46 protein-coding genes and 1 pseudogene (1 of these 47 running past the window's edge) are annotated in these 57671 nt (G+C 70.1%); 35 read left to right on the plus strand and 12 right to left on the minus strand.

What is annotated here, in order from left to right:
* Positions 1 to 137: 137 nt before the first annotated feature.
* Complete coding sequence (locus tag ACH4YL_RS10240) at positions 138 to 971, minus strand: NmrA family NAD(P)-binding protein (RefSeq protein WP_398506660.1); 834 nt, start codon at positions 969 to 971, stop codon at positions 138 to 140.
* Positions 972 to 1063: 92 nt separating this feature from the next.
* Between ACH4YL_RS10240 and ACH4YL_RS10245 the strand changes: the two genes are divergently transcribed.
* Both ACH4YL_RS10245 and ACH4YL_RS10250 read left to right on the plus strand, forming a co-directional pair.
* On the plus strand, positions 1064 to 2026 hold the full coding sequence (locus tag ACH4YL_RS10245; protein WP_398506662.1) for a cupin domain-containing protein: 963 nt from the start codon (positions 1064 to 1066) through the stop codon (positions 2024 to 2026).
* A 26-nt stretch (positions 2027 to 2052) separates the two neighbouring features.
* A complete protein-coding gene (locus tag ACH4YL_RS10250; protein ID WP_398506664.1) occupies positions 2053 to 2916 on the plus strand; it encodes a class I SAM-dependent methyltransferase in 864 nt (287 codons plus the stop codon).
* A gap of 73 nt (positions 2917 to 2989) precedes the next feature.
* On the opposite strand, the gene ACH4YL_RS10255 is transcribed toward ACH4YL_RS10250, so the two are convergent.
* Positions 2990 to 3823: an aldo/keto reductase gene (locus tag ACH4YL_RS10255; protein ID WP_398506665.1), complete on the minus strand. Its 834-nt coding sequence runs from the start codon at positions 3821 to 3823 to the stop codon at positions 2990 to 2992.
* Between the two features lie 296 nt (positions 3824 to 4119).
* On the opposite strand from ACH4YL_RS10255, the pseudogene pqqA reads away from it, so the two are divergent.
* The 12 genes and pseudogenes from pqqA to ACH4YL_RS10315 form a co-directional block, all read left to right on the plus strand.
* Positions 4120 to 4215 (plus strand): annotated as a pseudogene (gene pqqA, locus ACH4YL_RS10260) (pyrroloquinoline quinone precursor peptide PqqA); the annotation flags it as partial.
* Between the two features lie 11 nt (positions 4216 to 4226).
* Positions 4227 to 5123, plus strand: coding sequence for a pyrroloquinoline quinone biosynthesis protein PqqB (pqqB, locus tag ACH4YL_RS10265; RefSeq protein WP_398506667.1), 897 nt, complete (start codon positions 4227 to 4229; stop codon positions 5121 to 5123).
* Positions 5120 to 5818: a pyrroloquinoline-quinone synthase PqqC gene (gene pqqC, locus ACH4YL_RS10270; RefSeq protein ID WP_398506669.1), complete on the plus strand. Its 699-nt coding sequence runs from the start codon at positions 5120 to 5122 to the stop codon at positions 5816 to 5818. The genes pqqB and pqqC overlap by 4 nt, the downstream gene beginning before the upstream one ends.
* Positions 5815 to 6069, plus strand: coding sequence for a pyrroloquinoline quinone biosynthesis peptide chaperone PqqD (gene pqqD, locus ACH4YL_RS10275; protein WP_398506671.1), 255 nt, complete (start codon positions 5815 to 5817; stop codon positions 6067 to 6069). The genes pqqC and pqqD overlap by 4 nt, the downstream gene beginning before the upstream one ends.
* A complete protein-coding gene (gene pqqE / locus ACH4YL_RS10280) occupies positions 6066 to 7175 on the plus strand; it encodes a pyrroloquinoline quinone biosynthesis protein PqqE (protein WP_398506673.1) in 1110 nt (369 codons plus the stop codon). The genes pqqD and pqqE overlap by 4 nt, the downstream gene beginning before the upstream one ends.
* A 419-nt stretch (positions 7176 to 7594) precedes the next feature.
* The gene (locus ACH4YL_RS10285) at positions 7595 to 8737 is read left to right on the plus strand and encodes a glycoside hydrolase family 105 protein (RefSeq protein WP_398507323.1); all 1143 of its coding nucleotides are present in this window, start codon (positions 7595 to 7597) and stop codon (positions 8735 to 8737) included.
* Between the two features lie 36 nt (positions 8738 to 8773).
* Complete coding sequence (locus tag ACH4YL_RS10290; RefSeq protein WP_398506674.1) at positions 8774 to 9556, plus strand: Tat pathway signal sequence domain protein; 783 nt, start codon at positions 8774 to 8776, stop codon at positions 9554 to 9556.
* An 11-nt stretch (positions 9557 to 9567) separates the two neighbouring features.
* A complete protein-coding gene (locus ACH4YL_RS10295; protein WP_398506676.1) occupies positions 9568 to 11532 on the plus strand; it encodes a glycosyl hydrolase family 28 protein in 1965 nt (654 codons plus the stop codon).
* Positions 11529 to 13706, plus strand: a complete 2178-nt coding sequence (locus ACH4YL_RS10300; RefSeq protein ID WP_398506677.1) for a discoidin domain-containing protein — start codon at positions 11529 to 11531, stop codon at positions 13704 to 13706. The genes ACH4YL_RS10295 and ACH4YL_RS10300 overlap by 4 nt, the downstream gene beginning before the upstream one ends.
* A 23-nt stretch (positions 13707 to 13729) precedes the next feature.
* Complete coding sequence (locus ACH4YL_RS10305) at positions 13730 to 15433, plus strand: alpha-galactosidase (protein ID WP_398506679.1); 1704 nt, start codon at positions 13730 to 13732, stop codon at positions 15431 to 15433.
* Between the two features lie 5 nt (positions 15434 to 15438).
* The gene (locus tag ACH4YL_RS10310; RefSeq protein WP_398506681.1) at positions 15439 to 16443 is read left to right on the plus strand and encodes a chitinase; all 1005 of its coding nucleotides are present in this window, start codon (positions 15439 to 15441) and stop codon (positions 16441 to 16443) included.
* Between the two features lie 56 nt (positions 16444 to 16499).
* Positions 16500 to 17591, plus strand: coding sequence for a PQQ-dependent sugar dehydrogenase (locus ACH4YL_RS10315; protein WP_398506682.1), 1092 nt, complete (start codon positions 16500 to 16502; stop codon positions 17589 to 17591).
* Positions 17592 to 17605: 14 nt separating this feature from the next.
* Here ACH4YL_RS10315 and ACH4YL_RS10320 read toward each other — a convergent pair whose 3' ends face one another.
* The 5 genes from ACH4YL_RS10320 to ACH4YL_RS10340 all read right to left on the minus strand — a co-directional run bounded on the left by ACH4YL_RS10320 (position 17606) and on the right by ACH4YL_RS10340 (position 25456).
* Complete coding sequence (locus tag ACH4YL_RS10320) at positions 17606 to 18349, minus strand: ABC transporter ATP-binding protein (protein WP_398506684.1); 744 nt, start codon at positions 18347 to 18349, stop codon at positions 17606 to 17608.
* Positions 18346 to 21111, minus strand: coding sequence for an ATP-binding cassette domain-containing protein (locus ACH4YL_RS10325; protein ID WP_398506686.1), 2766 nt, complete (start codon positions 21109 to 21111; stop codon positions 18346 to 18348). The genes ACH4YL_RS10320 and ACH4YL_RS10325 overlap by 4 nt, the downstream gene beginning before the upstream one ends.
* A 12-nt stretch (positions 21112 to 21123) precedes the next feature.
* On the minus strand, positions 21124 to 22380 hold the full coding sequence (locus tag ACH4YL_RS10330; RefSeq protein ID WP_398506687.1) for an ABC transporter substrate-binding protein: 1257 nt from the start codon (positions 22378 to 22380) through the stop codon (positions 21124 to 21126).
* A gap of 119 nt (positions 22381 to 22499) precedes the next feature.
* Positions 22500 to 24299 (minus strand): AMP-dependent synthetase/ligase, encoded by a 1800-nt coding sequence (locus ACH4YL_RS10335; RefSeq protein ID WP_398506689.1) that lies wholly within the window; start codon positions 24297 to 24299, stop codon positions 22500 to 22502.
* A 266-nt stretch (positions 24300 to 24565) separates the two neighbouring features.
* Positions 24566 to 25456, minus strand: coding sequence for a LysR substrate-binding domain-containing protein (locus ACH4YL_RS10340; RefSeq protein WP_398506691.1), 891 nt, complete (start codon positions 25454 to 25456; stop codon positions 24566 to 24568).
* 125 nt (positions 25457 to 25581) lie between these two features.
* On the opposite strand from ACH4YL_RS10340, the gene ACH4YL_RS10345 reads away from it, so the two are divergent.
* The 5 genes from ACH4YL_RS10345 to ACH4YL_RS10365 all read left to right on the plus strand — a co-directional run bounded on the left by ACH4YL_RS10345 (position 25582) and on the right by ACH4YL_RS10365 (position 31506).
* Positions 25582 to 26607 carry a bile acid:sodium symporter family protein gene (locus tag ACH4YL_RS10345; RefSeq protein WP_398506693.1) on the plus strand — a complete coding sequence of 342 codons (1026 nt, stop codon included), beginning with the start codon at positions 25582 to 25584 and terminating at the stop codon, positions 26605 to 26607.
* Positions 26608 to 26681: 74 nt separating this feature from the next.
* Positions 26682 to 27203: an isochorismatase family protein gene (locus ACH4YL_RS10350; RefSeq protein ID WP_398506695.1), complete on the plus strand. Its 522-nt coding sequence runs from the start codon at positions 26682 to 26684 to the stop codon at positions 27201 to 27203.
* Positions 27200 to 27571 (plus strand): (2Fe-2S) ferredoxin domain-containing protein, encoded by a 372-nt coding sequence (locus ACH4YL_RS10355; protein WP_398506696.1) that lies wholly within the window; start codon positions 27200 to 27202, stop codon positions 27569 to 27571. The genes ACH4YL_RS10350 and ACH4YL_RS10355 overlap by 4 nt, the downstream gene beginning before the upstream one ends.
* Before the next feature lie 322 nt (positions 27572 to 27893).
* Positions 27894 to 29792: a LamG-like jellyroll fold domain-containing protein gene (locus ACH4YL_RS10360; RefSeq protein WP_398506697.1), complete on the plus strand. Its 1899-nt coding sequence runs from the start codon at positions 27894 to 27896 to the stop codon at positions 29790 to 29792.
* Positions 29793 to 29838: 46 nt separating this feature from the next.
* A complete protein-coding gene (locus ACH4YL_RS10365; protein WP_398506699.1) occupies positions 29839 to 31506 on the plus strand; it encodes a PHP domain-containing protein in 1668 nt (555 codons plus the stop codon).
* Positions 31507 to 31586: 80 nt separating this feature from the next.
* On the opposite strand, the gene fdhD is transcribed toward ACH4YL_RS10365, so the two are convergent.
* Genes fdhD through ACH4YL_RS10390 form a run of 5 tightly spaced genes read right to left on the minus strand, consistent with a single transcriptional unit; the run spans position 31587 to position 37999 of the window.
* A complete protein-coding gene (fdhD, locus tag ACH4YL_RS10370) occupies positions 31587 to 32426 on the minus strand; it encodes a formate dehydrogenase accessory sulfurtransferase FdhD (protein WP_398507324.1) in 840 nt (279 codons plus the stop codon).
* 5 nt (positions 32427 to 32431) lie between these two features.
* Positions 32432 to 33292 (minus strand): 2Fe-2S iron-sulfur cluster-binding protein, encoded by an 861-nt coding sequence (locus tag ACH4YL_RS10375; RefSeq protein ID WP_398506701.1) that lies wholly within the window; start codon positions 33290 to 33292, stop codon positions 32432 to 32434.
* The gene (locus ACH4YL_RS10380) at positions 33289 to 35100 is read right to left on the minus strand and encodes an NADH-ubiquinone oxidoreductase-F iron-sulfur binding region domain-containing protein (protein WP_398506703.1); all 1812 of its coding nucleotides are present in this window, start codon (positions 35098 to 35100) and stop codon (positions 33289 to 33291) included. The genes ACH4YL_RS10375 and ACH4YL_RS10380 overlap by 4 nt, the downstream gene beginning before the upstream one ends.
* On the minus strand, positions 35091 to 37019 hold the full coding sequence (locus ACH4YL_RS10385; protein WP_398506705.1) for a molybdopterin oxidoreductase family protein: 1929 nt from the start codon (positions 37017 to 37019) through the stop codon (positions 35091 to 35093). Before ACH4YL_RS10385 ends, ACH4YL_RS10380 begins: the two co-directional genes overlap by 10 nt.
* Positions 37016 to 37999: a 2-dehydropantoate 2-reductase gene (locus ACH4YL_RS10390; RefSeq protein ID WP_398506707.1), complete on the minus strand. Its 984-nt coding sequence runs from the start codon at positions 37997 to 37999 to the stop codon at positions 37016 to 37018. The genes ACH4YL_RS10385 and ACH4YL_RS10390 overlap by 4 nt, the downstream gene beginning before the upstream one ends.
* A 243-nt stretch (positions 38000 to 38242) precedes the next feature.
* Here ACH4YL_RS10390 and ACH4YL_RS10395 point away from each other — a divergent pair, with 243 nt between their 5' ends.
* From ACH4YL_RS10395 to eboE, 16 genes are all read left to right on the plus strand, one after another.
* Positions 38243 to 39190, plus strand: coding sequence for a beta-ketoacyl-ACP synthase III (locus ACH4YL_RS10395; protein WP_398506709.1), 948 nt, complete (start codon positions 38243 to 38245; stop codon positions 39188 to 39190).
* A 30-nt stretch (positions 39191 to 39220) separates the two neighbouring features.
* Positions 39221 to 39697, plus strand: coding sequence for an NUDIX domain-containing protein (locus ACH4YL_RS10400; RefSeq protein WP_398506711.1), 477 nt, complete (start codon positions 39221 to 39223; stop codon positions 39695 to 39697).
* 101 nt (positions 39698 to 39798) lie between these two features.
* Complete coding sequence (locus tag ACH4YL_RS10405; protein ID WP_398506713.1) at positions 39799 to 40473, plus strand: GntR family transcriptional regulator; 675 nt, start codon at positions 39799 to 39801, stop codon at positions 40471 to 40473.
* 208 nt (positions 40474 to 40681) lie between these two features.
* Entirely contained in the window at positions 40682 to 41863 is a 1182-nt protein-coding gene (locus ACH4YL_RS10410; RefSeq protein ID WP_398506715.1) for an ROK family protein, read from the plus strand.
* A 122-nt stretch (positions 41864 to 41985) separates the two neighbouring features.
* Positions 41986 to 43509, plus strand: a complete 1524-nt coding sequence (locus ACH4YL_RS10415; protein ID WP_398506717.1) for a sugar ABC transporter ATP-binding protein — start codon at positions 41986 to 41988, stop codon at positions 43507 to 43509.
* Positions 43506 to 44543 carry an ABC transporter permease gene (locus ACH4YL_RS10420; RefSeq protein ID WP_398506719.1) on the plus strand — a complete coding sequence of 346 codons (1038 nt, stop codon included), beginning with the start codon at positions 43506 to 43508 and terminating at the stop codon, positions 44541 to 44543. Before ACH4YL_RS10415 ends, ACH4YL_RS10420 begins: the two co-directional genes overlap by 4 nt.
* Positions 44544 to 44613: 70 nt before the next feature.
* Positions 44614 to 45660: a substrate-binding domain-containing protein gene (locus tag ACH4YL_RS10425; RefSeq protein ID WP_398506720.1), complete on the plus strand. Its 1047-nt coding sequence runs from the start codon at positions 44614 to 44616 to the stop codon at positions 45658 to 45660.
* A gap of 45 nt (positions 45661 to 45705) precedes the next feature.
* The gene (locus tag ACH4YL_RS10430; protein WP_398506722.1) at positions 45706 to 46908 is read left to right on the plus strand and encodes a Gfo/Idh/MocA family protein; all 1203 of its coding nucleotides are present in this window, start codon (positions 45706 to 45708) and stop codon (positions 46906 to 46908) included.
* 10 nt (positions 46909 to 46918) lie between these two features.
* A complete protein-coding gene (locus ACH4YL_RS10435; protein ID WP_398506723.1) occupies positions 46919 to 47923 on the plus strand; it encodes a sugar phosphate isomerase/epimerase family protein in 1005 nt (334 codons plus the stop codon).
* A gap of 284 nt (positions 47924 to 48207) precedes the next feature.
* Positions 48208 to 51897, plus strand: coding sequence for a ThuA domain-containing protein (locus ACH4YL_RS10440; RefSeq protein WP_398506725.1), 3690 nt, complete (start codon positions 48208 to 48210; stop codon positions 51895 to 51897).
* A gap of 111 nt (positions 51898 to 52008) precedes the next feature.
* Positions 52009 to 53127 carry an inositol-3-phosphate synthase gene (locus tag ACH4YL_RS10445; RefSeq protein ID WP_398507325.1) on the plus strand — a complete coding sequence of 373 codons (1119 nt, stop codon included), beginning with the start codon at positions 52009 to 52011 and terminating at the stop codon, positions 53125 to 53127.
* Positions 53124 to 54185, plus strand: coding sequence for an SCO3242 family prenyltransferase (locus tag ACH4YL_RS10450; RefSeq protein ID WP_398506726.1), 1062 nt, complete (start codon positions 53124 to 53126; stop codon positions 54183 to 54185). The genes ACH4YL_RS10445 and ACH4YL_RS10450 overlap by 4 nt, the downstream gene beginning before the upstream one ends.
* Complete coding sequence (locus tag ACH4YL_RS10455; protein WP_398506728.1) at positions 54182 to 55054, plus strand: sugar phosphate isomerase/epimerase family protein; 873 nt, start codon at positions 54182 to 54184, stop codon at positions 55052 to 55054. Before ACH4YL_RS10450 ends, ACH4YL_RS10455 begins: the two co-directional genes overlap by 4 nt.
* A complete protein-coding gene (locus ACH4YL_RS10460) occupies positions 55048 to 55665 on the plus strand; it encodes an EboA domain-containing protein (protein WP_398506730.1) in 618 nt (205 codons plus the stop codon). The genes ACH4YL_RS10455 and ACH4YL_RS10460 overlap by 7 nt, the downstream gene beginning before the upstream one ends.
* Positions 55665 to 56513: a TatD family hydrolase gene (locus ACH4YL_RS10465; RefSeq protein ID WP_398506732.1), complete on the plus strand. Its 849-nt coding sequence runs from the start codon at positions 55665 to 55667 to the stop codon at positions 56511 to 56513. The genes ACH4YL_RS10460 and ACH4YL_RS10465 overlap by 1 nt, the downstream gene beginning before the upstream one ends.
* A gap of 12 nt (positions 56514 to 56525) precedes the next feature.
* Positions 56526 to 57671: the 5' portion of a metabolite traffic protein EboE gene (gene eboE, locus ACH4YL_RS10470; RefSeq protein ID WP_398506734.1), read on the plus strand. Its footprint extends 24 nt past the window's final position; the window shows 1146 of its 1170 coding nt (coding positions 1-1146); it begins with the start codon at positions 56526 to 56528; its stop codon lies beyond the right edge, outside the window.

Consider the following 57671-nt stretch of genomic DNA (forward strand, 5'->3'; position numbering starts at 1 on the left):
CGGGCTCGCGGGCTCTGGCACCGCGCCTCGCCGCGTTGTCGTCGGTCGGCATGGCTCCGCCATGCCTCCCTCCTCCGCCTTGCGATCCACGGCACCAGACCCCGCTCGCTGATCCGGCCTGATCCAAACGACAGGCCCTAGCCCCACGCGCCCGCGGCCGCGGCACCCTGGGCAAACAGGGTGAAGTCCCTCGGCTCGCGGCCGAGTATCTGCCGCACCCCGTCCGTCACCGACGCGTTGTGCCCGTCCATCAGCATCGTGAACAGCTCCACCAGCCACTCCGCGTCCGGCGCCGGGAATCCGGCCTCCTGGAGCATCCCCTTGTACTCCTCGCCGGACACGGCGAGATAGCGCACGTCGCGGCCGGCGGCCCGGCCGATCTCCGCCGCCACCTCCTCGAAGGTGAGCAGCCGCGACCCCGTGACCTCGTACGTCTGCCCGACATGGCCGGGCTCCGTGAGCGCGGCGACCATCACGTCCGCCAGGTCGTCCGCGTCGATGAACGGCTCGGCCGTCCCGCCCGCCGGGAAGACGACCGCGCCTTCGGCCACGCCCGCCGCCATCGGCCCCTCGCTGAAGTTCTGGGCGAAGAAGCTGGCCCGTACGACCGTCAGATCGACGCCCGCCGCGCGCAGCGCCGACTCCGCCGTCACCGCGTCCGGCTCGCCGCGGCCGGAGAGCAGCACCAGACGGCCCACTCCGCTCCCGGCCGCCGCGAGGCCGAACGCCTGCATCGCCTCGACCGCGCCCGGGCCCGCGAGGTCCGGGAAGTACGTCACATACGCGGCGTCCGCGCCGCGCAGCGCCGGCGCCCAGGTCGACTGGTTCTCCCAGTCGAAGACCACCTCGCCCTTGCGCGATCCGGCCCGCACCTGGACGCCGCGTGCCGCGAGCCGCTCCGCCACCCGGTGGCCCGTCTTGCCCGTGGCCGCCGTCACCAACACCGTTTCCTGCTTCAGGTTCTCTGTCATGCGTTCAGCTTTGCGGCTGCGGTCTGGACTCTCCATGCTCCAGAGGCTCATTGACATACTCGTCCGTCCAAGCTGACGTCTACGCTGACACCATGGACGCTCTCGCCGGACTTCTGGACGGACCGCGGGCCAGAGGAGCCTTTCTGCTGCGGATGGTGATGGAGCCACCGTGGTCCGTACGCATCGAGGACCACGCGCCGCTCTCCCTGATGTGCATGAGCGAGGGCGAGGCCTGGATCGTCCCGGACAACGGCGAACCGGTGCTGGTGCGGCCCGGCGACGTGGCGATCGCCCGCGGCCCCGCGCCGTACACCGTCGCTCACGCGCCGGGGACCGCGCCGTACGCGCGAATCGGCCCCGGCGGCACCTGCCACACCCTTCAGGGCGAACCGCTCGCGCAGTCCATGCACTTGGGCGTACGGAGCTGGGGAAACGACCCCGAAGGCTCGGCCACCATGCTGGTCGGCACGTACCAGATGGCGGGTGAGATCAGCGGGCGGCTGCTGGACGCGCTGCCGGAGCTGGTCCATCTGCCCGCCGACGTCTGGGACTGTCCGCTGATGCCGGTCCTGGCGGACGAGATCGCGCGTGACGAGCCAGGTCAGAGCGTGGTGCTGGACCGGATTCTCGACCTGGTGCTGATCGCGGTGCTGCGCTCCTGGTTCTCGCGCCCGGACGCGGAGGCACCCGCGTGGTATTTGGCCATGGGCGACCCGGTGGTGGGCCGCGCGCTGCGGCTGCTCCACGACGATCCCGCGCATCCGTGGACGGTCGCCTCGCTGGCGGCCAAGTGCGGTGTCTCCCGCGCGGGGCTCGCCCGCCGCTTCAACGACTTGGTGGGAGAGCCTCCGATGGCGTACCTCACCGGCTGGCGGCTCGCGCTCGCCGCTGATCTGCTGCGTGAGACGGACGCGACGGTCGAGGCGGTGGCGCGAAAGGTCGGCTACAGCGGTTCGTTCGCGCTGAGCGCGGCGTTCAAGCGGGTGCGGGGCGTCAGCCCGCAGGAGCACCGGACCGGCGCCGTTTTGCCGGAACCGCAACAAAGCTCGCCATAACCGCATCGCCACGCGACGCTGTGCCCATGAGTCATCACCACGACACGACCCACATCGACTGGGACGAGCTGGCGCCGCTGATGGAGCGCGGCGCGGAGCTGCAGAGCCCGCTGTACCGGCAGGCCGCCGCCTGGATCGGCGAATTCCTGCCGGCGGCCGGCGTCCGGCGGATCCTCGACATCGGAAGCGGCCCGGGAGTGCTGACCACACTGCTCGCCGAGGCGTTCCCGTACGCCGAGGTGGTCGCCGTGGACGCCACCGCGCCGCTCCTGGAACGGGCGCGCGCCCGCGCCGAGCGCGGCGGTCTCGGCGACCGGGTACGCGTCCAGCACGCCGAACTCCCGGACAAGGTCGAGGAGTTGGGCCAGGCGGATCTGATCTGGGCGGGCCACTCCGTGCACCACATCGGCGATCAGCGCGCCACACTCGGCGACTTCGCCACGCTGCTGCGCCCGGGCGGGGTGCTCGCGGTGGTGGAAGGCGGACTGCCCATGCGCCGGCTGCCGCGCGACATCGGGATCGGCCGGCCCGGCCTGGAGGCCCGGCTCGACGCCGCCGCCGCCGAGTGGTTCATCGAGATGCGGGCCGAGCTGCCGGGCGCGAAGGACGAGGTCGAGGACTGGCGGGCACTGCTGTCAGCCGCGGGCCTCACACCGAGCGGCACCCGCTCCTTCCTGCTCGACATTCCGGCACCGGTGCCGGAGGCCGTACGCGAGGAGCAGGTCGCCGCCTTCGCGTGGCAGCGCAAGATCCTGGACGGACGGCTGGCGTCCGACGACGTCACCGTGCTCGACCGGCTCCTGGACCCGGACGACCCGCAGGGCCTGCGGCAGCGCCCGGACGCGTACCTCCTGACGGCCCATACCGTGCACACCGCCCGCCGCGGCTGACCGACCGCGCCTCGGGACACGACAGCGCCGCCCGGCGTGAACCGGGCGGCGCTGTCGGCGTACTGCTGATGCGTCAGGCGTAGTCGAAGGTCGCCGGGTCGGGACCCAGGCGCTTGCCCTCGTCCAGGGCGGCGAAGGCCGCCAGGTCGTCGGCGTCCAGCTCGAAGCCGAAGACGTCGAGGTTCTCCCGGATGCGGTCCGGGGTCACGGACTTGGGGATCACCACATTGCCTATCTGGAGGTGCCAGCGCAGCACCACCTGGGCCGGTGTGCGGTCGTGCTTCTGCGCGACGGCGACGACCGTCGGGACCTCCAGGAGGCCCTTGCCCTGGCCCAGCGGCGACCAGGCCTCGGTCGCGATGCCGTGCTTGGCGTGCAGCTCGCGCAACTCGGCCTGCTGGAGCTGCGGGTGCAGCTCGATCTGGTTGACCACGGGCACCACGGAGGTCTCCGCCATGAGGTGCTCAAGTTGCTGCGGCAGGAAGTTCGAGACGCCGATCGCCTTGGCGCGGCCGTCCGCGTGGATCTTCTCCAAGGCCTTGTACGTCTCGGCGTACGCGCCCTTCGTCACCATCGGCCAGTGGATGAGATAGAGGTCGACATAGTCGAGGCCCAGCTTGTCCAGCGAGGTGTCGAAGGCGCGCAGCGCCTTGTCGTACCCGTGGTCCGCGTTCCACAGCTTCGTGGTGATGAAGAGGTCCTCGCGGGCGATTCCGGAGGCGGCGACGGCGCGGCCTGTGCCCTCTTCGTTCTCGTACACGGCGGCGGTGTCGATGCTGCGGTAGCCGGCATCGAGAGCCGTGGCCACCGCCTTCGTCGCCTCGTCGTCGGGCACCTGCCAGACGCCGAAGCCGAGCTGGGGCATCGCGACGCCATTGTTGAGGGTGATGGAGGGGACCTTGCTCACGAGCAGTCGATCCTTACGTCGTCGGTTGGTTCAAGACTATTCAACCCGCCAACGATCAGCTCCGCGGGTGCATTCCCGGCCACGCAAGTTGGCGTGATACAGCTCCGACCTTCTCGGTCCGGACCATTGACCGCGACCCATCAAGACGCAACTCTATGGCACATAGCTGAACGTCGGTCGCGCATGTGAACGGGCGTTCAGCGAAGTTCCACCCCGCGTTACGGAACAAACACTCCTGAATCGCTCCTGACCCCCACGCCTCAGGAAGGCAGGTACAGCTCATGAACGACACCAAGGAAACATCGGAGGAGACGGTCAACTGGCAGACTCCCGAGTTCGAGGTCGTCGAGACCGCGCTCGAAGTCACCGCCTACGCCCTCACCGACCGATAGCCCACGCCGCCATGCTGCTGCAGGTGCTCGGCACCGCGGCGGGCGGCGGACTGCCCCAGTGGAACTGCGCGTGCCCCAGCTGCACCGGGGCACGCGCACACCCGCACCGGCGCCGCCGTCACGCCTCACTCGCACTGCGCGCGGACGAGGGCCGCTGGTATCTCGTCAACGCGACTCCCGACATCGGCGACCAGATCGAGGACAACGAAGCACTGCGGCCGGGACCGGGGCCGCGCGAGTCGCCCGTGGCCGGAGTGGTCCTCACCGACGCCGAACTCGACCACACCCTCGGCATCGCCCGGTTACGCGAGGCCGACGGGTTCGACATCCTCGCCACCCCGCCCGTCCGTGACGCACTGCTCGGCCGGCTCCGGCTGGGCGAGGTGCTCGCGCCGTACACCCGTATCGAATGGCGCGCGTTGGGCCGGCAGGCGGAACCGCTCGACAAGAACGGCACCGTCGAGATGGCTGCCGTACCCGTCTCGGCCAAAAAGCCGCGCTACGCCGTCGGCACCGGAAGCGACGAGCCGACCTGGGTGGTGGCCCTGCGGCTGCGCGACACCGCCACCGGCCGCAGCCTGCTGTACGCGCCCGCGCTGGCCGAGTGGACCGACGACTTCCAGGACGCCGTGGAGGAAGCCGACTGCGTCATCGTCGACGGCACCTTCTGGGACGACGACGAGCCGGTCCGTACCGGAATCTCGGCGAAGACGGCGACCGGAATGGGCCATCTGCCGATCGCCGGGCCGAACGGCACAGCCCGCCGGCTGTCCGGGCTGCGCGCCCGCTGCCTCTATACGCATCTGAACAACACCAATCCCCTCGGAGATCCCGAAGCCCGCGAGCACGCGCTGCTCGACGGCTGGGGACTCGAGGTCGCCGCCGACCGGATGGTGATCGAGCTGTGACCAACACGATCTGGAGCCGGGAGGAGTTCACGGAGCGGCTGCGCGCCGTGGCCACGGACCGCTACCACGACCGTCACCCCTTCAACGTACGGATGCACGAAGGCGCCCTGACCCCTGCCGAGTTGCGCCGCTGGATCCTCAACCGCTTCCACTACCAGCGCCACATCCCCGTCAAGGACGCCCTGATCCTGGCCAAGTTCGACGACTCCGGGCTGCGCCGCGCCTGGCTGCGCAGGATCCAGGACCACGACGGCGAGAAGGACGGCGACGGCGGCATCGAGCGCTGGCTGCGGCTCGGCGAGGCCGCCGGAATCGATCGCGCGCGGCTGGAATCCGGGGACGAAGTGCTGCCCGGCGTACGGCTCGCGGTGGACGGCTATGTCAACTTCTGCCGGCTCCACGGCCGCCTGGAGGCCGTCGCCGCCTCGCTCACCGAGCTTTCCGCGCCCACCATCATGCGGACCAGGATCGCCGCGTTCGAGAAGCACTACCGCTGGATCGACGCCGACGGGCTCACCTACTTCCGCAACCGGATCGGTCAGGGCAGCCGGGACAGCGAGGAGGCCCTCGACCTGGTCCTGGAGTGGGCCAGGACCACGGAAGAGCAGGAGGCCGCCGTCGCGGCGCTCGCCTTCAAGTGCGACGTGCTCTGGTCGCTGCTCGACGCCGTCGAGTGTGCGGGGGAGCGGACATGACCTGGAAGCCGGTGCTCTCGCGGTCGGTGGTGTTCCGGCACGACCGGGTACGCGGCGCCGACCTGCTGGTCCTGCCCGAGCGGGTGGTCGTGCTCCAGGGCAACGCCGGATCCATCGTGCGGCTCTGCGACGGCGCGCGTGACGTCGACGCGATCGTGGCGGAGCTCGCCGAGCAGCATCCGGGCGCGCCCGTGGCCGAGGAAGTCCCGGTGTTCCTGGGGCGGTTGCGCAAGGAGGGCTGGCTGAAATGACCACCGCCGCACCGAAAGGCACAGCCCCGCCGTGGGCGCTGCTCGCCGAGCTCAGCCACGGCTGTCCGCTGCACTGCGCCTATTGCTCCAACCCCGTCGAACTGGTCAGTCGGTCAGATGAGTTGACCGCCGACGAGTGGGCCGAAGTGTTCCGCCAGGCCGCTGACCTGGGCGTCGTACAGAGCCATCTGTCCGGCGGCGAGCCGCTGCTGCGCCGCGATCTGACCGAGATCGTCGCCGCCGCGGACGGCGCGGGCATCCACACGCAGCTCGTCACCAGCGGTGTCGGCCTGCACGAGAAGAGGCTCGCCGCTCTGATCGGCGCCGGACTGCGCAGCGTGCAGCTGTCCGTCCAGCATGCCGACCCCGGCGCCTCCGAACTCATCGCCGGAGCACGCTCGTTCGCGGCGAAAGAGCGCGCGGCCCGGCTCGTACGGGAGGCGGATCTGCCGCTCGGCCTCAACGTCGTACTCCACCGGGCCAATCTCGACGCCCTCGACGAACTCATCGAACTCGGGCTGGCCTGGGGCGCGGAGCGGATCGAGCTCGCCAACACCCAGTTCTACGGCTGGGCCCTGCGCAACCGCGACGCGCTGCTGCCCGGGCGCCGCCAGATCGCCGCGGCCCTCGAATGCGTCGAGCGCTGGCGGCCGCGGCTGGCCGGCCGGATGGACGTGGTGTGGGTCGTGCCGGACTACGTGGACGGGACGGCCAAGCCCTGCATGGGCGGCTGGGGCGCGGTTTCGCTGACCGTCGCGCCCGACGGCACGGTCTATCCGTGTCCGGCCGCCGCCGCGCTGCCCGGACTGGACGCCCCGAACGTCAAGGACCACTCGCTGGAGTGGATCTGGCGCGAGTCCAAGGCCTTCAACATCTACCGCGGCGAGGAGTGGATGCAGGACCCGTGCCGCAGCTGCGAGCTGCGCACCAAGGACTTCGGCGGCTGCCGCTGCCAGGCGTACGCGCTCACCGGCGACGCCACCCGCACCGATCCGGTCTGTCATCTCTCGCCGGACCACGCGTTCGTACGCGAACTGGTCGACCGTCCGCGCACCGCCGAGCCGGTGGCCGCACCCGCCTACGCCTACCGCAAGGAAGGACCATGAGCCGATTAAAGATCTTGCTGCTTGCGGGCGTCCTCGCCGGCAGCACACTGGCCGCCGTCCCCACTGAAGGACCCTCTCGGGCAACGGCGGCAGCCGAAAGGTACGAGGCCGAGGACGCCGCCATCGGCCAGGGTGTCGTCGAGAGCAACCACGCCGGGTTCACCGGCTCAGGATTCGTCAACTACCAGAACACGGCCGGCAGTCATGTCGAGTTCGCCGTCGAGTCCGCGGAAGCCGGAAGCACCGCACTCGGGCTGAGATTCGCCAACGGGACCACCTCGAACCGTCCGCTCGACATCACCGTCAACGGCCGGCTCGTCGCCGACGACCTGGCCTTCGGCCCGACCGGCGCATGGACCGGCTGGCAGACCAAGAACCTCACGGCCGAGCTGAAGTCCGGGACCAATGCCGTACGCGTCATCTCCGCCGGACCGCTCGGCGGCCCGAACCTCGACTCGCTCACCGTAGGTGACGGCTCCACGGCCACGGACTGGTCGGTCGCCATGGTCGAGTCCACCATGGCGCGCTACTCGCCGGGCTCCATCGGCGGCTGGTCCTATCCGGTGGGCCTGTATCTCTACGGCCAGTATCTCGTCTATCAGCGCACACACGACGCCCGCTATCTCAGCTACATCAAGAGCTATGTGGACCGCTTCGTCGACTCGGGCGGAAATATCGGCCAGGGCTTCAACAATCTCGACAGCATGCAGGCGGGCCGGCTGCTCACGATCCTCCATCACGAGACGGGCCAGTCGCGCTATCAGAAAGCCGCGAAGAAGATCCGCGACCGGCTGAACACCTATCCACGCACCTCGGAAGGCGGATTCTGGCATTCGACCTCGGATTCCCGGCGCAGTCAACTGTGGGCCGACGGCGTCTACATGGTCAATCCGTTCCTCGTCGAGTACGGAAAGGAATTCGGCGACTCGGCCTACGCGGGCAACGAGGCCACCGGGCAACTCGCCGTCTACGGCAGTCATCTGCAGGTGGCGAACGGGCTGCTGAAACATGCCTGGGACGAGTCGGGCGACGCGAGCTGGGCCCATCCGCAGACCGGTCTCGCGCCCGAACACTGGTGCCGTGCGATCGGCTGGTACTCCATGGCGATCGTCAACGTCCTGGACGCCGTGCCCGCCGACCATCCGCGGCGCGCGCAGCTGCTGACCCTGCTGCGGAAGCTCGCCGCGGGCATCGAGAAGCACCAGGACCCGGCCACGGGCCGCTGGTTCCAGGTCGTCGACAAGGGCTCACGCGACGACAACTGGACCGAGACCTCCTGCTCCAGCATGTTCACCTTCGCACTGTCCCGCTCCGTGCAGCAGGGATATGTCGACGCGCACTACGCGCAGGTCGCCCAGCGTGGATATCAGGGCGTCCTGGCGAAGATCTCGCTCGGCGGCGACGGGCGCACGAATCTCACCGACATTTCCATCGGGACGAATGTCGGGAACTACAGCTACTACATCCAGCGCGAACGCAAGACCAATGATTTCCACGGTCTCGGCGCGTTTCTCATCATGAACGAACAACTCGACGAACAACTCGACGAACAGATCGACTGAGAACTCGACCAACAACTCGTAGTGAATTGAGGAGACATGGCCACATCACGCAGAGCGGTACTGGGCGCGGCGCTCGGCGGCGCCGTCGCCGCGGGGCTGCCCGGCATCGCAACACCCGCGAGCGCCGCTTCCTGGCAGCTGCGCTGGTCGCCCTCCGCGAGCAGCGACAAGCTCCGGGCCTTCGAGACGATCGAGGACGACCGCGCCGACTCGCACACCTCGGCCGCGCCGCACATCTTCGCCGAGGGCGACAACTTCCGGTTCAACATGCACACGGTGGACCGCGACACCAGCACCGACCGGCAGCGCCATGAGGTCACCGGCTGCCGCAACGGCAGTTCGTACCTCCAGTGGAAGTCCGGCCAGACCTGGCGGATCACGTACTCGATGTACATCCCGAGCACGCTGAAGGCGACGACCTCCTTCACCCACATCATGCAGATGAAGCAGCCCGGCACCGGCTCGTCGCCGATCGTCGTGCAGTCGCTGCGGCGGGTGGACGGAGCTCAGACCATCGAGCTGAAGCTCTTCGACTCCAACATTCTCGTCGGCCGTACGGCCCTGGAACCGCTGCACAACAAGTGGACCGACGTCGACTTCCAGATCAAGATCGGCAACGGCTCGGCCGGCTCCGTCCGCTGGATCCTCAAGAGCGGCGGAAGCACGGTGATCGACAAGTCGAAGTCCGGCGTCGACACCTTCCTCGCGGACCGGGTGCGCCCGAAATGGGGCATCTACCGCTCCCTGGGCGACAGTTCGGGCTCGCTCCAGAACTGCCACATGCTCCTCACCAATATGCGCGGCTATCAGCTCGTCTGAGGAGGACGACCATGCAGGACTTACGGAGAGTCAGCTTACGGAGAACCGCCGCCGTCGCCTTACTGGGCTTGGCCGTTGCACTGGGCATCGCCCAGCCGCCGGCAGGAGCCCAGCCCGAACCGTCCGGGCTCGCCATGCCCGCGCCTGCCCCAGCGCCCGCTCCCGCCGCCGCGGAGTTCAACGTCCGTGACTACGGCGCGGCGGGCAACGGCTCCACCAACGACACCTCGGCCATCAACAAGGCCATCACCGCGGCGAATACGGCCGGCGGCGGAATCGTCCGCTTCCCGGCCGGGACGTACGAGTCCAAGAACACGATCAAGATGAAGTCCCATGTCACCCTCCAGCTCGACACGGGGTCGACGATCAGCGGCAACGGCGCGGACACCTATGACCCGCCCGAGTCCAACCCCTGGGACGACTACCAGGACTACGGGCACAGCCACTTCCACAACGCCATGATCTACGGCGACAACCTCACCGACATCGGCTTCACCGGCTCCGGCGTCATCGACGGCGACGGCGCGCTGATCACCGGCAACCCGAAGTCCGGCGAGGCCGACAAGATCATCTCGCTGACGCGCTGCAAGAACCTCACGCTCAGCGGCATCACCCTGCGCGAGGGCGGCCACTTCGCCGCGCTCATCAACGACTGCGACAACGTCGTGTCCGACCGCCTCACCATCGACACCGCGATGGACCGCGACGGCTGGAACATCATCTCCACCACCAACGTCAGGATCACCAACGCGCATCTGGAGGCCAACGACGACGCACTCGCCTTCAAGAGCGACTACGCGCTCGGTGCGAAGCTCGACAACGGCCATGTCACCGTCACCGACTCCTACCTGTCGGCCGGCTGCTGCAACGCGCTGATGTTCGGCTCCGAGACCTGCGGCGACTTCACCGACTACCGCTTCGAGCGGATCACCATCAAGGGCTCCGACAAGTCCGGGCTCGGCATGGTCTCCATGGACGGCGCCAAGATCTCCGACGTCCACTACAAGGACATCACGATGACCGATGTCCGCTCACCGATCATGCAGAAGGTCGGTACGAGAAAACGCTGCGGCAACAACCCCGGCGTCGGCTCCATCAGCAACATCACCTACACCAACATCAAGGCGAACGGCACCACGCCGTCCTTCTCGCCGACCGTCTGGGGCGAATCCGGCAGCGGCCGGATCAAGGACATCACGTTCAACAACGTCGACATCACCGTGCCCGGTGGCAACGGCACCATGTCCACCAACCCGCCGAGCAACGACCCGAAGGACTACAACCCCAAGGCGATCGGCACCCGGCCCGCGTACGGCTGGTACATCCGCAACGCCGACAACGTCCGCTTCACCGACAGCGAGGTGCGGTTCGCGTCCAACGACGGCCGGCCCGCCGTCATCGCCAACAACAGCACCGGCGTCCGCTTCGACCGCTTCACCGCCCAGCGCGGCAGCAGCAGCCCGTCCGACCTGCTCTTCCAGACGGTCAACGGCTACTGCGTGGCGAACAGCTCCAACACCTCCGGCGGCGCGCTGCGCGTCAGCCAGACAGGCTCCAGCCAGAACTGCGACGGCGGCGGTCCTGGGCCCGCCACGAGGTACGAGGCCGAGAACGCCGTCCACTCCGCGGGCTCGACGGTGGACTCCGACCACACCGGCTACTCCGGCACCGGCTTCGTCAACACACCCAACGCCGTTGGCTCGTACGTCGAGTGGACGGTGAACGCCACCGCGGCGGGCAGCGCCGACCTCGTCGTCGCGTACGCCAACGGCACCACCGCGGGCCGCCCGATGGAGATCACCGTCAACGGCACGGCGGTCGGTGCGGCCGCGCCGTTCGCCGGCACGGGCGCGTGGACCAGCTGGCGCACGGTCACCGTGCCCGCCGTGCTGAACGCGGGCGCCAACACCGTCCGCCTCACCGCCACCACCGCGAACGGCGCACCCAATCTCGACTATCTGGACGGTCCGGCATGACGCGACGCCTCTGGGCGCGTCTGCTGCTGGTGGGCGCGCTCCTGCTGGGCGCGCTCACCCTGCCGGGGCCCGCGCGCGCCGACCTCCAGCACCCGCGCCAGGACTTTCTGCGTTCCTCCGTCTCCGGGCTCTTCCTGCACTGGGGCCAGCGGACCGCGCCCTCGCACACCAGCTGCACCGGCTGGGAGAACGACGTCACGGCCGCCGGCTGGAGCGCGGACTACTGGGTGAGCGAGGCACAGAAGCTGCACGCGCAGTATCTGGTCCTCGCCACCTTCCACAGCCGTCTCGGCTACGCCCGCCCCTGGCCGTCCAAGATCCCTGGCAGCTGCGCCACCAAGCGCGACTTCCTCGGCGAACTGATCGCCGCTGCGAAGGCCAAGGGCCTCAAGACGATCCTCTATATGACCGACGACCCGCAGTGGCACGACGAGGGCGGGCACGAGTGGCTGAACTCGGACGCCTACTCGGACTACAAGGGCCGGGACGTCGACCTGCACAGCCGCGACGGTTTCGGGGAGTACTCCTACGACCTCTTCTTCGAGGTCATGGACCGTTATCCGGAGCTCGGCGGCTTCTGGATCGACAACGACAACGCGTACTGGGAGCGGAACAACCTCTACGCCAAGGTCTATGAGCGCCGGCCGAACTACACGATCAGCAACAACAACGAAGACACGCCGATCATGGACATGATCAGCAATGAGCAGAAGACCGGCATGTCCCCGTCGTACGACTACCCGCAGGCGGTCTACACGGCGGCCCCGCGGCTGATCGAGGCCGACTTCAAACTGCCGTCCACCGGCTCCTGGTGGTACACCGGCTCCGACTCGGCCGTCGACCGCAGGCTCACCCTCGGCCGGCTGATCACCAACGCGGGATCGTCGGTCAAGGCGCTGATGGCCGAGACCGCGATGCTGGGCGGCAAGTTCCCCTCCAACCAGGCGAACTTCAACAACTTCGCCGACGGTTACCTCGACCAGATCTGGGAGTCGCTCAACGGCACCGAAGGCGGGGGCTATCTGCACGGCGGCCTCGCACCCGGCTTCTGGAACGACGGCGCGCACGGCGTCACGACCATCAGCAGGGCCGACCCCGACAAGCACTACATCCACGTACTGACTCCGCCGTCCACCTCGACGCTACGGCTGCGGGACAACGGCTACCGGGTGACCGGAGTGACCAATCTCCGTACCCGCGCGCCGATTTCGTACAGCCAGAGCGGCGGCACGCTCAGTCTCACCGGGCTCGGCGGCTGGGACCCGTACGACACCGTCTTCAAGGTCACCACCGGCGGCCGCGAAGGGATCATCCCGGCCTCCACGTACACCATGAGCGCAAGCGCGTCCGCGAGCGGTCATGGCGCGGCGGCCGCCGCCGACGGCGACTATCGCACCTACTGGGACAGCAACAAGGCGACACCGGTCTCGCTCCGCTTCGACCTCGGATCGGCCAAGCGGGTGCAGTATCTCGGCCTCAACCAGCGCGAGGACTCGGTGAGTTACGCGCGCTCCGGCACCGAGCAGTCCGCGCGGATCAGGGACTACCGCGTGTACGTCAGCAGCGACGGCACCAACTGGGGGAGTCCGGTCAAGACCGGCACGCTGCCCAGCCGCCGGGGCGTCGCGGTCATCGACATCCCGGCGACCACGACCCGCCATGTACGGCTCGAAGTCGTCAACACCCATGCCGCGTCGAGCGATTCGACCCGCTACAAGCGGCTGCGGATCGACGAGGCCTGGATCGGCACGGCGTACGCGGCGGGTGGCGGTACCACTCCGGTGCCGAACCGCTACGAGGCCGAGGACGCCGCCTACTCCACCGGCTCGACCGTCGACTCCAACCACACCGGGTTCACCGGCACCGGCTTCGTCAACACGCCCAACGCGGCCGGTGCGTATGTCGAGTGGACTTTCGACTCGGCAACGGCGCGGAACGCCGCTCTCGCCATCCGGTACGCCAACGGGACCACGGCCGGCCGTCCGATGGACGTGTCCGTGAACGGCGACGTCGTCTCCGCGGGCCGGGCCTTCGACGGCGCCGGCGCATGGACCGCCTGGGCGGACTCCACCCTCACCGTCCCGCTGAAGGCAGGCGCCAACACCGTGCGCGTCAGCGCCACCTCGGCGAACGGCGCACCCAATCTCGACCACCTCGACGTGGAGGCACCATGAGAGCGCACTTACGATCTCTCCTCGTGGCGGCGCTCGCGCTGCCGCTGGCCGTGGTCGGGCTCGGCGTGCCCGAGCAGCCCGCCGCCGCCTCGGACAACGGACTGTCCGTCCGGCCCGCCATGGGCTGGTCCAGCTGGAGTTTCGTACGCCGCTGGCCCACCGAGGCCAAGCTGAAGGCCCAGGCGGACGCCCTGGTCAGCAGCGGTCTCAAGGACCACGGCTACGTCTACATCAACCTCGACGACTTCTACCAGAAGTGCGACTCCAACGGCTTTGTCGTCGACCAGTACGGGCGATGGGCCGTCGACGAGGCGAAGTTCCCGTCCGGCATCAAGGCGCTCGCCGACTACATCCACTCCAAGGGGCTGAAGTTCGGCTTCTACGTCACGCCCGGCATCGCCAAGAACGCGGTCACCAGGAACACGCCGATCGAAGGCACGTCGTACCGCGCGAAGGACATCGCCGACACGTCCAAGCAGGAGAAGAACTACAACTGCAAGAACATGTACTACATCGACTACAGCAAGCCCGGCTCCCAGGAATTCGTGAACTCCTGGGCCCGCCAGTTCGCTTCCTGGGGAGTCGACTATCTCAAGATCGACGGCGTCGGCAGCCATGACATCCCCGACGTCCGCGCCTGGGACAAGGCCCTGCGCGCCACCGGCCGGCCCATCAACTACGCGCTCTCCAACAATCTCGCCATCGCCGACGCCCCCACCTGGCGGCAACTCGCCAACAGCTGGCGCACGCAAGGCGATGTCGAGTGCTACTGCGGTCCCGGTCCCAACGGCAGCGGGTTCCCGCTCACGGACTGGGCCCACATCACCTCCCGCTTCAACTCCGCGGCGAACTGGCAGCAGTACGCGGGTCCCGGCGGCTGGAACGACCTCGACTCGCTGGAGATCGGCAACGGCGACCAGGTCGGCCTCACCGCCGACCAGCGCCGCTCGCATCTGACCCTGTGGGCGATGGCGGCGTCGCCGCTGCTCCTCGGCACCGATCTCACCGCGCTCACCGCCACCGACAAGGCGATGCTGACGAACGACCGGCTGATCGCCGTCAACCAGGACGGAGTGGCCGCCAGGCGCATCAGCAACTCCGGCGGCCGTCAGGTCTTCAGCAAGCGCGAGGCGAACGGCGACTACATCGTGGCGCTGTTCAACACCAATACGTCGGGCAACCAGACCGTCGGCGTCAACTGGTCGCAGGTCGGCTTCTCCGGAGCCGCCGAAGTCACCGACCTGTGGTCCGGCGCATCGGCCGGCACCGTGACCGGCTCGTACAGCGCGGCGCTGCGGCCCGGCGAGACCCGGCTGATCCGCGCCACACCGCAGTCCGGCAACACCGTGCGGCACGAGGCCGAGAACGCCTCGTACACCGTGGGCTCGACGATCGACTCCAACCACGGCGGCTTCAGCGGCACCGGCTTCGTCAACACGCCCAACGCGGCCGGCGCCCATGTGGAGTGGACGGTCGAATCGGCCACTGCGCGCGAGGCCGCACTGACCCTGCGGTACGCCAACGGCACCACCGCGGGACGTCCGATGGACGTGTCCGTGAACGGCGTCGTCGTCTCCGCCGGCCGTGCCTTCGACGGCACCGGCGCCTGGACGACCTGGGCCGACTCCACCCTCACCGTCCCGCTCAAGGCGGGTTCGAACACCGTACGCGTCACCGCCACCACGGCGAACGGCGCACCCAACCTCGACTACCTCGACAGGGGATAACACACGTGCAACCCCCCACATCCTTCCGGCTCGTGGCCGCCTCGGCGGCCGCGGTGCTCGCACTGCTCGCGGCAGTTCCCTCCACCGCCGCGGACGCGGCGACCGGCAGTTCTCCCAAGGCACCCGGCGCGATGGCAGCCGCGCCGTACGAATATCTCGGCTGGGGCAGCCCGCAGAAGCCGACCGATGTCATGGCGGCCACCGGCGTGAAGTGGTTCACGCTGGCCTTCATCCTCTCCGACGGCGGATGCAACCCGAAGTGGGACGGCAGCCGCGCGCTCAAGGGCGGCTCCGACGAGTCGGCCATCAAGTCCATCCGGGCGGCGGGCGGCGACATCGTGGTCTCCGTCGGCGGCTGGAGCGGAGCGAAGCTCGGCGAGAAGTGCTCCAGCGCGTCCGCGCTGGCCGGCGCGTACCAGAAGGTGATCGACGCCTACAAGCTCAAGGCGTTCGACATCGACATCGAGAACACCGAGTTCAACAACGCGACCGTGCGGCAGCGGGTCGTCGACGCGCTGAAGATCGTGGAGCAGAAGAACCCGGGCATCGTCACCTACGTCACCATGGGCACCACACCCAGCGGCCCGGACGCCACCGGCAAGGACATGATCAAGCGGGGCGCCGCGGCAGGACTGCCGCTGGACGCCTGGGTGGTCATGCCGTTCGACTTCGGCAGCCACAGCGGCACCATGGGCCAGGCCTCGGTCAGCGCGCTCGAAGGCCTCAAGAAGGCGGTCAAGAGCTCGTACGGCTATTCCGACAGCGTCGCCTACCAGCACATAGGCGTCTCGTCGATGAACGGCAAGACGGACGTGGCCGGAGAGACCGTCACGCTGAACGACTTCAGGACGATCCTCGCCTACGCGCAGCAGCACCACATCGCGCGGTTCGCGTTCTGGTCCGTCAACCGCGACCGCAGCTGCAGCTCGGGCGGCGCCGGTGACGCGTGCAGCGGCGTGTCCCAGTCGCCCTATGCCTACACCAAGATCGTCGCCCAGTACGCGGGCTGACCCCCACCAGCACACCCAACCTCCCCAACCCCCCATCCCCCCACGGAGGACACCACATGCGACGCAAGAATCTGGTCAGGACGGCGGCCGTGGCGGGCGCTGCAGCGCTCGTCGCCGCGCTCGTAGGAACCGCGAACGCGAACGAGCCGGACAAGGCCGGCGTGAAGGGCACGCCGACCGGCATCACCACCATCTCCACCGGCTGGACGATCCCCTGGGGCACCTCCTGGCTGCCCGACGGCTCATCGGCCGTGGTCACCGAACGCAACTCGTTCAAGGTCTTCAAGGTGAGCCCGTCCGGCTCCAGGACCGCGGTGGGCTCCGTCCCCAACTCCCAGACCACGGGCGGTGAAGGCGGCCTGATGGGCGTCGCCGTCGACCCCGACTGGGCCTCGAACCACTACGTCTACTTCATGCACACGTCCTCGGACGGCAACCGCATCGCCCGCATGACGTACGACGGGTCCTCGCTCAGCGGCTACAAGGCCATTGTCCAGGGCATCAAGAAGGCCAAGTTCCACAACGGCGGACGGCTTGCCTTCGGTCCCGACGGCTACCTCTACGCCTCGACCGGCGACGCCCAGACCACCTCGCTCGCCCAGGACAAGAACTCCCTCAACGGCAAGATCCTCCGGATGACCAAGGACGGCAAGGCTGCCCCCGGCAACCCCTTCGGCAACCTCGTCTTCAGCCTCGGTCACCGCAACCCGCAGGGCCTGGCCTTCGACGCGCAGGGCCGGCTGTGGTCCGCGGAGCTCGGCCAGAGCTCCAAGGACGAGCTCAACCTCATCAAGTCCGGCAAGAACTACGGCTGGCCGACCTGCGAGGGCAACTGCAGCGTCTCCGGCATGACCAACCCGAAGAAGACCTGGGGCGTAGCCGAGGCCTCGCCGAGCGGCATCGCCATCGTCGACAGCGCGGTCTACATGGCCTCGCTGCGCGGCGAACGGCTCTGGCAGATCCCGATCAACGCCGACAACGAGAACGTGGGCACGGCAAAAGCGCACTACGTCGGCACGTACGGGCGGCTGCGGGCCGTCACGAAGGTGCCGGGTGCGAACCAGCTCTGGCTGTCGACGACCAACGCGGACGGGAACGGAGGTGAGCCTGCGGGCGCGGACAAGATCTTCCGGGTGACGATCGGCTAGGGCTTTCGTCTGGGTCAGGCCGTGGTGCCGAGGTACGCGTCGACGACCTTCGGGTCGGCGCGTACCTCGGCCGCCGGGCCCTCGGCGAGGACCCGGCCCAGGTCGAGGACGACAACACGGGCGCAGAGCTCCATCACAAAGGCCACGTTGTGCTCGACCAGCAGCACCGCGCAGCCCTCCTCGTAGGCGAGATGCCGTACGACGGCGGCGAGTTGGTCCCTCTCCTCCGCGGACATCCCGGACGCCGGTTCGTCCAGCAGCAGCACGCGTGGCGGATCGGCGAGCGCCCGGGCCAGTTCGGCCATGCGGGCCTGGCCGACGGGGAGCGTGCCTGCGTACGAGCCCTCCAGCGCTTCCAGGCCGCAGGTGCGCAGTACGGCCGCGGCGCGTGCGCGGCGCTCCCTCTCCAGGTCGCGCCGGTGGATGAGGCCGCCGCGCCACTCCTGGGCGACCAGGAGGTTGTCGGCCACGGTCAGTTGCCCGAAGAGCTGCTGGCGCTGGAAGGTGCGGCGCATGCCGTGGCGTGCCCGCCACACGGGCGAGCGGCGTGTGATGTCCGTACCGTCCTGCAGCACGCGCCCCTCGTCCGGCCGGCGAATCCCCGACAGGACGTCGAACAGGGTTGTCTTGCCCGCCCCGTTGGGACCGATGAGCCCGCACACCTCGCCGGCGCGTACGCCCAGTCCCACGCCGTCGAGGGCCCGGATCCCGCCGAAGCGCACGCCGACGCCGGACGCCTCCAGCACGTAGTCGCTCATGGCCGCGCACCCTCCGTGATCCCCAGATAGGCCTCGGTGAGCCGGTCCGCCTCCACCTCTTCGCGCGGGCCGCACCACGCGATGCTGCCCTGGGAGAGATACGCCACGGTGTCCGCGATACCGAGCGCCTCGGCGGCCTTCTCCTCCACCAGCAGCAGCGCGGTCCCGGCCTCCCGGAGCTCGGTGAGCAGCCGGAACACCTCGTCCACGACGCGGGGCGCGAGCCCGAGCGACGGCTCGTCGGCGACGAGCACGGCGGGCGGGCGCTGGAGGAGGGGCGCGAGCGCGAGCATCTGCTGCTCACCGCCGGAGAGCGAACCGGCGGGCACCGTACGCCGGTTCGCCAGGCTCGCGAACCGTTCGTACACGGCGTCGCGGGCGGCGGGCTCGGGCAGCCGGAACGCGAGGTTCTCCTCGATGGTCAGCCCGGGGAAGATCCCTCGCCCCTCGGGCGCGAGCAACACACCGTCACGCGCACGCTGCACGGGCCCTTGGCGGGTCCGGTCCTCTCCTCGGAGGAGAACGGCACCGCGGGTGGGGATGATCGCACCTGCGGCGACGCGGCAGACGGTGGACTTGCCGGCGCCGTTGGGCCCGAGGAGTGCGAGGATCCGGCCGGGCCGGATGTCCAGGTCCACGCCCTGGAGTACGGGCGCGGTGCCGTACCCGGCGTGTACGCGGACGAGTTGCAGGGCGGGAGCCGGTACCCCCGCACCACCCTTCTCCGAAACCGGGCCGTCGCCCCGGCCGACCTGCGCAACCCGTGCGGCCTCGGGTGCCCGGGGACCGGCTACCGGTTGCGGGAAGGGCCGGGGTGGCGGAACAGAACCCGGCGCCGGGCCACCAGTACCTGTACCCGCCCGGCGCGCATGCAGCCGGACCGACACCGCCGCGCAGTACCCGTCAGGGTCGTTCGCCAGCGCCAGGCCCGCCAGGCCGAACAGGATCACCGGCAAGTGCGCCGACTCCGTCACATACTCCGTCAGCACGTGCGGGACCAGGGCGAACACCAACCCCGCCACCACCGCGAACTGCGGCCTCCGCACTCCCGCCGCGACCACCACCGCCAGCCAGATCAGGCCCGTCATCGCCGTGAAGTCCGTCGCCGTGATGCGCGTGTTGTACGACGCGTACATCACGCCCCCGAAGCCCGCAAGACCCGCCGACAGCGTGAACAGCAACAGCTTCGTCCGCACCACCGAGACCCCGCTCGCCAGCGCCGCCGCCGGGGCCGAGCGGACCGCCAGCATCGCGCGGCCCGACGGGGAGTTGCGCAGTGCGCTCAGCGCCGCGACCACCACGGCGACCAGTACCAGCAGCGCGACGCCCATCGCCCGGTCGTCGCTCAGATCGACCGGGCCGAACACCGGTCGCGGGATCTCCCACCCCGTGTCCCCGTTCCTCAACCAGCCCATCTGGAACAGCACTTGGTCCGCGAGGAACGCCAGGGCCAGCGTCGCGAGGGCGAGCGAGCGCCCGCCCAGCCGGAGTGCCGGGAGCGCCACCAGCGCGCCGAGCAGCGCCGCGACACCCGTGCCGACCAGCGCCGCCGCCGCGAACGGCCAGCCGTGGCTCATCAGCAGGCCCGCCACCAGCGCCGCGCCCGTCACAAACGTCGCCTGCGCCAGCGAGACCATCGCGCCGAGCCCCGTCACCACCGTGAAGGAGATGAAGACGAGCGAGATCGCGAGCCCTTGCGCCAGGAGCCCGCTCCAGAACGGGGTCGTGACGGTGTAGAAGGCCACCGCGAGCAGCATCGCGCCCACCACCCACGGCCCCCACCTGCGCGTCCACGACCGTCCCGCCAGGTAGTCGATCGGCGGCGCGTCCGCCGCCGCGGTGCCCGCCGTGCGCCGCCGGCGAGTCAGCACCAGCAGCCCGGCGAACAGGATCAGAAACGGAACCGCCGTACGGAATCCGGTGATCCGGTCCGCGAAGGACGCGTACCCGGCGACCAGGTTCTGCAGCACGCCGAGCGCAAGCCCGCCCGCGAAGGCGAGCGGCACCGAGGCGAAGCGGCCCAGCACCGCGGCCGTCGCCGACACGAAGAGGAAGAGCGTGTAGTCGTGCGCGGACAGGCCGAGCAGCGGAGTGGCCAGTACGCCCGCGAGCCCGGCAAGCGCCGATGCCAGCATCCAGGCGATCGACGAGAGACGGTCCGCGCTGATGCCCCGCAGTTCCACCAGGCTCCGGTTGTCGACGGCCGCGCGCAGCCGCAGCCCGAGCCGGGTGTGCCTCAGCAGCACCCACAGCGCGAGGGCCACCGCCGCCGTCGTCACCCAGGTGATCAGCTGGTCGGAGTCGATGCCGACGCCGTCCATCGGCTGCCAGGACGTCGCCGGACTCGGCCCCACGCCCGGCAGTCCGAACTGGTTCTCCGCGGGCAGCACCGGCGCGCCCGCGTCCGTCAGCAGCTCGACGGTCCACAGCCCGGCCGCCGGCAGCGCGACCAGCAGCCCGATCGTCGCCACGATCTGCGCGGTCTCGCCGACCCGCGCCAGCTTGCGGAACATCAGCCGGTCGAGCCCCCAGCCGAGCCCCGGCGCGACCACCAGGACCAGGAGCAGCGCCGTCGGCACGGCGGGCCAGCCGAAGCCCGAGTGGAGCTCGTAGAACCACAGAGCGCACAGATAAGCCGTCGCGCCGTGCGCGAAGTTGAAGAGTCCGGACGCGGAGTAGGACAGTACGAGCCCCGTGGCGAGCAGTGCGTACAGCGCACCCGAGACCAGCCCGCTCAGCACGAAGCCCAGCAGATCCGCCATGACGGGAGTCCCTCAGCCGAAGGGGACGGGTTCGTAGCACTTGAAGGGCGAGGACACTTGGTACGCCCCGTTCTTCAACTGCACGAGCGCGCCGCAGCCGAATGCCTCCTTCTGTCCCTTGGGCAGGCTCCGGTCGCCGACCATCGTGCCGGTGTCGGAGAAGCCCGCGGCGGCCTTCTGGAAGGACTCGACCGTCAGGTCCTTGCCCGCCTTCTCGGCGATGGCGAGGAAGAAATCGGCGGACATGTATCCGGTCATCATGTGCATATTGAGCGGCACGTCCTTGCCCGCTGCCTTCCGGATGTCGTCCTTGAACTGCCGCATCGCGGCGCTCGACGACTCGAACGGCTCGAAGGACAGCAGCACATGCACCCCGTCGAGAGCCTGCTTGGTCGCGTCCTTGGCGAGCAGCCCGGGGTCGTAGTCCGTCGGGTCGGTGATGACGCCCTTGAACCCGGCCCGCTTGACCGCAGTGAACAGACCGATGTTGTACGGCGTCTGCATCACGGAGACGACGGCGTCGGGAGCCTTGCCGCCGTTGCTGCGCAGAATCTCCTTCGTGTACGCGGACCAGTCGCTCGGCAGCGAGGTCGCGGGGACGGCCGCCTTCGCATAGCTGACCCGGAAGCCCGCCGCGGCGAAGCCCTGCTTGTACGTGCGGATGGCGAAGGTGCCCGCGTCGTTGTCGTTGGCGAGGACCGCGACCGACTTGCCTTTCGCGCCGCCGAGCACATGCGCGAGACCCTCGGGCCAGCTCTGCGTGATGGTGCCGCCGGGCATGGGCACCATGCAGCCGCCGAAGCCGTAGATGTACTTCGGCCCGCAGAACTGCGGAACCGTGCCCCAGCCGAAGGTCGGCACCTGCTGCTTCTCCAGGAAGTCCGCGCCGGAGAAGGTCACCGAGCTCATCGGCGAGACGGCGAAGACCTTCTCCTGCTGGACGAGCTTGCGCGCGGCGGCGAGGTTTCTGGCCGGATCCTGACCGTCGTCCTCGGCGCCGAGGTACTCGATCTTCCGGCCGTTCACGCCGCCTTCGGCGTTGGCGCGCTCGTAGCGTGCCCGGGCCCCGAGGTCGGTGTCCTTCTTGGAGTAGCCGCTGGCGGTGGTCATGGAGACGATGCCGCCGACCTTGATGGAGTCCGGGGTCACGCCGCGTACGGCGGCGCTGTCCTTGCCGCTCGGTTCACCGGACGTGGAGGCGGAGTTGCAGGCGGTGGCGAGCAGCAGCGCCGCGGCGGCTGTGGCGATGGTGCGGATCGGTCGCAACACAGTGGGTCCCTCCGTCGGGTGACCGAAATTCTGTGCTGGACCTGACGGGTCGTCAATAACTGATGCAGCGTTATTTGATGACCCGTCAGAGCTCGTCAGGGCCGACGAGGGAGCGGTCGTCAGCCGTAGAGCGCGTTGACCTCGACCGCGTAAGCCGACTCGATCGCCTTCCGCTTGAGCTTCAGCGACGGCGTCAGCAGCCCGTGCTCCTCGCTGAAGGGATGGGCCAGAATCCGGAACGTACGGATCGACTCGGCCTGCGACACCAGCGTGTTGGCGGCGACCACCGCCCGCCGGATCTCCATCTCCAGGTCCGGGTCGCGCACCAGGTCGGCCGGCGGCAGCGGCGCCTTGTTCTGCATCGCCAGCCAGTGCTCGACGGCCTCCTGGTCGACGGTGACCAGCGCCGCGATGTACGGCCGGTCATTGCCGACCACGATGCACTGCGCCACCAGCGGATGCGCCCGTACGCGCTCCTCCAGGCCGATCGGCGAGACGCTCTTGCCGCCGGAGGTCACCAGGATCTCCTTCTTCCGCCCGGTGATGGTGAGATAGCCGTCCTCGTCGAGCGCGCCGAGATCGCCGGTGGCCAGCCAGCCGTCGTGCAGCACGGCGTCGGTGGACTTCGGGTCGCCGAGGTAGCCCTGGAAGATGTTCGCGCCGTGCAGCCAGATCTCGCCGTCCTCCGCGATGTGGACGGTGGTGCCGGGGATCGGCTGTCCGACGGTGCCGTACCGGGTGCGCTCCGGAGGGTTCGCCGTCGCGGCCGCCGTGGACTCGGTGAGTCCGTATCCCTCGAAGACGGTGACGCCCGCGCCTTCGAAGAAGAGGCCGAGCCGCCGGTCCATGCCGGAGCCGCCGGACATCGCGTGCCGTACGCGCCCGCCCATCGCGTCGCGGACCTTTCCGTACACGAGCTTCTCGAAGAGCTGGTGCTGCATCCGCAGCCCGGCGGACGGGCCGGGGCCGATGCCGAAGGCCCGGTGTTCCATGGCTTCCGCGTACTTCACCGCCACTTCGACGGCCTTGTCGAACGGGCCCGACTTCCCCGCCGCCTCCGCCTTGCGGCGGGCCGCGTTGAAGACCTTCTCGAAGATGTACGGCACGGCCAGGATGAACGTGGGCCGGAACGACGCAAGGTCCGGCAGCAGCGCGCTCGCCTGGAGCACCGGCTGATGGCCCATCTTGACCCGGCCGCGGATCGCGGCGACCTCGACCATCCTGCCGAAGACGTGCGACAGGGGCAGGAAGAGCAGTGTGGCGGCCTCGTCACCGGGCTTGGAGTGGAAGACGGACTCCCAGCGGGCGATCATGGTGTCGGTCTCGAACATGAAGTTGGCGTGCGTGATCACACAGCCCTTGGGGCGGCCGGTGGTGCCCGAGGTGTAGATGATGGTGGCGATCGTGTCGGGCGTCAGCGCGCGGCGGTGCCGGTGCACCACGTCCTCTTCGATGTGCTCGCCGTCCCGCACCAGTTCCTCGATCGCGCCGGCGTCCAGCTGCCACAGTCGCTTGAGCAGCGGCAGCCGGTCGACGACCGAGCCGATCGTCATCGCATGGTCCTCGTGCTCCACCATGCACGCCGTCACTTCCGAGTCGTGCAGCATCCACCAGACCTGCTCGGCGGACGAGGTGGGATAGATGGGCACGGACTGGGCGCCGACGGTCCAGAGCGCGAAGTCGAAGAGCGTCCACTCGTAGCGCGTACGGCACATCAGGGCGACGCGGTCACCGAAGCGCACGCCGTGCGCGATCAGGCCCTTGGCCAGCGCGAGCACCTCGTCGCGGAACATAGCGGCGGACACGTCCTGCCATTGGCCCGCCGCGTCCTTGCGTCCGAGCGCGACTCGGCCCGGGTCGTCCTCGGCGTTGTCGAAGACCGCATCCGCCAGTCCACCGACCTGAGGCGCTGCGTCCATAGGGGGGACAGTGAACTCGCGCAATGGCCTGCTCCTTGTGGCGCTGTGCACAGCGCCGCGACGCTACCCCACGACGCCCTTGTGCGGGAGGGCGTGAGTGAACTGTGGACGAATGGCATCACCACAGGTCAGACGCAGAAATCCGGTCACATGGGGAAGGCTCGGGCGGAGTTCTGACCGAAGGGTAAGTTTGCTGGGGGCGAATCTCCACGGAATCTGTACGCAGCGATCACGGTGGCTTTACTGGTACTAGGTCGTGTCCGCAGTCAGCGGGGGCGCGGTCCGGCCGGGCGGTGCAGCCGGTCGCCGCCCGCCAGGATCGAAGCGGCCAGCGCGTCGGCCGCCTCCTGAGCGCCTGGAGCCGCGCCGGGGCGGCGGCCGTGCAGCAGAACGAAGTCCACATCGCCCAGTTCGGGCAGGCCCGCGCGGGCCGGGACCGGCACCAGGCCCAGCGGGATCAGCCCGCGGGTGTGGGCCATCACGCCAAGGCCCGCCTGGGCCGCCGCGATCAGACCGCTCAGGCTGGTGCTCGTACAGGCGATCCGCCATGCGCGGCCGTCGGCCTCCAGCGCCTCCAGGGCGCGGGCGCGTGTGATGCCGGGCGGCGGGAAGACGATGAGCGGCACCGGGCGGTCCGGGTCCAGCCGCAGCTCCGGAGCGCCGATCCAGGTCAGCGTGGACTGCCAGACGAGCTCGCCGTGCGTGTCGCCGGTCCGCCGCTTGGCGAGGACGAGATCGAGACGGCCCGCCTCAAGGCGCTTGTGCAGCGTGCCGGAGAGCTCGACGCTGAGCTCAAGATCGACCTCGGGGTGATCGCGCCGGAAGGCCCCCAGGATCTCGGGCAGCCGGGTCAGCACAAAGTCCTCGGAGACCCCGAAACGCAGCCGCCCGCGCAGCCGCTTGCCTGTGAAGAACGCGGACGCGCGTTCATGGGCCTGCAGGATCGTCCGCGCGAAGCCGAGCATCGCCTCGCCGTCCTCGGTGAGCTCAACGCTGTGCGTGTCCCGGGTGAACAGCGTTCTGCCGGTGGCCTCCTCCAGCCGCCGCACATGCTGGCTCACGGTCGACTGCCGCAGGCCGAGCCGGCGGGCCGCCTGTGTGAAGCTCAGGGTCTGCGCGACCGCGAGAAAGGTGCGCAGCTGGGCGGGGTCGTACATGCTTCGAGCCTAACCGGTCATCGCGATTCGTGATGACAGTCAGAGTGGTGTACGGGATTCCCGATCGCCTTGATCCGGAGCACCATGGGGAGGGCACGGCCCTGAACCGAGAGCAAGTGGAGCACATGAGCCGCCGCACGATGCAATGGCCGTCCTGGCTGCCGGTCGATCCGTACATCATGGCGCTGCTCGGGACGGTGGCCCTCGCGGCACTGCTCCCGGCGTCGGGCCGGGCGGCCGATGTGGCGGGCGGGGCGTCGACGGGCGCGGTGGCGCTGCTCTTCTTCCTGTACGGCGCGCGGCTTTCGACCCGCGAGGCGCTGGACGGGCTCAGGCACTGGCGGCTGCATGCGACGGTGCTGGCGGCGACGTTCCTGGTCTTCCCGCTGCTGGGGCTGGCGGCACGGGGACTCGAACCGCTGGTACTGACTCCGCAGCTGTACAGCGGGCTGCTGTTCCTGTGCCTGGTGCCGTCGACGATCCAGTCGTCGATCGCCTTCACCTCGATCGCCCGCGGCAATGTGCCGGCGGCGATCTGCGCGGGATCCTTCTCCAGCCTCGCCGGGATCCTCCTGACACCGCTGCTCGCGGCGCTGCTGCTCGGCGGCGGCGCGGGCGGCTTCTCCGCGGACTCGCTGCTGAGGATCGTGCTGCAACTGCTGGTGCCGTTCCTGGCGGGGCAGCTGCTGCGGCGATGGGTCGGCGGCCTCCTCGCCCGGCACCGCAAGGCACTCGGACACGTCGACCGGGGCTCGATCCTGCTCGTCGTCTACACGGCCTTCAGCGAAGGCATGGTCGCGGGCGTCTGGCACCAGGTGACACCGCTGCGGCTGGGCGGGCTGCTCCTCGTCGAGGCGGCGCTGATGGCGGCGATGCTCGGCGTGACGTGGTACGGCGCGAAGCGGCTCGGTTTCGGCCGGGCGGACCGGATCGCCATCCAGTTCGCGGGCTCCAAGAAGAGCCTGGCGGCCGGGCTTCCGATGGCGACCGTGCTGTTCGGGGCGCAGGCGAGCCTGGCGGTGCTGCCGCTGATGCTGTTCCACCAGATGCAGTTGATGGTGTGCGCGGTGCTGGCGAAGCAGAGGGCGCGGGAGGCGGCGGAGGCGGCGGAACCGGTGGGCGCCGCGCGGGAGCGAGTCCCGGTCGCTTGAACAGCGGCGACACCGTGGCGTGAACCTTCCCCCGACGGGCGTACGAGATCATCCCGGCGGATAGCGTTGAGGTCATGCCCGTACTCGACGCGCGTCGCAGCGCACTTGTCCTCGTCGACCTGATGGAGCGCATCGTCGCGCTGCCGCTCGCACCCCGCACCGGCGAGGAGGCGCTCGCGACCGGTTCGGAACTGGCCGAGGCCTTCCGTGCGGCGGGTGCGCCCGTGGTCCTGATCCGCGTGGAGCGGCAGGGCGTCGAGACACAACCGCCGGGCAGCGGCCTCGTCCCGGCGCTTGTGCACGACGAGGACACCGTGGTCGTCAAGCGCACGATCGGCGGCTTCCAGGGCACCGGGCTGCACGAGGCCCTCGCCGGGCGGGGGGTCACGACGCTGGTGTTCGGCGGCATCGCCACGAACCTGGGCGTTGAGTCGACCGCCCGCGCGGGCGGCGACCTCGGGTACGAACTCGTCTTCGCCGAGGACGCGATGACCGCGTTCACCGCCGAAGAGCACCGCGCGGCAGTGGAGTTGAACTTCCCGCGCCTCGGTACGGTCGTGCCGGCGGCCGAGATCGCCTTCGGCCGGCCGGAGTGACGCACACGCCGATACGCCCGTTCGCCGCACGTCCCTGCACGCTCGTCGTCTGCCGCGGTTGCTGCTGCGGCGACTCGCCGGTGGGCCAGCTGGCCCGGCTGCGTGCCGAGGCGGCGGCATCCGGCGGCCGGTTCGCGGTCCGCACGAGCGACTGCCTCGGCCCGTGCGGCCAGGCGAACGTGATCGTGGTCCAGCCCTCTACGGAAGCCCGCCGCGGTGGCGCTCGCGCGGTCTGGATCGGCTGGGCGTCGGACGACGCGTCCACGGACGAGATCGTGGCCTGGGCGCAGGAGGGCGGCCCGGGCGTGTCCCCGATTCCCCCGACCCTGGACCTCCAAACGGTCCCGACCCCGTCCCGCCGCGGCTGACTACGTGACCGCGCCGCTGCCGCTGCGCGCGCTCGCGACTGCCCGCAGGCGACACCGTGTTGGGCCGGCCGGAGACCTGCCGGCCGGCCCCGCCTGACCGCGCTGCCGCTGTCGGCAGGCGCTCACGGCGGCCACCGCGCACCAACCAGTCGCGGACGACGACCGGACCGTCCAACCCGCCCGGCCGGCCCCCCGGGCCACACCTCCCGCCGCAGTCATTCACCCAAGCTTCGCCCAGGCGTCGCCACTCAGGCTTCCTTCTGCACAGGACCCGCGATTGGCTGCACCTGCTCACCCCGACGAACGCACCGCGGAGACGTCCATGTGCAGTCCGCTCCACCAGCCCGACGGCCCCCTCCCCGCCGCCAGCCGTCGTACGTTCCTGCGCGCCACCGGACTCACGGGCGCCGCCGCGGCCGCGGCCGCCGGAGGACTCGCGGCCGCCGCGCCCGCCGTGGCCCTGCCGCAGCAGAAGACCGGCGACAACGTTGCCAGCTGGCGTCCCGACCCCGACAGCCCGCGGTTCACGTTTGTCGTCATGCCCGACACGCAGTACCTCTTCGACGGTGCCAGCATCCACGCCGAACCCGTCAAGGCCTCCCTGCGCTACCTCCTCGACCACGGCCGCGACGAGAACATCGTCTTCCTCTCCCACCTCGGCGACCTCACCGAGAACGGGCAGCCTGCCGAATTCGGCCCGCTGAGCGAGGCCTTCGAGATCCTGGACCGGCGCCGGGTCGGCTACAGCGTCGTCGCCGGCAACCACGACATCAAGTCGTCGACCGACGACCAGCGCGGCCGTACTCCCTACCTCGACGCCTTCGGGCCGCAGCGCCTGCGACGGCTGCCCACCTTCGGGGGTGCCACACCCGACGGCTACAACACGTACCACCTCTTCCGCGCCGCCGGCCGCGAGTGGCTGGTCCTGGCTCTCGACTGGCGGCCGTCGGCGGGCTCGCTCGCCTGGGCCAGGCGCGTCATCGCACAGCACCCGAAGACGCCGGTCATCCTCACGACGCACGAGCTCGTGTACGCGAACGAGTACGGCGACGAGGCCGAGTTCTCCTCGCACGGCAAGCATCTGTGGGACGAACTGATCGCCGACAACGACCAGATCTTCCTCACCCTCAACGGCCACTACTGGCCCGCCGCCCGCACCACCCGCAAGAACGCCGCCGGCCACGACGTGCACCTGCACATCACCAACTATCAGAACCGGTACTACGGCGGCAGCGCCATGATCCGCCTCTACCGCTTCGACCTCGCCAGGAACACCATCGACGTGGAGACCATCTCCCCATGGATCCTCGGCCGCGCAGGCGACGACCTCAATGAGCTCGAGCGCCGCGAGATCGAAATGACCGGCCCCCAGGACAGCTTCTCCGTGCCTGTCGACTTCGAGCAGCGCTTCGCGGGCTTCGCGCCCGTCCCGGCGCGCGGTCCCCGCCCGGCCTCGAAGATGCTGGTGCCCGGAACCGTCGCGTACTGGCGATTCGACACCGGCCGGCCGGACGGCTCCCCGGCCGACGCCGCCCTCCGTGTCCCCGACCTGTCGGGCCACGGCAACGACCTTTCCCGGGAGACGGTCCCCGGTTCCCCGGCCGACGCCCTGCGCTGGTCCGGCAGTCACCACCCCGACCAGCCGGGGCACGGCAGCCTCTACTTCGACGGCGGCAAGCCGCCGCTGCACGGCGCGTATCTCCGTACCGCCCATGGCGCGCCGCTCAACGCCAAGACCTTCCGCTCCGGCTACACGATCGAGGCCTTCCTCAAGCTCCCCGCCGACTGGGACGCCGGACACCACGCCTGGGGATCGGTGCTCAGCCGCCGCGGCACGCTCGGCGCCGCCGGCAAGACCGCGGGTGACCCGGAGGAGCCGATCGTCACGCTCTCCCTCTCCGACGGACCCGGCCTCCAGTGGGCGGCCGCGCCGCTGAACCAGCCCGGCCTGGTGACCAACTGGAGCCACGAGCTGGAGCGCGAGAGCTGGTGGCATGTCGCCGTCGTCAACGACGGACGGCACACCACGATGTACGTCGACGGCTGCCAGGTCGCCCGCAACCCCGCCACCCGCAGCACGGGACTCGCCACCCTCGGCCTGCCGTGGCTGCTCGGCGGCTACGAGTACGGCGGCACCCTCGACCAGCTGATGCACGGCTGGCTCGGCGACATCAGGATCGTCGAACGCGCCCTGCCCGTAAGCGATTTCCTGAACGCCTGACCACAGTGCCCCGTCCCACCGCGCCACGCCCGAAGGAGAACCCCGAATGAGCCCCAACCAGCCCCTGCCGCGCTGGGCGGACCCCGACGTCCCCGCCGACTCGCTCGACCCGCAGGGACTGTCGCGGCGCGGACTGCTGCGCGGCGCCGGTCTGTTCGGCGCCGCGTTCGCGGGCGGGGCGCTCCTCGCGCCCGCCGCCGAGGCGCACACGACCGCCTCCTTCGGCGACCCGAACCTCGTCTATCTCGTCGGCGACCACCATGTGCACTCCGTCTACAGCCACGACGCGAAGTACACCTTCTCCCAACTGGCCCGCGCCGCGGCCGCCTTCGGCGTCGACTGGATGGTCTTCACCGAGCACAGCAACTTCGGCCACGCCCGGGCCGGCGGCGCCGAGGCGGAGCACCGGGAGATACTCAAGGCCCGTGCCGAGAACCGGCGCATGCTGATCTTCCAGGGCCTGGAGTGGTACATCCCCGGCGCCGAGCACGCCACCGTCTTCTCCTCGCCCGGACGCCACGAGGTCGATCTGCTCACCCGGTTCGAGGAGGCCTACGACGGCAAGCTCCTCGGCTACACCGCGGGCGGCCCGGCCCACCCGGACACCCCGCGCAACGAGGCCCACGCCGTCAAGGCGCTCCAGTGGCTCGACCAGCAGCGCCGCTGCGGCTACGTCGACGACGTCCTCGTGCTCGCCAACCACCCGCTGCGGCTCGGCATCGACTCACCGCACGAGATGCGCGCCTGGCGCGACGCCGCTCCCGGCGTCATGATCGGCATGGAGGGCGCGCCCGGCGCCCAGGGCGCCGCGCACCCCGGCCGCGGATCGGCCGGCATCCGCGGCGAGTACGAGAATGCTCCCTCCGCGAACTCCTTCCCCGGCTATCCGCTCGACGCCTATGTGACGTACGGCGGCTTCGACTGGGCCACCGCGACCGTCGGCGGCCTCTGGGACGCGATGCTCGCCGAGGGCAAGCTCTTCTCGATCACCTCCAACTCGGACGTGCACCGGGTCGTGTTCGACACCTGGAAGAACGGCGACTGGCTGCCGGGCCAGAACTTCGACAACACCGGCCGCCTCCCGGACCCCGTCAACACCACCGAGCCCCAGCCCGGCAGCGACCTGTGGCCGGGCCAGTTCAGCCGCACGCACGTCGGCGTGACCCGCTACGGCTACCGCCAGGTGATGGCCGGACTGCGGGCCGGCCGCGTCTGGGTCGACCACGGCCAGCTCGTCGACGGCCTCGAGGTCCGCGTGAACAGAGAGCACGGCATCGGCCGCGGCGTCACGCTCGGCGGACGGCTGCGGGTGCGCCGTGGCGAGAAGCTCGTCCTGAATGTCTCCGTCACCACCGCATCGCGCCCCAACCACCAGGGCGAGCTGCCGAAGCTGACCCATCTCGACGTGATCCGCGGCGCGGTGACCGGACCGGCGGCCGACCGCGACGAGTGGCGCGCGCCCGACACCCGGGTCGTGCACACCGCCGACGTCGAGGGCCGCCAGGGCCGGTTCACCCTGCGCATCCCGCTGGGCAGGGCCGAGGAGTCGTTCTACGTACGGCTCCGCGGCAGCGACGGCAGGCGCAACGGCCCCGGCCTCCTCGGCGCGGCGATCGACCCGCACGGCCCGGTCAGGCACGAGCCCGGCAACGGCGACCCGTGGGTGGACACCTGGTGCTACACCAACCCGGTCTTCGTGGACGTCGTCCGCTGACGGGACCTGCCCGGAAGGACCCGGCCGGCGCAGGGGGCGCTCCCCGCCGGCCGGGTCCGGGCCCGTGCAGCGGGTGCGCTTCAGACCCGGTTGCCCAGGGCGATGCGCTCGTCACCCGCGTACACGTTCATGTTGGCGCCGCGCAGAAAACCGATGAGGGTCAGGCCCGTCTCGGCGGCCAGGTCGACGGCGAGCGAGGACGGCGCGGAGACCGCGGCGAGCACCGGAATCCCGGCCATCACCGCCTTCTGCGCCAGCTCGAACGAGGCCCGGCCCGAGACCAGCAGAATCACCCGGGACAGCGGCAGCCTGCCGTCCTGCAGGGCGCGGCCGACCAGTTTGTCGACGGCGTTGTGCCGGCCGACGTCCTCCCGGATGTCGAGCAGTTCGCCCTCCTCGGAGAAGAGCGCGGCAGCGTGCAGACCCCCGGTCCGGTCGAAGACCCGCTGTGCCGCCCGCAGCCGGTCGGGGAGGCCGGCGAGCAGAGCTGGCTCGACACGGACCGGGGGAGTGTCGGCTATCGGAAAGCGGGCGGTGGTGCGTACGGCGTCGAGGCTGGCCTTGCCGCACAGACCGCAGGACGAGGTTGTGTAGACGTTGCGCTCCAGCGTGATGTCCGGCAGCTCGACGCCGGGCGCGAGCTGGACGTCCACCACGTTGTACGTGTTCGAGCCGTCGTCCGTGGCACCCGCGCAGTACACGATGTTCCGTACGTCGGACGCGGCGCCGATCACGCCCTCGCTGACCAGGAAACCGGCCGCGAGCGCGAAGTCGTCGCCCGGCGTGCGCATCGTGATCGCGAGGGACTTCCCGTTGAGACGGATCTCCAGCGGCTCCTCGGCCACGAGGGTGTCGGGACGGGTGGAGACAGCGCCGTCCCTGATGCGGATGGTGCGGCGGCGCTCGGTGACCCGTCCCATGACGATCACATCCGATTCTGTACGTGCTGGTAGCCGAAGCGGCCCTTGATGCAGAGGTTGCCGTGGGTCACCGGGTTGTCGTGCGGCGAGGTGACCTTGACGATTTCATTCTCCTGCACATGCAGGGTGAGGTTGCAGCCGACGCCGCAGTAGGCGCAGACGGTCGTTGTCTCGGTCTGCGCCGCCTCGTCCCAGGTCCCGGCGTCGCGCATGTCGAACTCCGTCTTGAAGGAGAGCGCGCCGGTGGGGCAGACCTCGATGCAGTTGCCGCAGTAGACGCAGGCGGAGTCGGTGAGCGGGGCGTCGTGCTCGGTGGAGATACGGGAGTCGAAGCCGCGGCCCGCCACGGCGATGGCGAAGGTGTTCTGCCACTGCTCGCCGCAGGCGTCCACGCACTTGTAGCAGAGGATGCACTTGTCGTAGTCGCGCACATACAGGTCGTTGTCGACCTTCGGCTCCTCGTTGACCCGGGCCGCGTCGATGCCGAACCGGTCCGGCTTCGCCTCGTACTCCTTGATCCACTCGGCGGCTCGCGGGGTCGTCGACAGATCCGTGGAGGAGGCCAGCAGCTCAAGCACGATCTTGCGGCTGTGCCGGGCACGCTCGGTGTCGGTGCGCACCGACATGCCGGCCTCCGCGCGCCGTGAGCAGGCGGGCGCGAGCGTGCGCGCGCCCTCCACCTCCACCACGCACACCCGGCAGGCGTTCTTCGGAGTGAGAGTGTCGCCCTCGCAGAGCGTCGGGATGTCCTTGCCGGCGGCCCGGCAGGCGTCCAGGATCGTGTCGCCCTCGGGGACCCGCACGGTCTCCTCGTCGAGCGTGAACTCGACGAGACGGCGCGGCGGCCCCAGCGGTATCGCGGTCATTCGTAGGCTCCCAGCCGGTCGATGGCGGATTCGACGGCGTTCCAGGCGGTCTGTCCCAGACCGCAGATCGAGGCGTCGCGCATGGCCTGTCCGACCTCGCGCAGCAGTGCGATGTCAGCGGCGGCAGCCGCGCCGGTACGGTCCTGGATGCGGTGCAGCGCCTCCTCCTGGCGGACCGTGCCCACGCGGCAGGGCACGCACTGCCCGCAGGACTCGTCCCGGAAGAACTCGGCGATGCGCAGCAGGATCCGCGGCAGTTCGACGGTGTCGTCCAGCACCAGCACCACCCCGGAGCCGAGCGTCGTCCCGGCCTCGCGGGTGCCCTCGAAGGTGAGCGGGATGTCCAGCTCGTCGGGGCGCACGAAACTTCCCGCGGCCCCGCCGAGGAGCACCGCTCGCACGGTCCGCGGCGGCCCGGCGAGCTCGATCAGCTCGCGCAGCGTGGCCCCGAACGGCAGCTCGTACACGCCAGGACGAGCGACATTGCCGGAGAGACAGAAGAGCTTGGTCTCCTCGGCCCGTCCGTTGAGTATGGGCAGCACATTGACCAGCGTCTCCACGTTGTTGACGGCGGTCGGCTTGCCGAAGAGGCCCTTCTCGACGGGGAACGGCGGCTTGGTGCGGGGTTCGCCGCGGTACCCCTCGATCGAGTTGAAGATCGCGGTCTCCTCGCCGCAGATGTACGCGCCCGCCCCGCGGCGTATCTCGATGTCGAAGGCATAGCCCTGGCCGAGGACGTCGTCACCGAGCAGCCCGCGGGCCCGTGCCTGCCCGATGGCCTCGGCCAGCCGGGCCAGCGCGCGCGGATACTCACCGCGGAGATACAGATAGCCCTGGTGCGCGCCGATGGCATAGCCCGCGATGGTCATCGCCTCGATCAGCGCGTACGGATCGCCTTCCATCAGGACACGGTCCTTGAAGGTGCCGGGTTCGCTCTCGTCGGCGTTGCAGACCAGATAGTGGGGGTGGTCCGGCTGCGAGGCGGTGGCCTGCCACTTGCGGCCGGTCGGGAAGGCCGCGCCGCCGCGGCCGAGGAGTCCGGCGTCGGTGACTTCGCGGATGACTGCGGCCGGGCCGATGGCGAACGCCCGCCGGAGGGCGGCGTATCCGCCGTTGGCGCGGTAGTCGTCGAGGTCGGTGGGGTCGACGACGCCGATCCGCCCGAGCAGGGTCAGCCCGGGCTGCCCGGCCTGCGGCACGGCGGTTTCGGCCGGGGCCTCGTCGGGCGCGTCCGCCGGTGCCCGGGCGGCGCTCGCGACTGCCTCGGCGGTGGCGGGTGCCATCACGGCGGTGGCGTACGGGACTTGGTCCGAGGCGGAGCCCCGGGAAGGGACGCCCGCCTGGAGGAGCAGGGCCGCCGGGGCCCGTTCGCACAGGCCCAGGCAAGGGCTCGGCTGAACCGACACGTCCGGGCCCACACCGTCCGCCAGCGCCATGGAGCCGCCGCGGGCCGCGCACGCCAGGTCCGTGCAGACGTGCAGCACCTTGGCCGGACGCGGCTTCACCGAGAACAGGGAGTAGAACGTGGCGACGCCGTACGCCTCCGCCGGCGGCACCGTCAGCCGTCGGCAGATGTAGTCCAGCGCGCCTTCGCTCAGCCACCCCACCCGGTCGTTCACCGCATGCAGCGCCGGCAGCAGCAGATCCCGCCTCTCACGCGCGGCCGCACCGCCGCGCGCCCAGTGCAGATCCTCCTCCGTGCGGTCGGTGCCGCCCTCCCAGCCGGTCTCCGGCGGGCCCAACAGCCCGTCGACGGCGGCTCGTTCGTCGTCGGTCGCCTTAGCCGCGTCCGCGAATTTCAGGTCCATGCTGTTGCCGCCAGCTTCTCGATCCGGATGGCGGACGCCTTGAACTCGGCCGTGCCCGCGATCGGGCAGTTCGCCTCGATCGTCAGCTGGTTGGTGTCGACCTCGTCGGGGAAGTGCATCGTCATGAAGGCGAGCCCCGGCCGCAGGGCGGGGTCGACCCACACCGGCGCCGTCACAGAGCCGCGCCGCGAGGAGATCCGTACCTCCTCGCCGACCGAGACCCCGTACGCCTCCGCGTCCTCCGGGCACAGCTCGATGTACTCGCCGCGCCGCAGCGGAGAGGCGAAAGAGCCGCTCTGCACACCAGTGTTGTACGAGTCGAGACGCCGTCCGGTCGTCAGCCGCAGCGGAAACTCCTCGTCCGTCAGATCCACCGGCGGATCGTGCTGGACAAGTCCGAACGCCGCAGGCATGCCGCGCCGCGCCGGATCCGTCTCCCACAGCCGGGCGTGCAGGAAGCTCGACGGCAGTTCCGCCACGTCGGGGCAGGGCCACTGCAGGCCCTGGTGCTCGTCGAGCCGCTCGTACGTCATGCCGAAGTGGTCGGGGGAGAGCGAACGCAGCTCGTTCCAGACCGCTTCGGAGTCGGCGAACTTCCAGTCGTGGCCGAGTCGTTCGGCCATGGCGCAGATGATGTCGATGTCCTCGCGGGCTTCTCCGGGCGGCACCAGCGCCGCCCGTACGCGCTGCACCCGGCGCTCGCTGTTGGTCGTGGTGCCGTCCGTCTCGGCCCAGGCGGCCGTGGCGGGCAGCACCACGTCCGCCATCTCCGCGGTCTTGGTCAGGAAGATGTCCTGCACCACCAGATGGTCGAGCGCGGCGAGCCGCCGGATCGCCTGCTCGCTGTCGGCCTCGGACTGCGCCGGGTTCTCGCCGATGCAGTACACCGCGCGCAGTTCGCCGCTCTCCATCGACTCGAACATCTCGGTGAGCGTCATGCCGTAGCGCGGCTGGATGACCGTGTCCCAGGTCCGCTCGAACTTGCCCCGGGCCGCCGGGTCGAGGATGTCCTGGAAGCCGGGCAGCCGGTTGGGGATCGCGCCCATGTCGCCGCCGCCCTGCACGTTGTTCTGGCCGCGCAGCGGCTGCACCCCGGCGCCGTACCGGCCGACCTGGCCGGTGAGCAGCGCCAGATTGATCAGCGCCCGGACATTGTCCGTGCCGTTGTGGTGCTCGGTGATGCCGAGCGTCCAGCACAGCTGCGCCCGTTCGGCCGTGGCGTAGGCGTGCGCCAGTTCGCGGATCGCGGCGGCCGGCACTCCGGTCACCTTCTGGGCGGCGGTCAGCGTCCATGGTTCGACGAGCTCGGCGTACTCCTCGAAGCCGGTGGTCGCACGCTCCACAAAGGCGCGGTTGACCAGGCCGGCGTGGATGATCTCCCGGCCGACGGCGTGTGCCAGTGGAATGTCGGTGCCGACGTTGAGCCCGAGCCAGCTCTCCGCCCACTCCGCGGTCGAGGTACGCCGCGGATCGACGGCGTACATCCGCGCGCCGTTGCGTATGCCCTTCAGGACGTGCTGGAAGAAGATCGGGTGGGCGAAGCGGGCGTTGGAGCCCCACATCACGATCAGATCGGTGTGGTCGACCTCTTCGTACGAGGAGGTGCCGCCGCCGGAGCCGAAGACCGCCGACAGGCCCGCGACGCTCGGTGCGTGACAGGTGCGGTTGCAGGAGTCGACATTGTTGGTGCCCATCACCACGCGGGTGAACTTCTGCGCCACATAGTTCATTTCATTGGTCGCGCGGGCGCAGGAGAGCATCGCGAAGGCGTCCGGTCCGTGCTCGTCGCTCGCCTGCCGGAACCCGGCCGCCGCCCGTTCCAGTGCCTCGTCCCAACTCGCCCTGCGCAACTGCCCGTCGCCTTCGCGCACGAGCGGATGCGTGAGCCTCGGATACTGCTTCTTCGGCTTCTTCTTCATGCTGCACTTCCTGCTGAGGCGGTCGTTGCAAGGAGATCGGCGAGTGCGTGCACGGCGCACAGCTTCGGCACGGGGGTCCTCGTGAGGGCGGCCAGCTCGACGACGGCCGCGAGCAGCACGTCCAGTTCGAGCGGCTTGCCTTTCTCCAGGTCCTGGAGGGTGGAGGTCTTGTGGTCGCCGACGCGCTCGGCGCCGGCGATGCGCCGCTCCACGGAGATCTTCGGGTGGCAGCCGACGGCGGCCGCGACCTCGAGCGTCTCGCGCATCATCGTCTCGACCAGCGCCTTGGTGTCCCGGTGGCGGCAGATCTGCGCCATCGTGGCTCGGGAGAGCGCGCTGATCGGGTTGAAGGAGATGTTGCCGAGCAGCTTGATCCAGATGTCGTTGCGCAGATCCGGTTCGACGGGGCACTTGAGCCCGCCCGCGACCATGGCCTCGCTGAATGCGAGGCACCGCCGTGACACGCTCAGATCCGGTTCGCCGATGGAGAAGCGGGTGCCTTCCAAGTGGCGTACGACACCGGGCCCTTCGAGCTCGGTGGCGGCGTAGACGACACAGCCGATGGCGCGTTCGGGCGGCAGTGTCGCGCTGACCGCGCCGCCCGGGTCGACGCTCTCGATGCGGCGTCCGGTGTACGGGCCGGGCAGCCCGTGGAAGTACCACCAGGGGATGCCGTTCTGGGCGGCGATGACGGCCGTGTTCCGGTGCAGCAGCGGATGCACCAACGGGCCGGACGCCGCATAGGAGTTGGCCTTGAGGCCGAGGAAGACATAGTCCACCGGCCCGACCGAGGACGGGTCGTCGGTGGCGTTCGGGCGCGCGGTGAAGTCGCCGCGCGGGCTGAGCACGCGGACGCCGTCCCGGCGCATGGCCGCGAGGTGCGGTCCGCGGGCGATGAGATGGACTTCGGCGCCGGCGCGATGCAGCGCGGCCCCGACGTATGCGCCGATGGCACCGGCGCCGACAACTGCGACTTTCACGGGGGCTCTCCGTTCGGTTGAGCGACCGAGCGAGGGCGGAAGTGAGGGAGATCAGAAGGAGGGTTTCGGCGAGTGCGTCGACAGAATATTGTCTACAGTATGCCTTTCAGGCGGTCAAGACTCGTCACATCCTTCGGGAAGCTCCAAATTCAAGGCCCGGAATCCTGTGGGATCACTTGCACGCGTACCGGGCGGTAGCGACCAAGACTGGGAGATTCCACTGTCCGCACGGAGAGGATCCACATGATCGGCTCACGCATCGTCGCGCTCGGGCACTACCAGCCCGCCAAGGTGCTCACCAATGAGGACCTGGCGGCACTGGTGGATACCAGCGACGAGTGGATCCGCAGCCGCGTGGGCATCAGGACCCGGCACGTCGCGGCGGACGACGAACCGGTCGACGAACTGGCTGCCCACGCCGCCGCGAAGGCGCTCGCCTCCGCGGGGCTCGTCGCCGACGACATCGACCTCGTACTCGTCGCCACCTCCACCGCCGTCAACCGCTCGCCGAACATGGCGGCGCGCGTCGCGGCCCGTCTCGGCATGGGCTCGCCCGCCGTGATGGACCTGAATGTGGTGTGCGCGGGCTTCACCCATGCGCTCGCCACCGCCGACCACGCACTGCGGGCCGGAGCCGCCCGGCGCGCGCTGGTCATCGGCGCCGACAAGATGGCCGAAGTGACCGACTGGAGCGACCGCACCACCTGCGTCCTCGTCGGTGACGGCGCTGGCGCGGCGGTCGTCGAGGCGACCGGCGACGGCGAGGAGCCGGGCATCGGGCCGGTGCTGTGGGGCTCGGTCCCGGAGATGGGTCACGCCGTACGGATCGAAGGCACTCCGCCCCGCTTCGCGCAGGAGGGCCAGTCCGTCTACCGCTGGGCCACCACCCAGCTGCCGCCCATCGCCCGCAAGGTCTGCGAACGCGCGGGCGTCACGCCCGAGGAACTGGCGGCCGTCGTGCTGCACCAGGCGAATCTGCGGATCATCGAGCCCGTCGCCCAGAAGATCGGCGCGGTGAACGCGGTGATCGCCCGCGATGTGGTCGAGTCCGGCAACACCTCGGCGGCGTCGATCCCGCTGGCGCTCTCCAAGCTGGTGGAACGCGGCGAGATCGAGTCGGGAGATCCGGTGCTGCTGTTCGGCTTCGGCGGCAATCTCTCCTACGCGGGTCAGGTCGTCCGCTGCCCCTGAGCAGCGGATCATCAGGGCAGACTGAACCGCATGGTCGCGAAGCGAAGTGCGGGACTGCTGCTGTTCCGCAGACGGAGTACGGACATCGAAGTGCTCATCGGGCACATGGGCGGGCCGTTCTGGGAGGGCAAGGACACCAAGGCCTGGTCGGTGCCGAAGGGCGAGTACACCCCGGAGGAGGAGCCGATGGCCGCCGCGCGCCGGGAGTTCGAGGAGGAGCTGGGCCTTCGGCCGCCGGACGGCGACTGGCTGCCGCTCGGCGACGCCCGGCAGTCCAGCGGCAAGGTGGTCACCGTCTGGGCGCTCGAGGGCGACCTCGACACGGATCTCGTGGTGCCGGGCACCTTCACGATGGAGTGGCCCATGCGCTCGGGCCGGATGCAGGAGTTCCCGGAGATCGACCGTGCGGAGTGGACGGGTGTCGACGAGGCGCGGGAGAAGCTGGTGCCGGGGCAGCGGGTCTTCCTCGACCGGCTGCTGGAGCTTGCGGTTTCCGGCCCGAAGTGACGTGGATCTCGGACCGTTTCCGTGTGCACGGGATTGCGCTCGGTAGACTGTAGACGATAACCAATGGTGTCTCGCCGCTGTCGGCCCAGAGGGGGACCGTGATGTTGTCCGCAGGACTGCCACAGGGAACTGTGCCCAAGCTGGAACGTCCCGGTCCACTGCGTGAGCGGGTCTACGAGGCGCTTCTCGAACTGATCACGACGCGCGCGCTCCGCCCCGGCCAGCACCTCGTCGAGAGCGAGCTCGCCGGCCATCTCGGCGTCTCCCGGCAGCCCGTGCGCGAGGCGCTGCAACGGCTGAACACCGAAGGCTGGGTCGATCTGCGCCCGGCGCAGGGCGCGTTCGTCCATGAGCCGACCGAGGCGGAGGCCGACCAGTTGCTCTCGGTCCGCACGCTGCTCGAGGCGGAGGCCGCCCGGCTCGCCGCCGCGAACTCCGGCTCGGCGGGCATCGTCGCGCTGGAGGAGCTCTGCGCCAAGGGTGAGCAGGCCGTCGCGAACGACGACGTGGACCTGGCGGTCGCCGCCAACGCGGCCTTCCACGCGAAGGTGATGGAGCTCGCCGGCAATGTCGTACTCGCCGGTCTTGCCGCGCAGGTGGACCGCAGGGTCCGCTGGTACTACACGCCCGTCGCGCGCCGGCGCGGCCACCAGTCCTGGATCGAGCACCGGCAGTTGATCGCCGCGATCTCGGCACGGGACGAGGTCCGCGCGACGGAGGTCATGCGCGCCCACACCGAACACACCCGCAAGACCTACCACCAGCGGGAGCAGTAGACCCGCCTCGGCCAGTTGGCGCACCAGCGCCGATCCCGCGTTTCCGGTCACGCCGGTCATCTCGTTCGCTCCGAGCTTTGTCCCGGGTGTGGAGAAAGTTGTGCCGGAACTCTGCTCAAGTTCTTCCCACTTGGTGAAAGCGCTGCTACGTTCCCCTCGAAAGCACGACGGACACGGCCGAAAAGGCGGGGAGGGGCTCGTGAGGCGCATGACCGCTCGACCCGCGAACGCCCACCAGGCGCGGCTGCTCAGGCTGCTGCGCGACGGCGGGCCCAACTCCCGTGCCCAGCTCGGCGATCAGGTCGACCTGTCCCGGTCCAAGCTCGCCGTCGAGGTCGACCGGCTGCTGGAGACCGGCCTCGTCGTCGCCGACGGACTCGCCGCATCGCGCGGCGGCAGGCGCTCGCACAACATCCGGCTCGCGCCCGCCCTGCGCTTCCTCGGCGTCGACATCGGCGCGACCTCGATCGACGTGGCCGTCACCAACGCCGAACTGGAGGTGCTGGGCCACCTCAACCATCCGATGGACGTACGAGAGGGCCCGGTCGCCGTCTTCGAGCAGGTCCTGTCGATGGCGGCCAAGCTCCGGGCCACCGGACTCGCCGAGGGTTTCGACGGCGCCGGGATCGGCGTGCCGGGACCCGTCCGCTTCCCCGAAGGCGTGCCGGTCGCACCGCCGATCATGCCGGGCTGGGACGGCTTCCCGGTCCGCGAGGCACTCAGTCAGGACCTGGGCTGCCCCGTCATGGTCGACAACGATGTGAACCTGATGGCGATGGGAGAGCAGCACGCCGGCGTCGCACGCTCCGTCGGCGACTTCCTCTGCATCAAGATCGGCACCGGCATCGGCTGCGGCATCGTCGTCGGCGGCGAGGTCTACCGCGGCACGACCGGAAGCGCCGGCGACATCGGCCATATCCAGGTCGAACCGGACGGCCGCGCCTGCGCCTGCGGCAACAAGGGCTGCCTGGAAGCCCACTTCAGCGGTGCCGCGCTCGCCCGCGACGCCGAGGACGCGGCGCGCACCGGCCGCTCGGAGGAACTCGCCGAACGGCTGGCGAGCGCCGGGCGGCTCACCGCGGTCGACGTCGCGGCAGCGGCCGCGGCCGGCGACGCCACCTCGCTCGAGCTCATCCGCGAGGGCGGCAACCGCGTCGGCCAGGTCATCGCCGGGCTCGTCAGCTTCTTCAACCCGGGCCTCGTGGTCATCGGCGGCGGTGTGACGGGCCTCGGCCACACGCTGCTGGCGAGCGTCCGCACCCAGGTCTACCGCCAGTCACTTCCGCTGGCCACCGGCAATCTCCCGATTGTGCTGGGCGAGCTGGGACCGACCGCCGGAGTCATCGGCGCGGCCCGGCTCATCAGCGACCACCTGTTCTCGCCGGCCTGACCGGTCGGCGCGCGCACGACGACAAGCGCCACCCGCACCACCCCGGACACTCCGCCGGGGACCCAAGCAACCGCAATACGCCCTGCCCGCTCACCGGCCGTACCCTGCCGAGGGGATTTGTCATGGCTCCAGAACCACCTCTGCTCACCATGTCCGGCATCACCAAGTCGTTCCCGGGCGTCCGCGCACTCGACGGAGTGGACCTCGAGGTCCTCGCCGGCGAGGTGCACTGCCTCCTCGGCCAGAACGGCGCCGGAAAGTCCACGCTCATCAAGGTCCTCGCCGGAGCGCACCAGCCGGACGGCGGAGCGATCACGTGGCGCGGCGACATCGTTTCCCTCAAGTCGCCCATCGCCGCCATGCGGCTCGGCATCGCCACCATCTACCAGGAACTCGACCTGGTCGAAGACCTGTCCGTCGCCGAGAACGTCTTCCTCGGGCACGAGCCCACCACCGCCGGATTCGTCGTACGAGGCGGGGACGCCAAGGCCGCAACTGCCAAGCTGCTCAAGCGACTCGGCCACGCGGAGATCGAACCGGCACGCCGTGTCGGCGATCTGTCCGCCGCCCAGCAGCAGATCGTCTCCATGGCCCGGGCGCTCTCCCACGAAGTACGGCTGATCGTGATGGACGAGCCCTCCGCGGCGCTCGACCCCGACGAGGTCGACAACCTCTTCCGTATCGTCGGCGACCTGACCGCGGACGGCGTCGCCGTCGTCTACATCTCGCACCGCCTGGAGGAGATCCGCCGGATCGGCGACCGGGTCACCGTGCTCAAGGACGGCCGTGCCGTCGCGGTGGGCCTGCCCGCCAAGTCCACGCCGACCCGCGAAGTCGTCGCCCTGATGACCGGCCGGAACGTCGAGTACGTCTTCCCGGAGCGGCCGGCCGCCGCACGGACCGACGGCCGGGCGCCGGTGCTGCGCGTCGAAGGCCTGGCCAGGGCGGGCGAGTTCGCGCCCGTCGACCTGGAACTGCGGCCCGGCGAGATCGTCGGACTCGCCGGGCTCGTCGGCTCCGGACGCTCCGAGATCCTGGAGACCATCTACGGCGCCCGCAAGCCCACCGCCGGACGCGTCCTCGTCGACGGCAGCCCGCTGCGGCCCGGCAGCGTCCGCTCCGCCGTCCGCGCCGGAGTCGGACTCGCACCCGAGGAGCGCAAGGCGCAGGCCCTGCTGATGCTCGAGTCCGTCACCCGCAATGTCTCCGTCTCCTCCCTCTCCCGCTTCTCCCGCGGCGGCTGGCTCGACCGCCGCGAGGAGCGCGCCGCCGCCCAGCGGGCAACCAGGGAACTGTCGCTGCGGCCCGACAACCCCGACGCCCGCATCCGCACGCTCTCCGGCGGCAATCAGCAAAAGGCCGTGCTCGCACGCTGGCTGCTGCGCGGCTGCCGCGTGCTGCTGCTGGACGAGCCGACCCGCGGTGTGGACGTCGGTGCGCGCGCCGAGCTCTATGCCGTGATCCGCCGGCTGGCCGACGAGGGCCTCGCCGTACTTCTCGTATCCAGCGAGGTGCCCGAAGTCCTGGGCCTCGCCGACCGGGTGCTGGTGCTGCGCGAGGGCAGCGTCGTGCACACGGCCGACGCCCGGGAACTGGATGAGCACCGCGTACTCGACCTTGTGATGGAAGGGAGCCCGACGGCATGACGCAGCCAGCCACCCCGGCGCAACAGGACGCGCCGATACCCATTGCCAAGTCCCAGCCGGACAACGGGGGTTGGCGTCGCCCGCTCGGACTGCGCCTCGATGTCCGCAATCTCTCGCTGCTGGGCGTCCTCGCCGTCCTGATCGCGGTCGGCGGCATCACCAAGCCCGATGAATTCCTCGCCACCAGCAATCTCCAGCTGGTGCTCACCCAGGCCTCCGTCATCGGTGTCGTCACCGTCGGCATGACCTTTGTGATCACCAGCGGCGGCATCGACCTGTCGGTCGGCGCGATCGTGGCCCTGGCCTCGGTCTGGGCGACCACCTTGGCCACCCAGGAGTACGGCTTCGCCGGCATCCTGTTCACCGCGGTCATCGTCGGCGTCGGCTGCGGTCTGGTGAACGGCCTGCTCATCGCGTACGGCGGAATGGTGCCGTTCATCGCGACGCTGGCCATGCTCGCCTCGGCCCGCGGACTCGCCCTGCAGATCACCGACGGCAAGACGCAGATCGTCACGGTGAACTCCGTGCTCGACCTCGGCATCAAGGACGCCTACATCCTCGGCATCCCGCCGCTGGTGCTGGTCTTCGCCGCGGTCACCGTCGTCGGCTGGCTGCTGCTGAACCGTACGACCTTCGGACGGCGCACCGTCGCGGTCGGCGGCAACGCGGAAGCGGCCCGGCTCGCCGGCATCGACGTACGACGCCAGCGGCTCTATCTGTATCTGCTCTCCGGACTGTGCTGCGGCATCGCCGCCTTCATGCTGATCGTCCTCGCCGGATCCGGCCAGAACACCAACGGCAACCTTTACGAACTCGACGCCATCGCCGCCGCGATCATCGGCGGCACCCTGCTGAGCGGCGGCCGCGGCACCATCGTCGGCTCCGTGCTCGGCGTCCTCGTCTTCACCACCATCACCAACATCTTCGCGCTCAACAACCTGGAGAGCGCCGTCCAGCAGATCGCCAAGGGCGCGATCATCGTCGCCGCCGTCCTGGTGCAGCACCGCACCTTGCGGGGCAGCGGCGAGAGCTGACTGCCGGCTCACTTCGACTTCCACCCGCATCCCCAACTGTCGTACCGCCCAGCCGAAGGGTTGATCCGTCATGCCAGAAATCCCCACCACCAGCCGCAGAGGGCTGCTTTTCGGCACCGCCGCCGTGGGCGCCGGCGCGCTGCTGACCGCCTGCACCAGTAACGAGCCCAAGAAGAACGACACCGCGACCAACAACGCGCCGGCCGCCGACGACAAGCCCGGCAAGGCCGTCACGATCGGCTTCGCCGGACCGCAGGCCGACCACGGCTGGCTCAACGCGATCAACGAGAACGCCAAGTCGCGTGCGAAGAAGTACTCCGAGGTGACCCTGGAGATCACCGAGGGCTCCAACGACACCGCGGCCCAGATCGGCCAGGTCCAGACCCTCATCAACAAGAAGGTCGACGTTCTGGTCATCCTGCCCGCCGACGGCAAGGCGCTGACCCAGATCGGTCTGCAGGCCATGAAGGCCGGCATCCCGGTCATCAACCTCGACCGGATCTTCGCCTCTCCGCAGGCCTATCGTTGCTGGATCGGCGGCGACAACTACGGCATGGGCCTCAACGCCGGCAACTACATCGGCCAGCAGCTCAAGGACAAGCCCAACGCCAAGGTCATCGAACTCGCGGGCATGGACAACCTGGAGCTCACCAAGCAGCGCACCCAGGGCTTCGACGACGCGTTGAAGAACTACCCGAACATCAAGAAGGTGGCCCGCCAGGCCGCCGAGTTCACCGTCGAGTCCGGCCAGGCCAAGATGGCCCAACTGCTCCAGGCGCAGAGCCAGTTCGACGCGCTCTGGAACCACGACGACGACCAGGGCGTGGGCGCGCTGCGCGCCATCGCGCAGGCCGGACGCAAGGACTTCCTGATGGTCGGCGGCGCCGGCGCCAAGTCGGCGATGGACGCCATCAAGGCCGACAACAGCGTTCTGAAGGCCACCGTCCTGTACCCGCCGACCATGGCCGCGTCCGCGATCGACCTCGCCCGCACCCTCGGCCAGGCCAAGGGCATCGGCGGCCTCGCCGAACTGGAGATCCCCGCCTCGATCACCCTGTACTCCGCCGTCGTCACCAAGGACAACGTCGACGAGTACCTGCCCACCGGTTTCAGCTGACCCGCGCGCCCGCCCCCACCGAGCAACCGACGAGGAGGAACCCGTATGGAACAGAGGGACAGTGAGGCCGCTCCGCCGACACTCGGCGTCGGCATGGTCGGATACGCGTTCATGGGAGCCGCCCACTCACAGGGGTGGCGCACCGTGGGCCGCGTCTTCGACCTGCCGCTGCGGCCGGTCCTCGCCGCCATCGCAGGCCGGGACGAGGCCGCCGTGCGCGCGGCCGCGGCCAGACACGGCTGGGCGGCGGCGGAGACCGACTGGCGCGACCTCATCGCCCGCGACGATGTGCAGCTCGTCGACGTCTGCACGCCGGGTGACAGCCATGCGGAGATCGCGATTGCGGCCCTGGAGGCGGGCAAGCACGTGCTGTGCGAGAAGCCGCTGGCCAACTCGGTGGCGGAGGCGGAGGCGATGGTCGCGGCGGCCGAACGCGCCCGGGAACGCGGCCAGGTGGCGATGGTCGGCTTCAACTACCGGCGCGTGCCGGCCCTCGCGTACGCACGCCGGCTCATCGCCGACGGCAGGCTCGGCGCCCTGCGCCATGTGCGGTTCAGCTATCTGCAGGACTGGCTCGTCGATCCGGACTTTCCGCTGACCTGGCGGCTCCAGCGCGACCACGCGGGATCCGGGGCGCTGGGCGATCTGGGCGCGCACATCGTGGACCTCGCGCAGTATCTGGCGGGAGAGCCGCTGGTGGGAGTCTCCGCGCTGGCCGAGACCTTCGTACGGGAACGGCCCCTGCTCGCCGGAGCGTCGACCGGGCTCTCCGCGTCCGGCGGCGTCGAACGCGGTCCGGTCACCGTGGACGACGCGGCCCTGTTCACCGGGCGGCTCGCGTCCGGCGCGCTCGCCTCCTTCGAGGCGACGAGGATGGCGGCGGGCCGCAAGAACGCGCTGCGGCTCGAAGTCAACGGCGAGCTCGGATCGCTCGCCTTCGACCTGGAACGGCTCAACGAGCTGTCCTTCCACGACAACACCGAGCCCGCCGCCTCGGCCGGCTTCCGGCGGATCCTCGTCACCGAGTCGGAGCACCCGTATCTGGAGGCGTGGTGGCCGCCCGGCCACGCGCTCGGCTATGAGCACACCTTCACCCACCAGGCGCGCGACCTGGTCGAGGCGATCGCGTCGGGCACCGATCCGGCTCCGTCGTTCGCGGACGGACTCCAGGTGCAGCGGGTGCTCGCCGCGGTGGAGGAGAGCGCCGAGAAGAACGCCGTCTACACCCCCGTACAGGCACAGTCTTAGGAAGGTCCCCATGCCACGTCCGTTCACGCTGTTCACCGGCCAGTGGGCCGATCTGCCGCTGGAGGAGGTGTGCCGGCTCGCCCGCGACTTCGGCTACGACGGCCTTGAACTCGCCTGCTGGGGCGACCACTTCGAGGTCGACAAGGCCCTTGCCGACCCCTCGTATCTCGACGGGCGGCATGCGCTGCTCGACAAGTACGGCCTCAAGTGCTGGGCGATCTCCAACCATCTGGTCGGCCAGGCCGTCTGCGACAACCCCATCGACGAGCGCCACCGCGGGATTCTGCCGGCGCGGATCTGGGGCGACGGCGAGCCCGAAGGCGTACGGCAGCGGGCCGCGGCCGAGATCAAGGACACCGCGCGGGCCGCGGCCGCCTTCGGCGTGCGTACCGTCATCGGTTTCACCGGATCGTCGATCTGGCATCTGGTCGCCATGTTCCCGCCGGTGCCGGAGGGGATGATCGAGCGCGGCTACGAGGACTTCGCCGAGCGCTGGAACCCGATCCTCGACGTCTTCGACGCCGAGGGCGTGCGCTTCGCCCACGAGGTCCATCCCAGCGAGATCGCCTACGACTACTGGACCACGAAGCGCGCGCTGGAGGCCGTCGGCAACCGGCCCGCCTTCGGGCTGAACTTCGACCCGAGCCACTTCGTGTGGCAGGACCTGGACCCGGTCGGCTTTCTCTACGACTTCCGGGACCGGATCTACCACGTGGACTGCAAGGAGGCCCGCAAGCGTCTCGACGGCCGCAACGGCAGGCTCGGTTCGCATCTGCCGTGGGGCGATCCGCGGCGCGGCTGGGACTTCGTCTCGGCAGGCCACGGTGACGTCCCTTGGGAGGACGTATTCCGGATGCTGCGCTCGATCGGCTACGACGGCCCGATCTCGGTGGAGTGGGAGGACGCCGGAATGGACCGTCTCCAAGGCGCACCGGAAGCGCTTGCTGATCTGAAGCGCTTCGATTTCGAGCCGCCCACCGCCTCCTTCGACGCGGCCTTCGGAGGCGGCGACTAGCGCTGTAGAGCGCATTGTTGCAGCTTGAAGCCCGGCGGCCGGTCCGCCGCCGGGCCGGTCCCAGCTGCTCGGGTTCGCCTTTGTCCTGCGGTAGGAAAAAGTTGAACTTCCTTACTGCACAAGGGCTTTCCGTCCCGGACGAACCCGACTACCGTCCCATGAGGTGTACAGGACATAGGTGGTCCCGGTGTGACGGCGCACTCCGGTTCCCACGGACAGGCCCGCCCCGCGACTGAGGGCAGGGCACAGCCAGCCCGTTCGACCGGCTATCCCGGAGGACATTCGTGCACAGGAAAAGGCACAGAGCCCGCAAGGCGCTCGCACTCTTCACCGGCGGCCTTCTCGCCGCCACCTCGCTCGCCCTCACCGCGCCGCAGACCGCACTCGCCGTCGACGCCGATCCGGGCGCGGCCGCCGAAGAATTCCAGCAGGTCACTCTCGCCAAGGGCGGTGAGGAGACCGGCGAACCCATGTCGCTGGCGGTCCTGCCCGACCGCAGCGTGCTGCACACCTCCCGCAACGGCGAGCTGCGGATGACCGACAGCGCCGGCAACACCCGTGTCGTGGGCACCATCCCCGTCTACTCGCACGACGAGGAAGGCCTCCAAGGCATCGGTCTGGACCCGAAGTTCAGCGAGAACCGCGCGATCTATCTCTATTACGCGCCGCCGCTGAACACCCCCGCGGGCGACGCCCCCAATGAAGGAACCCCCGAGGACTTCGCCAAGTTCGACGGTGTCAACCGGCTCTCGCGCTTTGTGCTGAAGGCCGACGGCACCCTCGACAACGCCAGCGAGAAGAAGATCATCGACATTCCGGCGACCCGCGGCATCTGCTGCCACGTCGGCGGCGACATCGACTTCGACGCGGCGGGCAACCTCTATCTGTCGACCGGCGACGACTCCAACCCGTTCGCCTCCGACGGATTCACACCCATCGACGACCGGCCGGGCCGCAACCCCGCGTACGACGCCCGCCGCACCTCCGGCAACACCAACGACCTGCGCGGCAAGATCCTGCGGATCAAGGTCGCCGACGACGGCTCCTACACCGTCCCCGACGGCAACCTCTTCGCGCCCGGGACCGACAAGACGCGGCCCGAGATCTACGCCATGGGCTTCCGCAACCCGTTCCGGTTCAGCGTCGACAAGAAGACGGGCATCGTCTACGTCGGCGACTACGGACCCGACGCGGGTGCCGCCGACCCGAAGCGCGGCCCCGCAGGACAGGTCGAGTTCGCCCGGGTCACCAAGCCGGGCAACTACGGCTGGCCGTTCTGCACCGGCAACAACAACCCGTACGTCGACTACGACTTCGCGACCAAGGAGTCCGGAGCCACCTTCGACTGCGCGGCGCTGAAGAACGACTCGCCGTACAACACCGGCCTGGTCGACCTTCCGCCGGCGCAGGCGGCATGGATTCCGTACGACGGCGGCTCCGTGCCCGAGTTCGGCACCGGCTCCGAGTCCCCGATGGGCGGACCCGTCTACCGCTACGACGCGGCCTCCACCTCACCGGTGAAGTTCCCCGAGGCCTACGACGGCGACTTCTTCGCCGGAGAGTTCGGCCGCCGCTGGATCAAGCGGATCGAGCAGGGCGAGGACGGCGCGGTCCAGTCCATCAACGCGGTCCCGTGGACCGGTACGCAGATCATGGACATGGCCTTCGGCCCGGACGGCGCGCTGTACGTCCTCGACTACGGCACCGCCTGGTTCGGCGGCGACGAGAACTCCGGCCTCTACCGCATCGAGAACGCCACCGGCGGACGCTCACCCGTCGCCGAGGCCGCCGCCAACAAGACCTCCGGCAAGGCCCCGTTGCGCGTCGCCTTCTCCTCGGCCGGCACTGCCGACGCCGACGGCGACACCCTCACCTACGCCTGGGACTTCGGCGACGGCGGCACATCGACCGCCGCCAACCCCACCTACACGTACAAGAAGAACGGCACCTACACGGCGACCGTCACCGCCAAGGACCCGACCGGCCGCACCGGCTCCGCCAGCGTCCATGTCGTCGTCGGCAACACGGCGCCCAAGGTGACCCTGGAACTGCCCAGTGAGGGTGCGCTGTTCAGCTTCGGCGACGAGATCCCGTTCAAGGTCACGGTCACCGACCCGGAGGACGGCGCGATCGACTGCGCCAAGGTGAAGGTGACCTACATCCTCGGCCATGACAGCCACGGCCACCCCGTGACCTCGGCCAACGGCTGCACCGGCACCATCAAGACCTCCGCCGACGGCGGCCACGACCCCAACGCCAATATCTTCGGAGTCTTCGACGCCGAATACACCGACGGCGGAGGCGGCGGCCAGGCCGCGCTCACCAGCCACGACCAGGCGCAGCTCCAGCCGCGCCACCGGCAGGCCGAGCACTACAACAACTCCGCCGGTGTCACGATCCAGAACAAGACCAGCGCGAACGGCGGCAAGACCGTCGGCGACATCAACAACGGCGACTGGATCTCCTTCAAGCCGTACAACCTGACCGGGTCCACCAAGCTCACCGCGCGGATCTCCTCCGGCGGCGCCGGCGGATTCCTCGAGGTGCGCACCGGGTCGGCGAACGGGAACCTGCTGGGGTCAGCCCCGGTGCCCGTCACCGGCAGCTGGGACACCTTCCAGGACATCGACGTACCGCTGCGGGCCGTGCCGACGAAGACCACCGAACTGTTCCTCGTCTTCAAGGGCGGTGACGGCGCGCTGTACGACGTCGACGACTTCGAGCTCTCCAACAGCGCGCCCGACCGCACGGCCAAGCGCGTCCTGGTCTTCTCCAAGACCGCCGGCTTCCGGCACGACTCCATCCCGACCGGCATCGCCGCCCTCAAGGAACTCGGCAAGAGCAGCAACATCACGGTCGACGCCACCGAGGAGGCGGGCCAGTTCACCACCAGCAACCTCGCCCGGTACGACGCCGTCGTGTTCCTGTCCACCACCGGTGACGTGCTCAACGCCGACCAGCAGAAGGCGTTCGAGAACTTCATCGCCACCGGCGGCGGGTACATGGGCGTGCACGCCGCGGCCGACACCGAGTACGACTGGGGCTTCTACGGCGGACTGGTCGGCGCGTACTTCGCCTCGCATCCGCAGATCCAGCCCGCGACCATCCGCGTCGAGGACAAGACCCACCCGGCCACCGCACACCTCGGCGACGCCTGGGAGCGCAGCGACGAGTGGTACAACTACCGCGCCAACCCGCGCGGCAAGACCCGGGTGCTGGCGACCCTGGACGAAACCACCTATCAGGGCGGCACGATGAAGGGCGACCACCCGATCGCCTGGTGCCAGACCTATGAGGGCGGCCGCTCGTTCTACACCGGCCTCGGCCACACCAAGGAGTCGTACGCCGAACCGGCCCTGCGCCAGCACCTCCTGGGCGGACTGCGCTACGCCGCCGGCCAGGTCAAGGCGGACTGCAAGCCGCAGACGGGCTACCGGTCCATCTTCAACGGCACGACGCTGGAGGGCTGGAAGCAGGCCGGGCCCGGAAAGTTCAATGTCGTCGACGGTGAACTGCGTACCGAAGGCGGCATGGGCATGCTCTGGTACCAGGCCAAGGACCTGAAGTCGTACTCGGTCAAGCTCGACTGGAAGCTCGACGGCGACGACAACTCCGGTGTCTTCGTCGGCTTCCCGGCCTCCGACGACCCCTGGTCCGCGGTGAACAACGGCTACGAGATCCAGATCGACGCCACCGACGCCGCCGACCGCACCACCGGTGCCGTCTACGGCTTCAAGTCGGCCGACCTCAAGGCCCGCGACCGCGTCCTGCGGCCGCCGGGCCAGTGGAACAGCTACGAGATCAAGGTCCAGGGTGAACGGCTCCAGATCTTCCTGAACGGCGTGAAGATCAACGACTTCACCAACACCGACCCGGTCCGCAGCCTGAAGGACGGCTACATCGGCCTCCAGAACCACGGAGCCGGCGACCAGGTGTCCTTCCGCAACATCCAACTCAGGGAGCTGCCCTCCTAGGCGCGCCCCCACAGACGGCGGCGGGCGGGGAGGCGCCGTACCCCCCGCCCGCCGTCCTCCACCCCACGAATGGCAGGGAGGCAGTCCGTGACGCAGACCGAGACCGAGTCCGTGACGAACGAGAAGGCACGCACCGGAGTCTGGTTCGTCGGAGCACGCGGCTCCGTCGCCACCACGGCCGTCGCCGGGTGCGCGGCGGTCACCGCCGGGCTGCACCCGCCGAACGGCATGGTCACCGAGACCCCGCCGTTCGCCGGATCCGGCCTGCCCGCCCTGTCCTCCCTGGTCTTCGGCGGCCATGACACCGCGCACTGCCCGCTGCCGAAACGGGCCGAGACGCTTACCGCGGCAGGCGTTCTGCCGCACGGCCTCGCGGCAGCGGTGCGCGGCGAACTCACCGCCGCCGACCAGGAGATACGACCCGGCGGTCCGCAGCAGGGCGACACCCGCACCGACGAGGAACTCATCGACGCCTTCGCCGCGGACCTGGCCGACTTCCGGCAGCGGCACGCGCTCGCCCGGATCGTCGTCGTCAATGTCTCCACCACCGAACCCCTCCCGGAACCCGACGCCGAACGGCTGCCACCCAGCTCCCTCTACGCGGCCGCCGCCCTGCGCGCCGACTGCCCCTTCGTCAACTTCACCCCCTCCACCGGGCTGCGCACACCGGCCCTCACCGACGCCGTCACGGCCAGCGGACTTCCCCACGCGGGCCGCGACGGCAAGACAGGCCAGACGCTGCTCCGTTCCGTGCTCGCCCCGATGTTCGTGCAACGTGCCTTGTCCGTACGGGCATGGTCGGGCACCAACCTGCTGGGTGGCGGGGACGGAGCGGCGCTGGCCGACCCGGCGGCGGCCGCCGCGAAGAACGCCGGCAAGGAGCGCGTACTCACCGACACGCTGGGCCACACGCCGCAGGGCGAGGTCCATATCGACGACGTCCCGGCGCTCGGCGACTGGAAGACGGCCTGGGACCACATCGCCTTCGAAGGATTCCTCGGCTCGCGGATGATCCTCCAGACCATCTGGCAGGGCTGTGACTCGGCGCTCGCGGCCCCGCTCGTCCTCGACCTGGCCCGGCTGGTGGCACGCGCGCACGAGGCGGGTGTGTCCGGTCCGCTGCCCGAACTCGGCTTCTACTTCAAGGATCCTGACGGCGGCCCGGCCGCGCTGTCCGAACAGTTCACCGCGCTTCTTTCGTTCGCCGACCGGCTGCGGGAGGCGAAGTGACCCTGCGGGCCTGGGCGGAACTGCTGCGCGTCTCGGCGCTCTTCACGGTCCCGGGCGACGCGCTGGCGGGTGCGGCGTCACGCGGCCTGCGCCCGGACCGCGGGACGGCGCTCGCGCTGGGCTCCTCGCTGTGTCTGTACGAGGCGGGCATGGCCCTCAACGACTGGGCCGACCGCGAAGAGGACGCGATCGACCGCCCCCACCGACCGATCCCCTCGGGCCGCATCACCCCGGGCGCGGCCCTGTTGGCGGCAGGAGCCCTCACGGCGGCGGGCCTGACCCTCGCCTCTTCGGCCGGCCGCAGGCCCCTGGCGCTGGCCACGGCCCTCGCGGCCACGGTCTGGTCGTACGACCTCCACTTCAAGCACACCCGCCTGGGCCCGGCGGCCATGGCAACGGCCAGGGGACTGGACCTGCTGCTTGGCGCGGTGGCGACGGGCGGCGGGGGAGAGGCGCGCGCACTGCGGCGCGGCGCGGGCGAGCAGCCGTGCGCCGTGCGGCTCGGCGCGGCAGGAACGTCGGGAGCGCCGGGAGCGCCGGGAGCGCCGGGAGCACCGGGAGTGGCCGGCGTGGCAGGAGCGTCGGGAGTGGCGGTGCCCGCAGGGGTGGGCACCGCTCTCTCGGCCGCGGGCATGCTCGCCGCGCACACCTACGCCGTGACATCGGTGTCACGCCATGAGACGCAGGGCGGATCCACTCTGGTGCCGCTCGGCGCGCTCGCGGCGACCCTTGGCCTTGCGGCCGCCACCCTGCGGGAGCACCGGGGGACCGGCGGCTCACCACCGGTTGCGGGACGGGGCGGTCCGGGCGAACTCTCGCGGATCGTGGGCATCGCGCTCGCGGGGGCCTACGTCCGCACCGCCGGCACCCCCCTCCTCCATGCCGCCCTCAACCCCTCCCCGCCGCTCACCCAGCGCGCCGTCGGCGGCGGCATCCGGGCCATGATCCCGCTCCAGGCCGCTCTCGCCGCCCGCGCGGGCGGCAGCGCCACCGCCCTCGCGGTGATGGGTCTCGTCCCGCTGGCCCGCAAACTCGCACGGAAGGTGAGCCCCACATGAGCCCCGAACCCGGCCCGGAAGCGCGCCTCCGCCTCGGCTACGGCACCAACGGCCTCACCGACCTCCGCCTCGACGACGCCCTCGCTCTGCTCGCCGACCTCGGATACGACGGCGTCGGACTCACCCTCGACCATATGCACCTCGACCCGCTCGCCCCCGAGCTCGCGGCCCGCACCCGTCAAGTGGGCAAGAAGCTCGGCGAGTTGGGCCTCGGCGTCACCATCGAGACCGGCGCCCGCTATGTCCTCGACCCCCGGCGCAAACACGGCCCCTCCCTCCTCGACCCGGACCCAGACGGCCGCGCCGCCCGTACCGCCCTGCTCACCACCGCCGTACAGGTCGCCGAAGACCTCGGCGCCCACGCCGTGCACTGCTTCAGCGGCATCACTCCCGCCGGTATGTCCCCCGACACCGCGTGGAAGCGGCTCGAAGAGTCCCTCGCTCCCGTCCTGGACGCCGCAGCCACCGCCGGCATCCCCATCGCCATCGAACCCGAACCCGGTCACCTCCTCGCCACGCTCGCCGACTTCCACCAACTGCGCGGGCTCCTCGGCGACCCCGAACCGCTCGGACTCACCCTCGACATCGGCCACTGCCAGTGCCTGGAGGACCTGCGCCCCGCCGACTGCATCCGCGACGCCGGGCCCTGGCTGCGCCATGTCCAGATCGAGGACATGCGCCGCGGCATCCATGAACACCTCCCCTTCGGCGACGGAGAGATCGACTTTCCGCCCGTGCTGCGGGCCCTCGCCGCCACCGGCTACCAGGGCCTCACCGTCGTGGAACTGCCCCGCCACTCCCACGCGGGCCCCGAACTGGCCCGCGCCTCCATCGAGTTCCTGCGCGCGAAGGGAGCCCCCGCATGCTGATGTCCCGCAAGGAACTCGACGCCCGGCTCGACGAAGCGGCCCGCGCCTGGCTCGACGAGGCGCTCGGCGAAGCGCGCGAGCGCATGGGCGAGGACCCCGCCGACCCGTACGCCGTGCCCCTCTGGGAGCTGCGCTTCGCCTCCGCCGGACGCCACTGCGGCCAGGAACACGCCGACTCTGCCCGCGCCCTGCTGCTGATCGAGGCCCGCGCCGGTCAGGACACCCTGACCCGCCTCTACCACCAGGGCACCGCCGCCGAGCGCCGCGCCGTACTCCACGCCCTGCACCGGCTGGTCGCGGGCGCGGACGGGCTGCCGCTCGTCGAGGACGCGCTGCGCACCAACGACACCCGGCTCGTCGCCGCCGCCGTCGGCCCGTACGCCGCCGCGCACCTCGACCCGCACGCCTGGCGGCACGCAGTCCTCAAGTGTCTGTTCACCGGCGTGCCCGTCGATGCCGTCGCCGGCCTCGAGCGCCGCGCCGCCGGTGACGGCGAACTCGCCAGGATGCTCGCCGACTACGCCGCCGAACGCACCGCCGCAGGCCGCGACACCCCCCACGACCTTATTCGCGTACTGACCCTGACCGGCGAGCAGTCCGAGGAGTCCTGATGCGCATCTTCGACCCCCACATCCACATGACCTCCCGCACGACGGACGACTATCAGGCGATGTACGCGGCCGGAGTCCGCGCCCTCGTCGAGCCGTCCTTCTGGCTGGGCCAGCCCCGCACCTCGCCCGCCAGCTTCTTCGACTACTTCGACGCACTCCTCGGCTGGGAACCCTTCCGCGCCGCGCAGTACGGCATCGCCCACCACTGCACCATCGCGCTCAACCCCAAAGAGGCGAACGACCCGCGCTGCACTCCCGTCCTCGATGCTCTGCCCCGCTATCTCGTCAAGGACTCCGTCGTCGCCGTCGGCGAGATCGGCTACGACTCGATGACTCCCGCCGAGGACACGGCACTCGCCGCCCAGCTCCAACTCGCCGCCGACCACGGGCTGCCCGCCCTCGTCCACACACCGCACCGCGACAAGCTGGCCGGACTGCACCGCACCGTCGACGTCGTCCGCGAATCCGCACTGCCCGCGGAGCACGTCCTGCTGGACCACCTCAACGAGACGACGGTGAAAGACGCCGCCGACAGCGGCTGCTGGCTCGGCTTCTCCATCTATCCGGACACCAAGATGGACGAGGACCGGATGGTCACGATCCTCAAGACGTACGGAACCGAGAAGGTCCTCGTCAACTCGGCCGCCGACTGGGGCAAGAGCGACCCGCTGAAGACCCGCAAGGTCGCCGACGCGATGCTCGCCGTCGGCTTCGGCGAGGACGACGTCGACCTGGTCCTGTGGCGCAACCCCGTCGCCTTCTACGGCCAGAGCGGCCGCCTCCAGCTCGACACGCCGGAACCGGAGGCCCTGCACGAAGGCAACTCGATCCTCCGCGGCGGGGAATGAGGAGGCCGGCCCATGCGCTTCCGACACCCCGACGGCTCCACCGTCCACCTCTCCTACTGCACCAACGTCCACCCCGCCGAAACCCTCGACGGTGTCCTCGCCCAGCTTCGCGACCACTGCGAACCCGTCCGCCGACGGCTCGGCCGCGACCGCCTCGGCATCGGTCTCTGGCTCGCCAAGGACGCAGCCCGCGCACTGATCACCGACCCAGCCGCGCTGCGCGGCCTGCGCGCCGAACTCGACCGCCGCGGCCTGGAGGTCGTCACCCTCAACGGCTTCCCGTACGAGGGCTTCGGCGCCGAAGAGGTCAAGTACCGCGTCTACAAACCGGACTGGGCCGACTCCGAACGCCTCGCCCACACCACCGACCTGGCCCGGCTGCTCGCCGTCCTCCTCCCCGACGACGCCACCGAGGGCACCATCTCCACGCTGCCGCTGGCCTGGCGCACCGACTTCGACGAGCCCGCGGCCACCGCCGCCAGGGCCGCGCTCACCACCCTCGCCGAACGCCTCGACGCACTCGAGGAACTCACCGGCAAGTCCATCCGCGTCGCACTCGAACCCGAGCCCGGCTGCACCGTCGAGACCACCGCCGACGCCATCGGCCCGCTGACCGCGATCGGCTCCACCCGCATCGGCATCTGCATCGACACCTGCCATCTCGCCACCTCCTTCGAAGATCCCGGCACCGCGCTGGCCGCGCTCGCCGCGGCCGGCGTCACCATCCCCAAAGCGCAGCTGTCCGCCGCACTCCACGCCCAAGAACCCCACCTCCCCGAAGTCCGCGCGGCCCTCGGCGCCTTCGCCGAACCCCGCTTCCTGCACCAGACCCGCACCCGCACCGCCGCCGGCCTGCGCGGCACCGACGACCTCCACGAAGCCGTCGAGGGTCAGTCGCTGCCCGACGGAGCGCCCTGGCGGGCCCACTTCCACGTGCCGCTGCACGCCCCGCCCGCAGCGCCGCTGACCTCCACCCTCCCCGTGCTCCAGGACACGCTGGCCCGGCTCGTCGGCGGGCCGAACCCGTTGACCCGCCACCTCGAGGTCGAGACGTACACCTGGCAGGCCCTGCCCGCCGAGCTGCGCCCACGCAACCGCACCCAGCTCGCCGACGGCATCGCCGCCGAACTCACCCTCGCCCGCGACCTCCTCGTCGAC

The organism is Streptomyces sp. NPDC020681, assembly GCF_044334895.1.
Taxonomy (GTDB): Bacteria; Actinomycetota; Actinomycetes; order Streptomycetales; family Streptomycetaceae; genus Streptomyces.

Bases quoted from the DNA above. Each gene is read 5' to 3' on its own strand.
- ACH4YL_RS10415 (WP_398506717.1), top strand. From the start codon at position 41,986: ATGGCTCCAGAACCACCTCTGCTCACCATGTCCGGCATCACCAAGTCG.
- ACH4YL_RS10365 (WP_398506699.1), top strand. From the start codon at position 29,839: ATGAGCCCCAACCAGCCCCTGCCGCGCTGGGCGGACCCCGACGTCCCC.
- ACH4YL_RS10315 (WP_398506682.1), top strand. From the start codon at position 16,500: ATGCGACGCAAGAATCTGGTCAGGACGGCGGCCGTGGCGGGCGCTGCA.
- ACH4YL_RS10465 (WP_398506732.1), top strand. From the start codon at position 55,665: ATGCGCATCTTCGACCCCCACATCCACATGACCTCCCGCACGACGGAC.
- pqqB (WP_398506667.1), top strand. From the start codon at position 4,227: ATGCTGCTGCAGGTGCTCGGCACCGCGGCGGGCGGCGGACTGCCCCAG.
- ACH4YL_RS10290 (WP_398506674.1), top strand. From the start codon at position 8,774: ATGGCCACATCACGCAGAGCGGTACTGGGCGCGGCGCTCGGCGGCGCC.
- ACH4YL_RS10410 (WP_398506715.1), top strand. From the start codon at position 40,682: ATGACCGCTCGACCCGCGAACGCCCACCAGGCGCGGCTGCTCAGGCTG.
- ACH4YL_RS10295 (WP_398506676.1), top strand. From the start codon at position 9,568: ATGCAGGACTTACGGAGAGTCAGCTTACGGAGAACCGCCGCCGTCGCC.
- ACH4YL_RS10430 (WP_398506722.1), top strand. From the start codon at position 45,706: ATGGAACAGAGGGACAGTGAGGCCGCTCCGCCGACACTCGGCGTCGGC.
- ACH4YL_RS10245 (WP_398506662.1), top strand. From the start codon at position 1,064: ATGGACGCTCTCGCCGGACTTCTGGACGGACCGCGGGCCAGAGGAGCC.
- ACH4YL_RS10375 (WP_398506701.1), bottom strand. From the start codon at position 33,292: ATGACCGCGATACCGCTGGGGCCGCCGCGCCGTCTCGTCGAGTTCACG.
- ACH4YL_RS10250 (WP_398506664.1), top strand. From the start codon at position 2,053: ATGAGTCATCACCACGACACGACCCACATCGACTGGGACGAGCTGGCG.
- ACH4YL_RS10320 (WP_398506684.1), bottom strand. From the start codon at position 18,349: ATGAGCGACTACGTGCTGGAGGCGTCCGGCGTCGGCGTGCGCTTCGGC.
- ACH4YL_RS10420 (WP_398506719.1), top strand. From the start codon at position 43,506: ATGACGCAGCCAGCCACCCCGGCGCAACAGGACGCGCCGATACCCATT.
- ACH4YL_RS10380 (WP_398506703.1), bottom strand. From the start codon at position 35,100: ATGGACCTGAAATTCGCGGACGCGGCTAAGGCGACCGACGACGAACGA.
- ACH4YL_RS10455 (WP_398506728.1), top strand. From the start codon at position 54,182: ATGAGCCCCGAACCCGGCCCGGAAGCGCGCCTCCGCCTCGGCTACGGC.
- ACH4YL_RS10405 (WP_398506713.1), top strand. From the start codon at position 39,799: ATGTTGTCCGCAGGACTGCCACAGGGAACTGTGCCCAAGCTGGAACGT.
- ACH4YL_RS10300 (WP_398506677.1), top strand. From the start codon at position 11,529: ATGACGCGACGCCTCTGGGCGCGTCTGCTGCTGGTGGGCGCGCTCCTG.
- ACH4YL_RS10335 (WP_398506689.1), bottom strand. From the start codon at position 24,299: ATGGACGCAGCGCCTCAGGTCGGTGGACTGGCGGATGCGGTCTTCGAC.
- ACH4YL_RS10400 (WP_398506711.1), top strand. From the start codon at position 39,221: ATGGTCGCGAAGCGAAGTGCGGGACTGCTGCTGTTCCGCAGACGGAGT.
- pqqD (WP_398506671.1), top strand. From the start codon at position 5,815: ATGACCTGGAAGCCGGTGCTCTCGCGGTCGGTGGTGTTCCGGCACGAC.
- ACH4YL_RS10460 (WP_398506730.1), top strand. From the start codon at position 55,048: ATGCTGATGTCCCGCAAGGAACTCGACGCCCGGCTCGACGAAGCGGCC.
- ACH4YL_RS10240 (WP_398506660.1), bottom strand. From the start codon at position 971: ATGACAGAGAACCTGAAGCAGGAAACGGTGTTGGTGACGGCGGCCACG.
- ACH4YL_RS10385 (WP_398506705.1), bottom strand. From the start codon at position 37,019: ATGAAGAAGAAGCCGAAGAAGCAGTATCCGAGGCTCACGCATCCGCTC.
- ACH4YL_RS10340 (WP_398506691.1), bottom strand. From the start codon at position 25,456: ATGTACGACCCCGCCCAGCTGCGCACCTTTCTCGCGGTCGCGCAGACC.
- pqqE (WP_398506673.1), top strand. From the start codon at position 6,066: ATGACCACCGCCGCACCGAAAGGCACAGCCCCGCCGTGGGCGCTGCTC.
- ACH4YL_RS10435 (WP_398506723.1), top strand. From the start codon at position 46,919: ATGCCACGTCCGTTCACGCTGTTCACCGGCCAGTGGGCCGATCTGCCG.
- ACH4YL_RS10395 (WP_398506709.1), top strand. From the start codon at position 38,243: ATGATCGGCTCACGCATCGTCGCGCTCGGGCACTACCAGCCCGCCAAG.
- ACH4YL_RS10360 (WP_398506697.1), top strand. From the start codon at position 27,894: ATGTGCAGTCCGCTCCACCAGCCCGACGGCCCCCTCCCCGCCGCCAGC.
- fdhD (WP_398507324.1), bottom strand. From the start codon at position 32,426: ATGGGACGGGTCACCGAGCGCCGCCGCACCATCCGCATCAGGGACGGC.
- ACH4YL_RS10425 (WP_398506720.1), top strand. From the start codon at position 44,614: ATGCCAGAAATCCCCACCACCAGCCGCAGAGGGCTGCTTTTCGGCACC.
- ACH4YL_RS10345 (WP_398506693.1), top strand. From the start codon at position 25,582: ATGAGCCGCCGCACGATGCAATGGCCGTCCTGGCTGCCGGTCGATCCG.
- ACH4YL_RS10325 (WP_398506686.1), bottom strand. From the start codon at position 21,111: ATGGCGGATCTGCTGGGCTTCGTGCTGAGCGGGCTGGTCTCGGGTGCG.
- ACH4YL_RS10350 (WP_398506695.1), top strand. From the start codon at position 26,682: ATGCCCGTACTCGACGCGCGTCGCAGCGCACTTGTCCTCGTCGACCTG.